We start from the raw sequence: 45152 nt of genomic DNA, 5'->3' as shown, positions 1-45152 counted from the left end.
TACGACAACTGCAACAACCAGGGCGTCAACGCCCAGTCCCGCTACACGGCCATGCGCGACGCGCTGGCCGCCACCGGCCGCCCGATCCTGTACAGCCTCTGCAACTGGGGCCAGGACAACGTGTGGACCTGGGGCGCGGGTGTGGGCAACAGCTGGCGCACCACCGGTGACATCGCGCCGAACTACAACAGCATGCTCAACATCTTCCACAGCAACGTCGGCCTCGCGAGCTACGCGGGACCCGGCGGGTGGAACGACCCGGACATGCTCGAGATCGGCAACGGCATGTCCGCCACCGAAGACCGGACCCAGTTCAGCCTGTGGGCGCAGATGGCCGCGCCGTTGATCGCGGGCAACAACATCCCGAACGCCAGTGCCACAACGGTCTCCGTTCTCACCAACACGCGGGTGATCGCGGTGGACCAGGACCCGCTGGGCAGGCAGGGCCGGATGGTGTCCTCGTCCGGTGGCCGCGACGTGCTGGCCAAGCCGCTCGCGAACGGCGACGTGTCGGTCGTGCTCTTCAACGAGGGTTCCTCGGCCGCCACGATCTCGACCACCGCGTCGGCGATCGGCAAGACCGGGGCCGGCAGCTACACCCTGACGGACCTGTGGTCCGGCTCCACCTCCACCACGACGGGCACGATCAGCGCGTCGGTCCCCGCCCACGGCGTGGTCATGTACCGGGTGGCGGGCGGCACGACCGGCGGTGAGGACCCGGTCACCGGTCCGGTGCGCGCGGCCGGTGCCGGCAAGTGCCTCGACGTCCCCACCGCCACTGCCAACACCCAGGCGAGGATCTGGCCGTGCAGTGGCCAGCCGGCCCAGAACTGGACCTACACCACCGGCAACCAGCTCAGCATCAGCGGCGGCACGATGTGTCTGGACGCCTACGACAACCAGACCAGTGCGGGCACGAAGGTGATCCTCTGGTCCTGCAACGGCCAGACGAACCAGCAGTGGCTGCGCAACTCCGACGGCTCGGTCACCGGAGTCCAGTCAGGACTGTGCCTGGACGTGACAGGGGCGTCCACGGCCGACGGCGCACTGGTCCAGTTGTGGACGTGCAACGGCGGCAGCAACCAGCGGTGGACACTGGGACAGCCGTAGCGACGAGTGCGAACCCGTGGAGTGCGAGACCTCCACGGGTTCGCCATCTGACGAGCCATCTCAACGCCACGGGGAAGACCAGCTCGGCCGGCTCGCCGACCAGATCGGCGTGGCGGCCGAGCCGCAGCTCGAGCTCGACGCACTCCTCGATCGCCGTTCGCCTCTGCTCGTCGAGCCGGGCGGCGGCGGCTTCGAGCGTCCTGCCTGCCAGACCGGCCAGGGCGGGTCCGCGCCACAGCCGCAGACCCGTTCTCAGCTCGGCGGCGGCCAAGCCGGTCTCACCGGCGGCAGCGAGCCGGTGCGCCTCGTCCACCTGATCCAGGAAGAGCCGGGCGTCCAGCGTGCCCGTACCCAGCCGGAGCCGGTACCCGCTGCCCTCGGCGGCGAACGACGTCGGTATCTGCTGATTGCGTTCTACGAGCGCGGGTCAGGTCTGAAAACCCACGACGATAGTGCCGAATCACCCATTCGACCGCGTGATTCCCCGGGTGGTGCAGAAAAGTCAGGAAACCGTCAGGGGCGCGGTCGCCCAGTGAGATGTCCGTCCTCAGGCCGGCACGCGGTGGGGCTTCCCCTGGGGTGTGGACACCGGGTCGTGCCGCGGCCGTGCGGGCGCGTCGGCTCTCCTGACCGCCACCCGGCTGCTTTACTATGACACTAGTAAAGCAGCAAAGGGGTTTCCGTGTTCGTCTTCCGGCTCGACACCCACTCCGGCGTGCCGCCGTACCTGCAACTCGTCCAGCAGGTCCGCCAGGCGGTGCTGCTGGGCTTCCTCCAGCCCGGTGACCGCCTCCCGCTCATCCGCGAGGTGGTCGAGGACCTGGCGATCAACCCGAACACCGTCGCCAAGGCGTACCGGCAGATGGAGCAGGAGAACCTGGTCACCGGCCGGCCCGGCCAGGGCACGTTCGTCGATGAACAGCAGTCGGCCGCGATGTCGGCAGCGACGTACACGTCGCTGCACCGCGGCCTGGCGACCTGGTTGCGCCGCGCCTACGCGGCCGGTCTCGACGAGCAGGCGGTCGACGCGCTCTTCACCTCCGTCCACCAGCAGACGAGGAACGAGGGCGTGGCGTGACAGCGACCGAGTTCGCGCTGCGCACCGGCGGTGTGGGCAAGCGGTACCGGAAGGGCTGGGCGCTGCGCGACTGCACCCTGGCCCTGCCGGCGGGCGGCGTGATCGCCCTGGTCGGGCCGAACGGCGCGGGCAAGACCACGCTGCTGCGCCTGGTCGTCGGGTTGCTGGCACCGAGCACCGGCACGGTGGAGGTTCTCGGCCACGACGTCACCGCCAGCACGCCGCACACCCTGTCCAGGATCGGGTTCCTGGCCCAGGATCACCCGCTGTACAAGCGCTTCACCGTCGCCGAGATGCTCCGCTTCGGCCGGGCCTGCAACCTGCGGTTCGACCAGGGGCTGGCCGAACGCCGGCTGGCGAAGCTGGGCATCCCGCTCGACCGCAGGACCGGTGCGCTCTCCGGCGGGCAGCAGGCCCAGGTCGCGCTGGCCCTGGCACTGGCGAAGCGGCCGGACCTGCTCGTCCTCGACGAGCCGGTGGCCAGCCTCGACCCGCTCGCCCGGCACGAGTTCCTGCAGGTGCTCATGGGCGCGGTGGCCGAAGGCGGGGTGACCGTCCTGTTCTCCTCCCACGTCGTGCACGAGCTCGAGCGCGTCTGCGACCACCTGGTCGTGCTCAACCAGGGCAGGGTCACGCTCACCGGTGACATCGACACCCTCCTCGCCGAGCACCGGCTGCTCGTCGGCCCGCGCACGGCCACCGACCTCGACCGGGCCGGCACCGTCGTGGAGGCCGTCCACAGCGACCGGCACACGACCCTGCTGGTGCGCGACGGCGCGATCCCGGCCGCGCCGGGGTGGCAGGCCCAGCCGGTCGCGCTGGAGGACCTGGTGCTGGCGTACCTGCGCCGGCCGTCCGAGCCGAGCGCCGAGATCACGTCGGAGGTGGCGGCATGGCGTGGTTGATCTGGCGCCAGCACCGGACCGAGGTCTGCGTCCTGGGTGTGCTCGTCGGCATGTTCGGCATCGCCCTGCTCGTGCTCGGGACGCAGGCCCACGACCTGTTCCCCGGCGGCCCCGCCCGGTGTGCGGGAGAGGCCGGTGCCAACGAGACCTGCACGGCCTCCTTCCGCCGGCTCGACGAGGGGTACGGGTACGTCGAGAACCTCCTGGCGGCCTTCTACCTGGTCCCCGTCGTCATCGGTGCGTTCCTCGGCGCGCCGCTGCTCGCGCGCGAACTGGAGGACGGCACCTGGCAGCTCGCCTGGACGCAGGCCGTGCCGCGGATGCGCTGGCTGGCGGCCAAGCTCGCGGCACTGGCCGGCGTCACCGTCGCGCTCACCGGGATGTTCACCGCGGTGCTCACCTGGTTCCGCCAGCCGTTCGACGCGTGGGAGGGGCGGTTCCAGTACGACGCCTTCGACCTGGAAGGACTTGTCCCGGTGGCGTACGCCCTGTTCGCGTTCGGCGTCGCCACCGCCGCGGGGGCGGTCCTGCGGCGCAGCCTGCCCGCGTTCGGCGTCGCGTTCGGGGCGTTCCTCGCCGCCCGGATGCCGGTGGCGCTGCTGGCCCGTCCCGCGTACGCCACGCCGCTCACCACCACGGAACCGGTCCCCGTCGGCGGCTCGAAGGGCCAGGCGGGGCCCGCGCCCGGCTTGGCCGACTGGACGATCGAACGCGGCTACGCGGACGCCACCGGGCGCAGGCTGAGCTCGACCGAGTACTACGAGCTGGAGGGCGCCGCCGACCGGGCCGGCACCAACCTCAACCAGTTCCTGCACGCGCGGGGCGTCCAGCGGTTCGGGGTCTACCACCCGGCCGACCGGTTCTGGACGTTCCAGCTCATCGAGGCGGCCCTGTTCATCGCCGTCGCGGCGGTCCTGATCGGTGTGGTCGTGTGGCGGGTGCGGCGCCGTGTGATCTAGCGGGCTTCCCCTGAGGGGGTGGACACCGGGTTGTGCCGCGCGGCCTGTCCTTCGACAGCGATCCGCAGAGCTGTCTCCAGCCATCGCAGCTCGTCGGTGGCGTCCGGTGCGCCCTTCCGTCCCCGCACGCGACTGACGAGGACGCGGTACCGTTCCGCGCCCGCGTCGATCCCCGCTTCCAGGGACGCCAGCACGGCGGTCAGATCGGCGTCCCCGAACATGGCGGAGATCGACTCCGCCGCGGCGGAGTCGCCGGGGCCGATGCCCTTCTCCCTCGCCTGCGCGACGGTGTTGACGACCTGCCGAGCCCACCAGATGGTTCCGCCAGGCGGTGCCTCCTTCCCGGGCGCGGCGGTGTTGAGCGTGAAGAAAGTTCCCAGCCGGGCGCGGAAGTCCGCGTCCTGCACCAGTTCCGCCAGCTCGATCCAGGCGTCCACCTGGTCGGACGTGGGGTCTTCCGGCAGGTCGATGCGGAGGTCGCGCACCCGTTCGCGCAACGCCGGGTCGATGTCGAGGCGGCCGAACACGTCCGCCTTGAAATCGTCGATGATCTGCACGCGTTCGGCCGTGGAAAGCCGTGCCAACCGGTTCATCAGTGCTGTCTCCTCGAGAGTGGATCGACGTTTCGACACGATGGACAGGACAGCCCGCCTCACCTTCAGAGCACGGATCTGCGCATCGATCGCGGCCACGTGCGTCGCGGCGACCTCGGCGACCGTCTCCCCGCGTTCGAGCAGCCGCCGCACGTCGTCGAGCCCGAAACCCAGCTCGCGCAGACTGCGGATGAACTCGACGCGGGCCGCACACGCGGCGTCGTAGAGCCGGTAACCGCCCGCCGAGCGGCCGGCCGGGGTGATGACTCCCTCGTCCGACCAGAAGCGCAAAGTACGTGCTGACAGGCCCGCACGGCGTGCGAGCTGGCCGATGGTGAGCAAGTCCGTGCGTTCGTCCATGGAGGAACCATCGACCTTGCAGCCACTGGAATGTCAACGGTAAAGCGCCCATGTCGTCCCGTCGGACCGTGTTCGGCCACCTCACCGGGGTCAGTTCGGGTCGAGGCGGCGGATCCGGGCGTTGAGGTAGCGCTGTTCGGGCAAGCTCGTCGTGAGCCGGGCGGCCTGACCGTAGGCGTCGACCGCACCCACCAGGTCGCCGGTCATCTCCAGCAGGTGAGCGCGCACGGCGTGGGTGCGGTGGTGCCGCCGCATGGCGGGATCGTCCAGCAACGGTGCGACGAGGACCAGGCCGTCCTCGGGACCGAACGCCATCCCGACCGCGACCGCCTGGTTGAGCGTCACGACCGGGCCGGGTGCCACCCGCGCGAGCATCGCGTAGAGGAGGCAGATCTGCCGCCAGTCGGTCTGCTCCCAGCCGGCGGCTTCCGCGTGCACGGCGGCCACCGCGGCCTGGAGCTGGAACCTGCCGACGTGCCCGCGCGGCAGCACCCGTTCCAGGATGCGCACTCCTTCGGCGATGAGCTCCTGATCCCACCGGGAACGATCCTGTTCGGCCAGGGGCACCAGATCGCCGCCGTCGGTGCGCGCGGCCGTGCGGGCGTGCGTGAGCAGCATCAAGGCCACAGCGCCCGCCACCTCGTCGTGGTCGGGGACCGCCGCGTGCAGCTGCCGGGCGAGACGGATCGCTTCCTCGGCCAAGGTCGAGTCCACCAGCGCGTCCCCGGTGGACCGGGTGTGCCCCTCGGTGAACATGAGGTGGCACACGTCGAGCACCGCGGCGATGCGCGAGGGCAGTTCGGCCTCGGCCGGGAGCTCGAACGCCGCTCCCGTCGCCCGCAAGGCGGACCGCGCCCTGGTGAGGCGTTGGGTCATCGTGCGCTCGGGCACCAGGTACGCGGCGGCGATCTGGGCCGTGCTGAGCCCGGCGACGGCGTGCAGGGTCAAGGCGACCTGGGAGGAGCGGCTCAAGCTCGGGTGGCAGCACAGCAGGAACAACCGCAGGGTGTCATCGGCCTCGTCGTGACGCGCACGGTCGGCCGGAGGTGCGAGGTAGGCGTCGCCGGGCTGGGCCACGGCCACCGCTTCCTCACGCCCCTCACGTGCGCTGTCGGCGCGCACCCGGTCGATCAGCCGCCGGGAGGCGACCCGGATGAGCCACCCGCGCGGGTTGGCCGGCACACCGTCCCGATGCCACTGCCGCGCCGCCGCTTCGGCCGCCTCCTGCGCCGCGTCCTCGCAGTCACCGAGGTCGCCGTACATGCGCAGCAGGGCGGCGAGGACGTGCGGCGACTCGCGCCGCCACACGTCCTCCACCACCTGCGTGCTCACTACTCGCCGCCACCCGGCCACATGGTGGGCCTCAACTCGATCGCATGACCGGGACTGGCGAACTGCACGGCGATCTCCTGGGCGCGGACGTGGCTCTCCACGTCGATCAGGAAGAAGCCGGCCAGGTGCTCCTTGGCCTCCGAGTACGGGCCGTCGGTGACCAGCGGCTTCCCGTCGTCCCACCGGTAGATCCGCGACGACTCGGGCGCTCCCAGCGCCTCACCCGTCAGCAGTTCCCCGTTCTTCCGCAACTCGCCGAGCAGGTCGTCGAACTCGGAGTTCATCCGGTCTCGCTGCTCCTGGGGCAAGGCCTGGTAGTCGGGGAGGTAGTCGGAAGTCGGATGCCCCCACGGCTGCGGGTTGCTGTGGATCATGATCACGTACTTCACCATCGGCTCCTGATCGGCTCGGGACGCGCCCGGACGGCTCATCCTCACCTGAGACGTCGGAGCCGGTCCCGTCAGGTCGACATGCCGCTCGAGGTGAGGTGGTGGAGCAGAGCTGCCCGCCATGCCGACCTGCGTGCACTCCGCAACGGCGCATGACCCCGGTGGCCTGAGGTTTCCCGGCCACCGGGCCGCACTCCCAGGGGAGGTTGAAAGCACCGCGGTCACCGGCTGACACAATGGGCGAATGGCACTGGGTTACGTCTTCGCTGTGCTGGCGACCCTGGCGTCCGGTAGCGGTTCGATCCTGGAGTCCATGGGTGTCCGGCGCGCGGGCGTGTACGGCGGAAGGTCTCTGGATCTCATCGCTCTGCGGCGGCAGTGGCTTTACTTCCTCGGTCTCGGCGTGGACATGCTGGGATTCGCCTTCGCGGCTGCCGCGCTGCACCGGTTGCCGTTGTTCCTCGTGCAGTCGATGCTCGCGTTCAGCGTCGGTGTCACCGCGACGATCAGCGCGTTCATGGGCGCTCACCTCCGTGCGTCGGGATGGGGCGCGCTGGGTGTGGGCGCGGTCGGTCTGGTCCTGCTGGGCGTGTCCGCCGAGCCGGGACCCGCGCAGGCCCTGCCACCGCAGTGGCGCTGGATCCTCGTGGGCATGACGGTTCCGGTGATGGTGATCGCCCTCTACGCCAAACGCCACCACCAGGTCTGGGCGACGGTGGCACTGGCGTTCGGCGCCGGTGTCTCCTACAGCGTCGTCGGCATCTCGGCGCGCACGCTCCATCTCCCGGACACCGCGTGGCGGCTCGTCCTGGACCCGGCGGCCTGGTCCATCGTCCTCAACGGACTCACCGCGGCGGTGGCGTTCGCGATGGCGCTGCAGAAGGCCGGCCCGACCGGGGTCACCGCGATCATGTTCACCACCAACACGGCGCTCTCGTCGTTCGTCGGACTGGTCTACCTCGACGACCGAGTCCGCGACGGGTACGTGACCGCCGCGGCCGCCGGGTTCGTCCTGGCGATCGCCGGAGCGATCGCAGTCGCCCACTACTCGGCCGACACTCGGCAGAAAGACCACCCGGTGACGCCGGCCAGCGTGCGGGCGTGAGGCGTCCTTGAGCGGGGCTGCTGCACGACCTTTCCCTAGAGCGAACTGGTCGACGCGCTCCCGGACCGACTGATCGCCGAGCTTCGAGCCGTGTTCGGCATCCCACAGCGCGCCTGACGCACTGTGACGATCCTTCGCCCCTTTTCCGTGTCTTTCACCGCATTCGTCCGAATATTCGCCCACGTCAACCGTCAAGAGCGCTGAATCACTTCACGCCAATGGCGGGCGAGTGGCGCGACGACCTTCCTTACGTTGGGTAGCGGAACCCCGAGGTTCCATTCTTCGCACCCTGCAAGCGAGGAGAACCCATGTTCAGGAAAGTCGTCCTGTCCGTCGCGCTCGCCGCGGCCACGACCGTCGCCGCACCCCTGACCGGCCAGGCGTCGGCCAGTGAAGCCCCGATCACCGCGGCGGCGGTCAACGTCTACTACGACACCAGCAGCGCACCCACGTTCGCGAGCGCCATCCGGCAGGGCGCAGCGAACTGGAACGCGCGGGTGAGCAACGTGAAGCTGGTGGAGAACCGCAGCGCGGCCACCCTGCGCTACCGCGAGGGCAATGACTCGCGCGGTTCGTACGCCTCCACCAACGGCCACGGCAGCGGCACCATCTTCATCGACTACACGCAAGCACGGCAGTACTACGTCACCCGTATCACCGCCCACGAGACCGGGCACGCCCTCGGCCTGCCCGACCACTACAGCGGCCCGTGCTCGGAGCTGATGTCGGGCGGCGGTCCGGGCACGTCGTGCACCGTCGCCTCGCCGAACGCCACCGAGGCGGCCAGGGTGAACTCCCTGTGGGCCAACGGGTTCGCCGGCACCTACGAGTGGAAGGTGATCTACGAGCAGATTCCCGTCCACTCCTGAGCGCGCACGACCGGCGAGGCCTGGGTCTCCTGTGGACCCAGGCCTCGCCGGTCCGGGAACTGCGGGCCCGACGTGCTCACCATCCTCGTCGGGATCAACGACGTCGGTGACGAGCGTTCGACGGAGGAGTTCGCCGCGACCTACGCCTGCCTGCTCGCACCACTGGCCGGCACGTCGCTGATCCTCGTCGAGCCGTTCTCGCTGCCGGTCAGCGCGGTGATCGAGACCCACCGCGGACTGATCGGCGACGCGGACCGCGAGCAGTGGCGTGCGGACCTGGACCTGAAGATCGGTGGTGCGCATGCTCGCCCGTGAGCACGGCGCCGCGTTGCTGCCCGCCGACCGCATGTTCGCCGACCTGTCTCTCCGGAAGAGCCCCGAGTAATGATCCGAAGACGGCGTGCACCCCAACGCCGCTGGTCACAGTGCCCTCGCGGAGGCCTGGCTGGACCTCGTCGCCTGACCAGCACCCTCTGGGGTGCCATGGACCACCCAGGAGGCCGCAACCTCCTTGTGAGCCTCGGCGATCAGTCCAGCGGCTTTCGATTCGCTCTGCGCAGCAGTTGGCACGCGGCCACCGCGAGGCAGAGGGCCCGGGACGTGCCCGAGTTCGTGATCGAGCACGACGCCGAGTACGACTCCAGCCTGAAGCCGGGGGAACAAGCTCGTCGCGGTGGTCGCCCCCGACGACCACCGCGACTCCGAACTGGACTACCGGGGAACGCCGGGATGCCCTGTGCGGAAGGCCGATGATCGGGGTGGCGTCTGGTCAGTGCGTGCGCTGGTATTCCTCCCAAGTCTGGATCGGGATCCGGGGGCCGTCGTCGGGGCGGTGGTTGGCGAGGCCGTTGAGGCCGAGGTAGTAGTCACCGACCTGGTTCTGGGCTTGGGTGGCCTGGTCGGTGTCGTTGATCGCCACGGCGTGGATGTGCCACGGCCAGTCGCCCTGGGCCGGGCTGCGGACCCAGGCGGCGAAGCCGACCTGGCGCAGCGCACGGGCGACGGCGGTGCGGGTGTCGGCGGACATGCCGTCGACGTTGATGTCCACGACGCCGCCGCCGTCGTGGGTGCCGGCGGAGGTCGGGTCGCCGCCGGGGTTGTAGGAGCCCTGCGACAGCACGAGGCGACGCCCCAGCAGGCGTTCGGCCTCGGTGAGCATCGTCTGGGTGCGGGTGTCGACGACGTACCCGTCACGCCCGACCTTCGGGCCTGGTTTGATCACGTGGGAGACGGTGAACCGGCTCTGCCCGAGCGTGGCCAGCGAACTCGCGCCGGGCAGCCCGTTCGCGGCCAGTCCGGTGTATCCGAGTGAGCGCTGGTAGGCCGCGTACGCCGTGATGGTCGTGGTTCCGAAGTAGCCGTCGACCCAGCGGGCGTCGAGCAGGTTGCGTGCCTGCAGTGCCCGCTCGACGGCCAGCACGGAGTCCTTGGCGCCCGGGGTCAGTGTGTCGTCGGCGCGCCGGGGATCGATCTGGGCGGCCAGGACGGTGGCTTCCATGTTGACGACGGGCAGCGCGGCTGCGGTGTCGGCCGGGGACGGCGGCGCCTGGAGGGCTGCGGCTGAGGCCTGTGTCGCGCTCAACGTCAGGCAGCCCAGGACGGCGAAGGTCGCCAGCGCCGTGGTGGCGCCTCGGGGCTTCATCTCTGTCTTCATGCGGCGTTTCTTTCCGTTCGGTCGAAGCCCGGCCACGGCTGTGGCTGTTGTGGACATGGTTGTTCTGTTCGTTCTGGCAGTGGGGACGGCGCGAGCGCAGTGCCTCTGGGACCAGGCTCGGACATGGCGCTGACAAAGCTCTGACACGGCGATGAGCAGAGGCGGGTCCTTCTGCCGGCAAGAGGCGACGGGCCCCAGCGACGCCTGCGGATACCGTCCGCGGGCGGCTCGGCCCCGAGCGCCCGCAGGAACCTGCCGAGCACCTCGTGCGCTGTGGGGGTGGCTCTCAGGTCCGCGTACAGCTGCCCGTCGGGGAACTCGGCCGCCATCCGGTGCGCGACCGTGAGCGCCAGCACGGACTTCACCCCACTGGTTCGAGCCGGTCCGGCAACGGAGCGCGGTGAGGATCATGCGCCACCACGGCCGCGCCAGCGGATCGACCACGTCGCGTCCGTCAGCAGGGAGGGCTGTACGGGACGTCCGGGACGTGCCTGCTCCATTCGTCCTCGGTGAGGCGCGGTCCCGCCGAACCGCACGCCTCGGCGACGGCGGCGCCGAGATCCGCGTTCAGCAGGCGCATGGTGGGGTCGAACATGGTCCACACCAGGGTCCGGCCGTCCGGGCTGAACGTGATGTCGGCGACGGCGATGGCGGCTCCGGTCAGCGTGGCGATCTCGGTGACGTGCCGGAGATCGCGGACGTCCCACAGGCGCACCGTGCGGTCGTCGCTGCCGGACGCGAGCGTGTGACCGTCCGGGCTGAACTCGACGCTGCCGACGACGTCCTCGTGCCCGGTGAGGGAGGGGTACTCGGAGGGGGTGGCAGGGTCGGAGACGTTCCACAGCCGCACCGGTCTGTCGTTGCCGCTGCCGGCGGCGAGCGTGTGCCCGTCCGGGCTGAAGGTCAGGTCGAACACGTCGATCCTGGTGCCGGACAAGGGCATGAGCTCGGCTCCGTCGCGCCACAGGCGCACGCTGTGGTCGTCGCCACCGGTGGCGAGCGTCCTGCCGTCGGGGCTGAACGCCACCGCCCGCACCGCGTCCGCGTGGCCGCGCAGCGTCGTGGCGAGGACGGGGGTGCGTGGATCGCCGACGTTCCACATCTGCACCTGTCCTGTGCCGGAGCCGGTCACGACGGTCCGGCCGTCCCGGCTGAAGGCGACCGCGCGCACGGACCCCAGGCCGGTGACCTCCGCGAGCTGTCCCCGGTCGGACCAGAGCCGCAGGGTTCCGTCGTCACCGCCCGACGCGAGGACCTTCCCGTCCGGGCTGTACGACAGGACGCGCACGGCACCGGTGTGGCCGGTGAGGGTGGTGAGGCGGACCGGTGCGCGCCGGTCGCCGACGTTCCACAGGTGGATCATGTGGTCGCGGCCCGCCGTGGCCAGCGTGCCGCCGCTGCTGAACGTCGCCGCGTAGACCTCCTCGTCGTGGGCCTTCACGACGGTCGCCAGCGTGCTCAGCACCCCGTCGCGCGTCCTGCGGGTCGAGGAGAGGTGGTGTGCGGTCAGGGCGAGCTGCAGTCCGACGGACGGGTTCGTGCGATGCTCCACGACCGCCTCGGACGCGAGGTTCTGGGCGATCGCGCTGTTGCGTTGCGTCGTGATGTCGTTGCGCGCCCGCACCGCGTAGATCGTTGTCGCCGCCAAGACGACCAGCAGCGCCGCGAGCACCGCGACCAGGTAGCTGAGGCGTGTGGTGCGGCGTCGTGCCAGCACGTGCTCCTCGGCTTCGGCATCGGTGCCGGCCTCGACGAACGCCCGTTCGCGAGCGGTGAGCGCCTGGGACCTGGACGCCCATTCGCGGGCGGTCGCCAGCCGGGCTCCCCGGTACAGCGCGCTGCGGTCGCGGCCGAGTTGCTCCCACACGTCCGTGGCGTGCGTGAGGTCCCGGTGGACGCGTTGGCCGTCGCGGTCGCTGCTGAGCCATTCCCGGAACCGGGGCCACGTGCGGATCAACGCCTCGTGGGTGATCTCGACGCTGTCCTTGTCGCGCACGAGGAGCCGTGCCGCGGTGCACCTGTCCAGCACCACCGCGGTGTCCTGGTCGTCGTCGAGTTCGGCGGGGGAGATGCGGCGTTTGGTGTCCTCGGTGCTCTCACCCAGCACGGCGAGGCGCCGGAAGATGTCCCGCGCCCTGCCCTGCTGGCGTTCGCCCAACGAGCCGTACACGGCTTCGGCCGTCTTCGCGAGCGCGCCCTCGATGCCGCCGACGGCCTGGAACCCGGCGAGCGTGAGCCGGTTCCCGCTGCGCCGGCGCCACGTCTCCAGCAACGCGTGCGACAGCAACGGCAGAACACCCGCCTGGCCGTGGGCGTGCGCGATGAGCGTGGCCGTCAGGTTGCTCTCGACCGTGCAGTTCGCCTTCGTCGCGGGCAACGTGATCGCCTGGCGCAGTTCCTCGGCCGTCATCGGGCCGACGGTGAACTGGGAGTCCTGCAGCGCCGCCGCCAGCTCGGGAATCATGCAGCAGTGCGTGTAGAAGTCCGACCGCACGCCGATCACCGTCCGGCGACGGAGCAGTTCGGCGATGAACCGCGTCCGCTCGTCCGCGCTCTGGCAGAGGGTGAAGACCTCTTCGAACTGGTCGACGACGATCACCGTCCCGGGGTCGGACGGAAGCTCGGGCAGCATTCGCGACGGATGTTCACCCGGTGTCCGGAGTAGGTGCGCCGGCAATCTCGGGAGGAGCCCCGCGCGGATCAGCGACGACTTCCCCGATCCGGACGGGCCGAACACGGCGACGAACTCCTGCCGTTGCACGCGGTCGACGAGATCGTCGACGAGGCGTTCCCTGCCGAAGAACCGGAACGCGTCCTCAGCGCGATAAACGGACAGTCCGACATAGGGAGCCTGGTCGTCATCTTCCGGTTCGGCGACAACGGTCGCGTTGAGTTCGGTCGCGAGAGAATGCCAGCGCCGCTCCCACAGTCCGGCATCGCCGTCGCACGCGCGCACGTAGGCGAGCGTGACCTCCAGACTGGGAAACCTGCGTCCGGCCGCGGCGTCGGCGAGCGTCGTGGAGGAGTAACCGGCGCGCCCGCTGAGCTCGCGATAGGACGGACCGCCCGCGTTCTGGCGCAAACGCCGCAGGTCAACGGCGAATTCGACGAGAGCGGTCCCGTCGAGTTCCAGCGGTCGCTCCGGTCGTGGCACCTGATGTCTCTCCTCGGATTCGCGTTGTCCGGTGCGCCGCTCTCCGGCGCCGGACAACACAACCACGCTATACACACCACGGATCCGGTTTCGATGGCCGTCAATTGGGGGTGTCATCGACGCCGGACAGGGCAATGCGGCCCGCAGGATCCGGAGGCGAAACCCTCGACTGGGGGGAGGGTTTCGCCTCCCTTCCGGATACCGGAAGGCGATCGGGTCACCGGGCGTGCCGCGTCCGGTCTTCTGTTCCGAAAGCCTGGTCAAAGGAAATCCCGGAAGTGCCCACGAAGGATTTCGACGACGCCGAGGTGAGACTGGGAAGTCGATTCCACAGGCTCTTCGGCGCCACGCTGGTGTCGTCCATAGGCACCGGTATGCACGCCGCCGCGTTGCCGTTGCTGGCCCTGCAGGCCACCCGCAGTCCGCTGGCGTTGAGCGCTGTCGTCATGGCGGCCGAGACTCCCTGGGTGCTGCTCTCGCTGCACGCCGGTGTCGTGGTGGACCGGCTGGACCGCCGGCGGGTGATGGTGTGGGCCGACCTCGCCCGGTTCGCCGTCCTGGCCGGTCTCGCGGCGCTGGTCCTGACCGGGCGCGTGAACCTGGTGTGGCTGGTGGTCGCGGCGTTCCTGCTGGGGGTCGGCCAGGTCTTCTTCGACATCGCAGCCCAGTCGGCCATCCCGGAATTCGTGTCGCGTGATCCGCGCAAACTGGCCACGGCGAACGGGCGGATCGTCGCGGCGGAGAGCAACGGCGAGGACTTCGTGGGGCCCCCGGCCGGTTCCGCTCTGTTCGGCGTGTGGAACTTCCTGCCGTTCGCCGGCAACGCCCTCTCGTTCGCCGCGAGCGGCCTGCTGATCCTCTCCATCAAGACGGACGCCAAGCCGGAGAGGGCGTCCGAAGCGCCGCGTGAGAGCGTGCGGAGTGAGATCGTCGAGGGCGTCCGGTGGTTGTTCGGGAACCGGACCCTGCGGGCGCTGGCCACGGTCTCCTGCCTCGGCAACGTGGCCGCCACCGCCCAGTTCGCGATGCTGGCGCTGCTGGCGGAGGAGGTCCTCGGACTTCCGGACTTCGGTTTCGGCCTGCTGCTGACGGCCACCGCGGTCGGTGCGACGGCCGGGGGACTGACCGCCGCGGCCGCCGGCAGGCGGTTCGGTCCCGGCACGGTGATGCTCGTGGGCAAGACCGGCGTGGGCGCGGCCATCCTGGTCCTGGGACTCGTCGCGAACTCGTGGGTGGCGGCCGCGATGATGGCGGTGACCGGTGCGTTGATGACCGCGGAGAAAGTCGTTGTGAGCACATTGCGCCAGCAGATGGTGCCCGACGAACTCCTGGGCAGGGTGCTTTCTTCGAGCAGGCTGGTGGTGATGATCGGAGGCCCGGTCGGAGCGGCACTCGGCGGCGTCCTCGCGACCGTCTTCGCCGTCCAGGTCTCGTACGTCGCCGCCGGTGTGTTCCTGATCCTGGTGGCATTGGCCTTCTACCCCTTGCTGAACAACCGCGCCCTGGCGAGCGCCACGGAACGATCGGCCGGATGAGCGCGATCGGAAATCCACAGTGGACTAACCGAGGGCCTCCCGTGGGAGGGAAACCGGTAGTCCGTCTCAACTGGACCGGGGGCTGTGGAAGCGCTTTCACCTTTCTGCGATCATGTTGCGCCATGGATCGTTACGAACAGTTCCGCAGTGCGGCGATCGATCGAGGCATTCCCGAGGACGAGGTCGGCAGGTTCGCCGAGCACCTCCGGTTCGCGGTCTGGGCGTGGCCGACCAAGGACGGGGAGGAAGCCGTCGGCCACATGGGCGGTCTTCCCCGCTTACCGGTGGGCGTGGACTGGCCGGGTGGCGAGTCGCCGTTGCCGTTCATCGGTTCCGTCGACTGCGCGGCCTTGCCGCTGGCCGAGGGACTCGGTCTGCCGGCGGACGGATCGCTGTTGTTCTTCCTGCACCACGAGGAGGACATGGACGAACATCCCTCTCCCGCCTACTCGCGGGTCCTGTACGTTCCCGCGGGCACGGAGACGGAGGTGGCGGCACCGCCGCCCGACCACGACTCCAGGACGTTCTTCTGCGAGGACATCCCGTTCCTCATCCCCGAACACCGCATCACCGCGCGGGTGCGGCCGGAGCTGCCGGACTGGATCGAGGACCGCAACGCTCAGTTCCAGGCGGAAAGCGTGAAGCAGCTGGTCGACGAGCTCAAGCACATCGACCAGCTGCGTGAGGTCGTCGGCGAGCTCTGGCCGGAGAACGGCAACCGTTACCGCAGCACGCTCCAGATCGGCGGGTACTGCCGCAACAAGGGCAGTTCGGACGACCCGCACTCGCAGATGTCCTTCGACAGCATCCAGAGCCGGCGGGCGGCGGGCTCGGACCTGCCGATCGACGAGCGGCTGCGCCTGCAGCGCGAGGAGGAGCACCAGCTGGTCCGGGAATGGCTGCCGCTCGCCCAGTTCCCCACGCAGAGCGAGGTCTACTACGGGTGCTTCCTGCTCCGCGCCGAAGACCTGGCCGCGAAGCGCTTCGACCAGATGCGCTCCTACACGATGTTCACCGAGTAGGCCCGGACGGCTGGGTCGCGTTTCCCGCCGGAGTCGTTCCCCCGGTCGGCAGGTGCAGACGACAGCATCACCGGCTACGCGGGTGTGAGCAACAGAAGGTCAGCCGACGGCGCACCGTTCGCACGTGGAGTCGGGGGAGGCCAGGTGCGCGCGAGCGTGGGCCTGGTCGGTGAGGGGCTCCGGGTACTGCGTCAGCGCCTGCTCCCAGAGCCGGCGGGCCTCGGCCGGATTGCCGTGGCGCAGCGCGATGTGCGCCTGGCCCTCGGCGGCACGGGCGATCTCCAGGGTGAGGTTGTGGCCGGTGGCCAGGCTCTCGGCACGCTTGTGCAGGTTGGCGGCCATCTCGATGTCGCCCAACGCCAGGTACGTCTCGCCCAGGCAGTTGAGCGCGTCGCACTCGACGTCGGCGACCCCCGCCGCCGCGCCGACGTCGAGGGCCAGCCGGCCCAGTTCGATCGCTGCCGGGAGGTCGCCCTGGCGGCGGTGCACGGCGGCCAGCCAGGCCAGTGCCCATCCCTCCCCGAACCGGTAGCCGATCTCCCGGCTCAGGGTCAGCGCCTGCGTAGATGGGACCGGGCCCGCGGGGAGCGGTGAAAACGACCGTGCAGCCGGCCGATGTTGGCCAGCGACAGCGCCTCGCCCTGCCGGAAGCCGGTGGCCCGGTTGATGGTGAGCGCTCGCTCGAACCGGTCCAGGGCCTCGGGATGTTCGCCCAGATCCGCCGCGACGAACCCGAGGTTGTTGATCAGGACGCCGCCGTCGCGCTGACTTCCCAGCGCCTCCGCCAGGTCGTGGGCCGTCCGGAAGCACTCCCGTGCCTCGCGGTACCGGGCGATCCGCAGACGCACGCGCCTCAGCTGGCGGCGACGGGTCTGGGCATCTCAGTGGTGCCGGTCAGCGCCATCCCCGCGGGCTTCGCCGGCGCGGTCCGCCCCTTCGACCCCCGGTGGAAACGCCGCCTGGTCGCCCTCACCACCAACCCCCAGGACCCGCTCACCGCACAGCTGATCAGCGACCTGCGCGACGGAGGTCTGCGCAACCCGGCGACGTCGCGGACCAGCTCGCTTCGGCCAGATCGACTCTGCACGCGACAAGCGCCTGTACGCGCTGGTATTCCTGAAGCACGACACCGAATACCTGCACATCACCGGCGTCACCGCGCATCCGGCACGCGACTGGACTGTGCGGCGAGAGCGCTTCCGTGCGCGAGCTCAGCAGACCGTAACGATCTACAGCCGGTGATCGAGGAACTGGCGTGAAGGCGTTGTTCGTGCGGCTCTACCGATTCACCCGTGTGCGCGGGCTGATCGTGCTGTTCGCCGGCCTGACAGCCGGGCTCACCTTGCTCGCCATGGGCGGGTTGGAGAAGCTCAGCGGCGCGGGCGGCGTGCTCGGTATGGCGCTGAGCGCACTCGTGATGATCGTCGTGGGTGCCGCCAGGTACCCGCGGTCCGCGGGTACGCCGTCGCACGAGCAGGTCGTGTTCGGGTTGCTGCGGGCCAAGAAGAAGTACTGCCTCATCCTGCGGCCGTTCGGGCAGGACGCCGAGATCGTGCTTCCGAAGACGGGGGCCAAACGCCGTACCGGCGGTGGACCCTTCATCCGCAACCTGACCATGGAGCAGCTCGTCACCCGCGCCGCGCGCACGGTGCTCGACATGGACACCTACGGCATCGTCGACCAGCGCACCACGTTCGCCCCACCGGGACCGATCCTGATGCGCGCCGCCGACGACGTGTGGCAGGAGGTCGCCCAGCGCCTCATCAGCCGTGCGCACGTCATCGTGCTGATCCTGCCGCCGGACCGGGACTTCGGCGACGGTTTCGTCTGGGAGATCGAGCAGATCCGGCAGGCCGGGGTGACGTCGCGCGTCGTCATCGTGCTGCCGCCGTGCGATCAGGACCCGGAGGCGTACGAGGCGGCATTGCGACGCGCGTGTGTGTTGCTGGCGTTGCTGGACGGCGAACTCGACCACTTCAAGGTCCACGAATACGAGCTGATGCTGCCCAGTGGCACTCTGGTCATCCGGTCGACCGCCGACGGAGCGAAGTGGTGGCAGACCCGCGACGAGCCCGCGGGGCGCACGATGCTCGGCCGCAAGCGCAAGACCGTGGTGGCCGACGTGACCTATCTCGAAGTGCTCGAGGTGGCGTTGCGGGAGATCGACCACGAGCAGTCGTGACCCGCAAGGGGAGGCCGTGTTGGTGCCCGGGAACAGATAGCGGTCCAAGCATTGTCATCTGGCCTGAGCACTACGAAAGACTGCGTGCACAAGGCAGGCACGACGACAAGGTGCCGCCTGTCCCTGTGCATGCCGAAAAGTACGCCTTCAGCCGTCATCGGTCACATCGAGGTGGCATCGCACGTACTCGGATCTGACCACGCGGATCGCAGAGCCAGGGGCCAAGCCCCGATGCCTCCGGTCGGTCCTCGGCAAAGCGGGCCACCGCGCCACGTCCACTGTGGACGCAACGCGGTGCTTCGCAGTGCAACGTCATCCCGCCGAAGCACGCCCCAGGTCGCCCGTGACCGGTAGTGGTCCTGCGCAGCCCGTCCGGTAGTGGACCTGCCGGCTCACCGGAGCTGACCCGACGCTGGGTCGATGCGTACACCGATCCACCGGGAGTCGGCCCGACGGCTCACTCCCAGACCTGGTGAGGACGAGGGATGAGCGAGAAAGACGTGCCGGAGCAGGACGGCAGCAGCAAGCCCGTCAGCCGCCGCCGGTTCCTGTACCTGACGGGTGCGGGCGGCCTGGTGCTGGCGGTCGCGAGGTCGGGCGGGACGTCGCCCGGTGACGTGACCGCGGACATCGCGCTGACCGCCACCGCCACCCGGACACTGCACCTGCGGCGCCGGGAGGACGCGCTGAACCTGCGGATCGACCTGTTCAACGCCGACCTGGTGCAGACCGCCTCCGGTTCGGAACTACGCAAGGTCGGCGCGGGCAGCGCGTTCATGGTGGTGCACTTCCCGCCACAGGCCGTGCGGGAGCGGATGCTGACCACACCGCTGGGAACGAGCGACCTGCCCCTGCCCACCAGGGTCTCGGGGCCAAGCCGGCTGGCGTTCGACATCACCGCGGCCCTGCCGATGGCCACGACGCTCGACGCGCTGCTGGCGTGGACCGCGTTCACCCCCAGACTGGCCGCGACCGCCACCACCACGCAGACCGCGTCCGCGCTCGTGGCACCGATCGACACGGAGACGGCCCTGGAGCTGCCGTGGCGGGTGCTGTTGTCGCCCAACGAGAACGAGGGCTGGAAGCACTCCGCCGCGCCGGTGACGCGCAACGGGTGGACCGAGCTGTGGCACACCCGGCTGGGTGCCAGGACCGGTGCCGGTGTCGACGACGGGCCGCACGCCCGCGAGATGAGGGCGATCTGGCTCGCCGACCCGCAGATGGCGTCGTGGGTGCGCACCCCGGCATCCGTGCCCGACAGCGACGACGTTCCGCACGTGCTGACGCCGAAGCAGCGGTTCGCCGTCGTCCGGTTGTCGGCCGACCCGACGCTGCGCACCGGGCTCGACCCGTCGCTGCCCAAGCCGGTCGAGGTGACCGGGTTGACGTTGAGCAGCCTCGGCGCGAGCTTCGAGGCCGAGGGCCGGTGGAGCTACCCGTCCACGAGCTCGTTGCAGCTCAGGGGCTGGCAGCACCGCGCCACCCTGGGCCGCGACCACCTGGTGCGCACGGAGAACGCGGGATTCCTGTTCCCCCACGGCCACCGGGCATCGCTGGTCGAGGTCGCCGAACGCCGGATCGCCCGCCGCCCCAACCCGGACGGCACCCCCGGTCCGTGGTACGCCTATGTGCACCGCACCCAGCACATCGTGGTGCAGCAACCGATGCGCACCTATTGGGCCGACACCACGCTTCCGAGGAAAGGGCGCGAGCTGCCGTTCGCCTCGGTCCGGGTGCTCACCCGCATCACCCCACCGCTGGCCACTCCGCAGGACTTCGCCGGCGGCCGGGTCACCACCGCGTTCGTGCCGAAGGCCGCCACGGCACCGGAGATCCCGTTCGCCTTCCACCTGCGCGGCACCGACCACGACGGGCACGAGACCGACTTCACCGTGCCGGTGGTGTTCGTGCCGGACTCGACGGTGACCGCACCGAACGCCGGTGATCTGCTCACCGCGATCCACACCGCGTACAACACCCGCACCACCACCGACGCGATCGCCGTGCGCACCCTCGACATCGGCGGCCACAAGGTGGCGCTGGCACCTCGTGGCACGTACCCGGAAGGCAGCACCTCGGCCAACGTGGACCGGATCGTGCTCAACTCCGGGCCCCTGTCGGCGACGGGCGGCCTGGCACCGTTCCACCCCCGCGCCGAACGGGTGGTTCTGCGGCTGCCCGAGGTCTCCGCGGTGACCGGCAACCCGGTGCCCGCGACGGCGTTCGAGTTCGCCCAGCCCTACCTGGACGGGGGGATCAACGGCACGAACAACGGCGGCGGGGTCTTCCTGGCCCTGCACTCGGCCGCGCCGCCGCTGCCGCTCGCGGTCTCTCCCGCCAGCACCGGCGGCCTGGTCACCCCCGGCGGCGACGTCCAGGCGATCTCGGCCAAGAACGGCCCGGTCACCATCAGACCGATCAACGCGGCCGACGAGCTCTACGACCCGGCGCAGATGTTCGGAGACGGCGGCAAGGCCCGGTTCCTCGGCGGCATCCCGCTCAAGGACCTGCTGGCCGGGCCCAAGGGCAACCCGCAGAAGGCCAACCCCGAGACCGCGCCGAAGATGGGCCACCGCCGGATCCCCGAGCTCGGCGTCGACGAGTGGTCGATCTACTGGAAGCCCGAGGTGAAGGCCCAGCTGGGGTTCGAGCCGGGGCCGAACAACCTCTACCCGCTCACCCTGAGCACCGTCTACGTCAGCCCGTACAAGGGTGACGCCGAGTCGAGCACCCGCGTCAACGCCGAGATGCTCGACTTCTCCCTGCACCTGCTCGGCAAGGGCGGGCCGAGCCACTGGATCAGCCTGCACTTCGGCCACCTCCGCTACGCCTCCGGCAGCGGCATGAAGACGAACGTGGACTGCGACCTGCGGAAGGTCGACTTCCAGAAGGCCCTCAAGTGGGTGCAGGACATCGCCGAGAAGTTCTCGTTCCTGGGCGGCAAGCTGGAGATCACCGCGAGCACGGCGGGCGTCAGGGCCGGGTTGCGGTTCCAGCTGCCGGAGATCCCGCTGGGCCCGATGGCCATCAGCGAGGCCGCGGTCCACACCGCCGTGGAGATCCCGTTCGACGGCAGCCCGGTGCGGCTGAACTTCGCGCTGAACAGCCGTGAGCGGCCTTTCCAGCTGCGCATCTTCGGGTTCAACGGCGGCGGTTACGTGGGCCTGGCACTGGGCGCCGACGGGATGGAACGCCTGGAGATCGGCTTCGTCTTCGGCGCGGGCCTGTCGTTGAACGTGGGCATCGGCTCCGGCGTCGTCGAGGCGGCCGGCGGCATCTGCTACCTGCTGGAGAAGGTGAAGGTCGTCGAGAACGGCACCGAGGTGGTGCGCCAGCAGGTCGGCTTCGCCGCGTTCCTGCGGATCCGCGGGGCGCTCAAGCTCTTCGGCCTGTGCACCGTGTCGGTCGAGTTCTACATGTGCCTGACCTACCTGGAGAAGACCGACGGCAGCTCGGTGCTCTTCGGTGAGGCCTCCGTGACGGTGTCCTTCGAGTTGTTCTTCTTCAGCGAGACGCGCACCTTCCGCACCCAGCGCGAGTTCGCCAAGACCCCACCGCCCTCGGCGAGCCGCTCCAGCCGCCTGGCCCTGGCCGCCGCGCCGGCCGTGCCCGCTCACCCCTTCGGCGCCGCCTTCACCCAGCAGGACTGGGCGGGCTACTGCGCCGCGTTCGCACCAGTGGGAGCCTGATCATGAGCAGTCAGACCATCACCTGGACCGTGCTGCCCAACGGGGTCACCCCCGGCCTGGACCGGGTCTTCTTCTCCGTGCACGTCGCACCGCGGCTGCTGACCGCGCCCAACCCGTCCGGCACGCTGAACGACTTCAAGGACTGGCAGGACTGGCCGGCCAAGGTCTCCGCCGCGACGTTCTGGCTGGAGTTCCCCGACATCCCCGACACCAACGGCAAACCCGTGCGCGTCGCGACCAGACGCGTGTCCACCCCGGTGAGCAAGCACTGGAAGGCCCTGTTCTCCCTCACCTCGCACGTCGAGGGCCACGCGCTGCCCAGGCTCACCCGCCGGCGCCTGCGCTCCTACCCGGCCCGGCACGTGCGCGACTTCCTCCACCAGCGCTACGGCCGGTTCGGCGCGCGGTACCCGGAACAGTTCCCGCCGCTCGACGACCTGGTCGCGGCCGACGCGTTCGGACCCGTCGGGTTCGAGTTCGACAGCGACCGGACCGGTCCCGGCCTGCAGCGCAAGGATCGGCTGCGCGGCGAGCTGGAGAAGCTGTTCACCCTCGACCCGCAGGACCCGGCCAGGTGGGCGGTGCCGTTCCGGCCGGGCGACGCCTCGACCTCCGACGGCATCGCGACGTCGTTCCTGCAGGCCGAACGGTTCCACCGCAGGCGGGAGCAGCCCCCGGCCGGTGATCCGCCGAAGCTGGACCCGCCGAAGCTGGACTTCCACCAGGTCGTCTCGCTGACCCGCGAGCACGACCACCTCCAGCGGCTGCTGGGCCTGGTGCTCGACTTCGAGTCGGCCGACCCCGCACTGCTGGCCCTGGTGCGGGGAAACGTCCGGGACACCAAGGTCCGCGTGGTCACCGACCTCAAGCCGGCGCTGGGCACCGACGCCGAGGTGCACGTGCGGCCCACGATGCGGTGCCAGGTGGGCAAGGGTGCGAAGGGCCACGTGTTCACCGCGGTCCCGGACACCGACAGCGACCAGCGCGACCGGATGCTGCTCGTGGGCGACACCGACCGGTTCGCCGTCGTGCAGGTCGACCCGGACAACGCGGCGCTGGCCGTGCGCCAGTTCGCCGACACCGTGACCCGTGCGCGGTACGAACAGGGTGGGCGGGTGGTCAAGCGCAGCGCGTCCACCCCGGACACGCAGGCCCTGCCGTCCTTGCACACCGCCGGGTTCTCGGTCGGCAGGCTGTCGCGGGCCTCCCGGCTCGCGCACAAGGCCGACCGGAACCAGAAGAACAACGACGCGGCGTTCACGGCGGCCGGCGCGAAGATCACCGACGACATCGCCCTCAACGCCGATGACGTGGTGCGCGGGTACCGGTGGGACGTGCGCGACGACACCACCGGCAAGTGGTTCTCCCTGATGTGGCGCGACGGTGCCTATGTGTTCGTGCGCTCCTCGGGCGAGGAGGTCGCGGTGCTGGAGGAGACGGCGGCGCAGACCGCGCCGACGACCTCCGGCGCTCCCGGTGACGAGGACCTGTACGTCCAGGAGTCGCTGGTGCACTGGGCGGGCTGGAGCCTGGCCGTCGGCCGCCCCGGCAAGGGGCTGGCGCAGGACAACGGCCTCGCCGACAACGACGGGCCGCTCGACGACGACTTCCCGTTCCGCACCAGGTTCGGCGCCCGTGCGCTGCCGCGGCTGCGGTTCGGGCGCCGGTACCGGTTGCGGGCGCGGGTGGTGGACATCGCGGGCAACTCGGTGACCGCCGAGCAGGCCGACGCGATGACCGACCCGGCGGTGAGCACCGCGGTGGAGACCTTCCGCCGGTTCGAACCCGTGCCTGCCCCCGAGGTGCTGCTGCGCTCGGTGCCGGGCGAGGGCGAGTCGCTGGAGGTGGCGGTGTTGCGCGGCAACACCGGCAGCGACACCGCGGTGGGCACGGCCGACCGGCACGTGCTGCCGCCCCGCACCACGGTCCAGGTCGCCGAACAGCACGGGATGCTCGACCGGGCCGCCACGGGCAGGCCGATGGACGCCGTCGCGTACGCCGACCTGGCCGCCCGCGACGCGGCCGTGCTGGAACAGCACGCCTCGGCGCGCACCCTGCCCGCACCCGCGGACGACCACTGGTACTACGACACCGACCAGCTCCCCGTTCCCTACCTGCCGGAACCGCTCGCCAGGCGCGTCCTGGTGCGCGGGCTGCCCGGCGGAACCACCTCCACCACGATCGTCGCCGCCGACCCGGCGACCTGGCCGGCGGCCAAGGGCTTCCGCATCCGCCTCCAGCAGGGCACGGCCGGCTGGTCCTGGAACGGGACGGACCGCGTGCTGACCGTGCGGCTCATGCCGGGGGACAGCTACCAGCTCCAGCTCTCCGCCCAGTTCGACTCGGCCGACCTCGACCTGATGGCGCTGTGGCCGCTGGTCGAGCAGGGCGCCGCCGAGTGGAACGCAGCCCACCCGGCCGACCAGGTGAACGTCACCGCACTGCGGCAGTCGGTCGTCGGAGGCCGGCACTGGATGTTCACGCCCGCCAGGACGCTGACCCTGACGCACGCCGTCCGCACACCGCTCGCCGTGCCGGACGTCAGCGCGGTCACCGTCCGGCGGCCGGTCGAGGGCCGTGTCGGTTCCACCCACGCGGTGATCGGCTCGTCCATGACCGTCAGCCGCAAGAGCAGCGGCAGCGTGGAGTTCGCCGGCCGCTGGCACATGCCGGTGGACGACGGGGTGACCGAGCCGGTGGTCGACCGCGAGTTCAAGGCCGCCCCGATCACCGTGCCGCTGGACCGGGCACACGGACCGGCACCGACGACGGAGGCGGTGGAGTTCCAGGCACGGCACGAGTTCGGTGACACCAAGCACCGCCACGTGCGGTACGAGGTGCGGGCCGTCACCCGCTTCAGCGAGTTCTTCCGGGAACGCAGGGAGGTCTCGTTCACCGGCGCGCAGCACAGCCTCGGCGTGCCGATCGACCCCTCCCACCTGGTCGTGGTCGACAAGGAGACCCAGCAGCAGTACCACCCCGGCCTGCTGGGCAGCGCCCCGAACGTGGCGTCCGGCGACTACGTGATCACGAACGCCTCCACCGGGACGTTCGCGCGCACCACCGGCGGCAGGCTCATCTCGCCCCGCACGCTGGAGGTGTCGTTCGTCCGCCCGGACACGCGCACCGCGGCGGCGATCATCGAACAGGACGTCCCCAGCACGGCCCGTCCCGCGGCACCCAGGATTCGCCAGGTCGTGCCGATCTTCCGCTGGGAGAACCCGGCACCCGGCCGGAGCGTGCGGCGCGGCGGCGGGCTGCGGGTGTACCTGGAGCGGCCGTGGTTCTCCAGCGGCGCGGGGGAGCGGCTCGCCGTCCTGCTGTGGCCCGACGAGGTCGACGACGTGCCGGAGCACATGCGGGGCGTGGTGACCGCATGGGGCGCCGACGCGGCGATGCACTCGACGGTGGTGCCCGACGACGTGACCACGAGCTCGTTCCCGCAGGCCGCCATCTACGGCACGGGCATGGCGGTGCCGGAGTTCCCGGCCGCGGAGCTGAAGTTCGCCGCCTACGACGTGGCCTACGACTCGGCCCGCGGGCTGTGGTTCAGCGACATCCGCATCACGCGAACCGGCGACGACCCGCTGCAGGGCTACTTCCCGTTCGTGCGGCTGGCGCTGGCCCGCTTCCAGCAGAACTCCGTGGCGGGCTGCCACCTGTCCGCGGTGGCGACCGCCGACTTCACGCAGCTCGCGCCGGACCGCTCGGTCGTCGTGACCGGCAGCGGCTCCACCAGGACCGTCCAGGTGACCGGCCCCGGTCCGCTGCTCACCGACTCCGGCCGGCGCAACGAGGTGCGGGTGACCGTGGAGCGGCAGCTCGACGGCGTGACCGACCCGGTGCTGCGCTGGCAGCCGGTGGGTGGCGGCTTCAGCACCACGATCTCCACCCCGACCGACGCCGACGGCATCCAGACCTGGTTCGGCACGGTGTCGCTGCCCACCGGGGCGGGGGCGCTGCGGCTGGCCGTCGAGGAGTTCGAGGTGCACCGCGACGGCAACGGCGGTACCGCCGCCACCCGCCTGGTCCACACCGACACCGTCCCGCTGGCCTGAGAGGAGCGTTGCCGTGCCACTGGGTGCGACGGAGATCTTGCTGATCCTGCTGGTCGTGGTGCTGCTGTTCGGCGCGAGCAGGCTGCCGAAGCTGGCGCGGTCGGTCTCGGAGGCTCGCCGGGAGCTGCGCCGCGGGAGCGATGACGAGCGTGACCGCGACGACGGGTGACGGAAACGGCTGGAGCCGTCCCCCTCTCCGGAAGGGGACGGCTCCAGGTCGTGTTCGGTTCAGGCGCCGCTGCCGCCCTCGCCTCCGCCGCCTCTCTCGTCGTCGCCGTACATGGACCACGACGACACGCTCGCGTTGCCGTCGTGCTGCTGCGGCGCCGCCACGGCCCCACCTGCCGCGACCGCGAGTGCGACAGCGGCCCCGATCACCCAACTGCGGATGTTCACGAGAACTCTTCCCCTCTGTTTGTCGTGCGTTGACCGCGCAGATCGCGCGGAGCTCGAGAGACGGCCTGCGCTACAGGCCGCACGCCCTGTTGACCGGGGCACGGTCGGCGCGCAGCACGGCGATCAACTCGCCCAGCGCCGTGCGCAGCGCCCGGTCGGACAGGTGCCCGTGCCCGAGGACCAGCGCGTTGGCGGCCGGGCGGCCGGGCAGGTGGTACGACGCCAGGGTCGGCACCACCACACCGCGCAGGCCCAGTTCGGCGTGCACCTGCTCGGCGCGGGTGTGGTCGGGCAGGTGCACCACGACCACGCCCGGCGTGCCCGGCGCCGCGAGGTTGATCCCGGGCTGCAGGGGTGCGAGCGAGGCCCGCACCACGGCGTCCTTGCGCGCGAACAGGTGTGCCAGCCGACGCAGCCGACGCGTGACGTGTCCCTCTGTCAGCAGGTGGGCCATGGCGGACTGGGCCACCGCGGACGGCTGGTCGTGGCCCCGGCTCACGCACCGCACCACGTCGCCGGCCAGGCTGCGGTGCGCCAGCACGTACCCGATGCGCAACGACGGTGAGAACACCGTGCGGAAGTCGCCCACCACCGCGACGCGGTCGCCGGCCATGTGCAGCAGCCGGGGCAGCGGCGCGGCGGACGGCGCGATGTGGTCCTGGGCCACCGCCACCACGTGGCCGTCCTCGCGCCGCGCCCAGTCGGCCAGCTGCCGGCGGCGCAGCGCGGGCATCACCGTGCCGGAGGGCGCCGGGCCGTCGGGGGAGACCACCGCGACAGGGCAGGACGGCGGCACCACGCCGGTCCACCCGCCGTCCCGGTCCGCGGGCAGTGCCACGGCGGTGGCCCCCGCGTACTCGACGGCCTGGCCCCACGCCGACGGGGCCGGGTCCTGCACCGCGACGCGCCGGCCGCGGGTCCCCAGCGCGGCCAGCACGTGCGCCACGCCCTGGGGCGCGCCGGTGGTGATCAGCACCTCGTGCTCCTCCGCGACGAGGCCGCGGGTGCGGCGCAGGTGCTCGAAGACCGCCTGGCGCAGCTCCGGCAGTCCGCCGGCGGGCAGGTCGCACGCCAGCGGCGGCTGGAAGCTCGCGTGACGCCACGCCGCACGCCACGCGGCCAGCGGGAACGCCTCGCGGGTCGCCTGGCCGGGCGTGCAGTCGACGAGGTCGGCGCGCGGCGCCGGCCTGGACAGCGTGCGCACGGCAGCCGGCCTGTCCGCCGTGTCGGCGACGTACGTGCCGGAACCCCGGCGGCTCTCCAGGTAGCCGCGGGCGTAGAGGATCTCGTAGGCGGCGAGCGCGACGCCGCGCGAGACGTCCAGCCGCCGCGAGAGCGTCCTGGTCGAGGGCAACCGGTGGCCGCGGGCGAGCTGACCGTTGTCCACGGCCTGCGCCAGTTGTCGCGCCAGCTGTTCCTGCAACGGGCGGTGGCTCGTGCGGTCCAGCCCGATCGGGACCGTCAAGCTCTCCTGGTCGCGCATCGTTCCCCCTGTCCTGCGAACGCCGCCCCAGCCGCGTCCAGACCGACCTGCCTGGCCTCGACGATCCGCTCGAAGGGCACCCCGGCCCGGCGGAAGGTGAGCCCCAGGTGTTCCGGCGTGCCGCCGCTGAAGAGGCAGAAGTAGGTGTCGTCGCCCGGGATGGCCAGGCAGCAGACGAACACCGCGGTCCCCCGACCCGCGGCCACCACGGACGTCATCGCGGCGGTGATCTCGTCCGCGACCGCCCCGGGCAGGTAGCACTCCACCAGGAACAGCTCGCCCGCCGGCTCCGTCGTCATGCGGTCAAGCCTGCGGCGTGGGCACCCCCTCGGGAATCGGGGAGCGACCCCACAGTTGGTCCTGCGGAAGGGGCGTGGCTAGCCCTTCAGGAATCCGAGCCTGCTCAGTTCGCGGCGGGACCGCACACCGGTCTTGCGGTAGATCCGGCTCAGGTGCGCCTCGACGGTCTTGGTGGTCACGTACGCCGCCGCGGCCGCCTCGCGGTTGCTCAGCCCGCCGGCCACGAGCCGGGCGATGTGCAGCTCCGTCGCGGTGAGGCCGTGCTCGTCGTCGCGGCGCAGGCCCAGCCTGGCCAGCTCGGCGTCGGCCTCGTCCGCCCAGCGGCGCGCGCCCAGGCGGTCGAACTCCTGCCTGGCGGCCAGCAGCGCCTCGCGCGCGGCCAGCTTCTCCTTGCGCCGCCTCAGGACCCGGCCGCGGACCAGGTCCGTGCGCGCCTGTTCGAAGGGCATCCGCAGGTCCTGCGGGCAGACCGCCGCCTGCGCGCCCGCGAGGTCGCCGCGCGCCATCCGCACCAGCGCGGCCGAGCGGGCGGCCACAGCGGTGATCCAGGGCCGCGGCGCGCGGTCGCGGCGGAGCTCCAGGTCCGCCAGCAGTGCCTCGGCCTCGGCGACCAGGCCCAGTTCTGCGCTCACCTCGATCAGGTCGCCGTACAGGGAGCTGACCGGGAAGTCGCCCAGCCCGACCGCCGCGCAGACCTCCAGCGCGGCGAGCAGGTGTGCCCTGGCCGCCGCCGGCTCGTGGCGGCACAGCTCGGTGAACCCCAGCACGGCTCGCAGGTGCACGGTGACCCACGAGTCGTCCAGCTCGGTGGCGATGCGCAGCCCTTCCTCCGCGGTCGCCAGGGCGGCGTCGTGGTCACCGCGGTGGGCATCGACCAGGGCACGGGTGCAGAGGGAGTAGGCGATCCACGGTCGTTGCCCGGTCTGTTCCGCGGCGTCGACGGCTTCCGCGGCTTCCGCGGCGGCCAGCGGCCAGTCGCCCAGCCACAGGTCCAGCTCGGCCAGGTGCACCAGCTCCTGCACGGCGAGCGCCTCGTCGCCCTGGTCGAGTGAGGCGCGGCGGGACCTCGCGAACTCCTGCCGCGCGTGCACGGGACAGGTGTACTTGGCGATCACCCGCAACAGGCTGCGCGCCGCCCGCGCGTCACGGGACTGCGTGGTCGGCGAGACCAGCGCCGCGGCCCGCTCGAGATCGGCGACGGCCAGGCCTCGACCGGCCAGCAACCGGTAGTAGGCGCTGCCGGCCAGGATGCACGCCACGAGGTCGTCGGGGGCCTCGCCCTCGTGACCGGTGATCTCGGCCAGCGCCTGTCGCGTGTTGCGGTACCGCTCGGCGGTGTCGTTCTGGCAGAACAACGACCGGCGCAGGTAGATCGTCGCGCGCAGGACCGGGTCGTCACCCGCGCAGGCCAGCGCCTCGTCGCTCAGCGCGGTGGCCTCGACGGGCCCGCCGCCGAAGAACACCGCGATCGCCAGTTCCAGCAGTGCGGTGACGCGTTGTGGTCCGGCGGGCAGCTCGGCCACGGCCGCCTCGAAGAGCTCGCGGGCCCGTTGTGCGTCGCCCGCGGCGAACAGGCACTGCGCGGCGGGGACGCGCAGCCCGGCTCTGCGCACGGGGTCGACGACGTGACCGGCCGCCAGCTCCCACAGCCTGGCGGCGTTCTCCAGAGCGCCGCGCTGCCGGGCGAGCTGCGCGGCCCCGTCCAGCGCGTCGGCCACCTCGGCGGCCGGGCCGCTCGCGCCGAAGGCGAGGTGCAGGGCGCGGGTCTCGGGGTCGTCCAGCACGGCGGCCAGCCGCCGGTGCACCCGCCGCCGACGGCCGCTCGGCGCGGCCGAGTAGACCGCCGAGCGCAGCAGCGGGTGCGTGAACCGGACGGCTCCCGCCACGACCTCGACCACGCCGTGGTCCTCGGCGTCGGCCAGCGCCTCGTCGGCTGCCTCGGCGTCGCCCAGCGCCGCGGCGAGGAGGCCCGCGGTCGGCTGCGCCAGCGCCGAGGCGTACAGCAACGCCTCCTGGCTGCGGGCAGGCAGCGCGACCACCCGGTTGGTGAGCAGGTCGCTCAACGCGCGGGGTGCCGGCAGCGGCAGCCCCGGTGCGCCGTCGTCGAGCACCCCGGCGAGCTCCAGCGCGTAGAACGGGTTGCCGCCGCTGGCGCGCTGCAGGCGGACGAGCGCGGGACGTGGCAGCGGCGAGCCGACCGCGGAGCGCACCAGCCGGTGCAGGGCGCCGATGCTCAGCCCGCTCAGCCGCAGGTGCACCAGGTGGTCCTGCTCGGTCAACCCCAGCGGCGCCGGGTCTCCCGCCTCGTCGCGGACGGACACCACGACCGCCACGCGTTCTCCGGCGAGCCGGCGCACCACGTACGCCAGCACCCGGCTGCTCGACTCGTCCAGCCACTGCGCGTCGTCCACCGCCAGCACGACCGGTGCGGCCGCGGCCAGCGAGCGGACGACGTTCAACGTCGCCAGGCACACCGCCCGCGGGTCACCCGCGCCGTCGTCGGCCTGGCGGCGCAACAACGCCACCTCCAACGCGGCCCGCTGCGGACTCGGCAGCGCGGCGAAAGCGGTGTCCGGCACGCGGTCCAACAGGTCGACCAGGCCGCCGAAGGCCAGCCGCGCCTCGGACTCGACCGGGCGGCACGACAGGACGGTGTGGCCACGTGCGGCGGCGTCGGCCAGCACCTGTCCCCACAGCACGCTCTTGCCGATGCCCGGTTCGCCGGACAGCAGCAACCGGGCGGTGTGCTCCTCCGACCGGGCGAGGACAGCGGCCGCCGCGGCGAGCTCGCGCTCCCGCCCGATCACCTGTGCACCGGCCACCTTTCCCCTTCCGCCAGCCTTCACGGTAGGTGCGGCGGTGATCTCCCGCGCGGGGATTTCGCCGTGAGCCGCCGTCAGGTCCGTTGGGCTGCGCCGATCGGCGGGATCTTGTCGGGCCAACGGCGGCATGACCGTCCACTGTGGCCGGTCGTTGGCGGTGGCGAGGGGGAGTGGTCCACCCCAGCCTCCCCGGTAGTGGCTCTGTCTGACCGGGCAGCGCGCCGCGATCGTGGGCCGCACAAACCTTTCCGAGCTTCCGAGAAGGTAGTGAGCGATGTCTGGAACGAACGGGCGCACCCGGTGGTCGACCGCACTGGTCGCGCTCACCGTGAGCGGCCTGATCACGGCCCTCCCCACCGGGGCGCAGGCCGCAGAGGGGTCACCGGCGTGCACGCTGAGACCCAACCCGCACGTCTCCACGGTGAACCCGTGGGGGAGCTGCGTCTCCGTCGCGGCCTCGCTGTCCGCCCTGCCTGCCGTGGGCGAGTCCGCGCAGCTGACCGTCGAGGTCACCGCCCAGTTCGCCCGGCCGGACGTGCGCGTCGAGGTCGACCTGCCGGTCGGGCTGGAATGGGAGCAGGTGCCCGCCGGCCTCGGTGTCAGCCAGGTGGCCGCGGCCGTTCCGGCCGACCGCGGAGGCCTGCACCGCGCCGGGGGTGCCACCGCACTGGCCGCGGGCGGCACCAAGCGGTTCACCGGCCGGGTCCGGGCCACTGCCGCCGGCCCCGCCGACATCGCGGCGCGCGCGGTGAGCGCCGGTGACGAACACGCCCCGGTCCCCGTCGACCACGTCTACCTGACCGTGGCCGACCGCGGCGGCAGGTCCGCCTCCGGCATGGCGGGCTCAGCCCACTCCGCCGCCACCGCGACGAAGGTCACCGCCGGCCGGGTGGCACCGCGGCTGATCCACCGGCCCGCCGCCGCCTCCGCCGCGCCGGTCCCGGTCGACGCTCACGTCCAGGGGACGACCGCCCTCGCCGGAACGGCCTGCGTCACCGGTGGCTGGGCCTACACCGACAGCGCCTTCGCCGTCCGCAGCTCTCCCAACTACGGCGTGCAGGTGTGGGACCGCGACAACAACGACGCGCACGACCTGCTCGGCGTGGTCGCCACCGACAGCGCGGGCAACTACACCGTGTGCTTCGACAACACCGACACCGATGGCGGCACCGTCGACGGCGGCCAGGACGTCTACGTCCGGTTCATCGCCGAGAACAACATGTGGCGGGTGCAGGAAACCGGCACGGGCAAGGTGTTCTCCTACGACAGCACCGTCGCCGCCAACCTGGCCGCGGGCGCCACGCACAACTTCGGCCAGCTCCAGCCCACCGACCCGCTGCACTGGCTCGGCGTGCAGGCCTTCGACGCGGTCAACGACTTCTGGTACTGGAAGCCGGGCGGGTGCTGGGACGCCCTCGACGTCGACGTCTGCCCGAAGGTGATCGTCAACTGGCGCTGGGACTCGACCGTCGGCACCCACTACGACCCGAACCCCGTCGTCCGCCAGGTGTTCCTGAAGGCCGTCGACCCGATCTCCCGCGACGTCACCGTGCACGAGGCCACCCACTCGGTGATGGACGACGTCTACGAGTACAGCGCGGTACCCGGCGCGGGTGGAGCGCACAACGTCCACACGCGGTCGACCGCGGGTCTGGCCTGGGTCGAGGGCTTCGCCGAGTGGACCCCGGCGCAGGTCTACAACGACCCGGTGTGGAACTGGCCGGACGGCAAGACGATCGACCTGGAGAGCGCCACCTGGGGCTCCACCTGGGCCGACCCGCCGCTCGGCACCTTCGGCTGGGACAACGGCGACACCGTGGAGGGTCGCGTCGCCGGCGCGTTGATCGACCTGTCCGACAGCACCAACGAGGCCCCGTGGGACCGGCTGTCCGAGGAGGGCCTCGCGCCCGGCCACATCTGGACGACCTTCCTCAGCCACAAGTCGAACAGCTTCTCCGAGTTCTGGGCCCACCGCAGCGCCGACGGCTTCACCACCTCGGTCAGCGCCCTGGCCTCGCTCTACCAGAACACCATCGACTACACCTTCCGCGACCCGTTGACCGCCAACAGCCCGGTCTCCCGGCCTACCCCGCCCACGAGCTCGCACAACTTCTCCTACAACACCACCAACAACGCGTGGTCCGTGGTGGCCCTGCGCCCGGCCTCGGGCTCCGACTACGACCTGCGCGTGTACGACGACAAGGCGCAGAGCGTCCAGAAGGGCTCCAGCGTGATCCGCGGCGCGGTGGACTTCGTGGCGGTGAACTCCAACACCGGCAAGACGCCCCTCGGCGACTTCTACCCGAGGGTCACGGCCCCGTCCGGCCCAGGAGGCACCTACGCCCTGGAGTTCGCCCAGAGCTCGACGCTGCTGCAGCCGGCCGGCTCGCTGTCCGTCGCCATGACCAGCTCCAGGGTGGTGGCGGTGCGCGACACCATGCTCACCGCGGGCGTGCCGGTGACCATCAGGGTCACGCCGGGCAGCTCGTCCCAGGACGCCGAGCTGTTCGTCGTCGGTTCGGTGGACGGCTCGTCCTCCACCTACGTCAGGAGCCGCGTGACCGCCACCGCCAGCGCGACGGCGGGCGGTCCCGGCGCGGTGGAGACCATCACCTTCACCCCGGCCACCAGCGGCTGGCACGGCGTGGTCCTGGTCAACAAGGCGGGCAGCGGGACCTACACCCTCCAACGCCTCTGACCCCGTCGTGCCGAAGCGGGGGTGCTCCCGTGTGGAGCACCCCCCGCTCGTCGTTCAGGGGTGGATGACGGTCAACGAGGCCTGCGGCGCCCTGTCGCCTCGGTCAGCCCCGAGGCTCGTCCCCGATCGCGTCGACCGGCTCCAGGTCGTCCGAGGCGGGCATGTGGCGGATGCTCTCACTGCCCTTGTGGTCGTGGGCGCGGCTGTACCGGGAATCCAGCACCCGTCCCAACTTCTGCGCCGCCCCGGCGTAGGCGTCGTCCACGGTGGTCGCGTGGTGGGTGACCGCGACCGGCTGCTTGCCTCCCGGACGCGCCTCGATGACGCACTTCTTGTCGTCCGGCTTGGAGCCCCCGTCCTCACTGAGGTGCACCTCGACCCGGGTCAACCATCCGCTGAACCGGGACAGACTGTTCTCCAGGTCGGTGGTCACATAGGTGGCCAGTCCTTCGCCACCGTGGATGTTGTGGTCGGTGTTGACCTGGATCTGCATGAGCACCCTCCGAAACGGGACAGAAATGGTCCTGATCGATACCACGGGAGCGGCCGGTTCAAACGCGGCGGCGTTCAGCGTCCAGGGTGCCTGAACTCCGCGTTGGGGCGCTGAGCTGCGGTGACCATCAACCGGACAACGAGGAAAATTCCAGGAGGATCGAGTCGTGACGTCTCCGCGCCCGGCGTTGATACGACAGGCCAGTGAGCGCGACACCACGGCGCTGGCGACATTGCGGCGGGAATGGTCGGAAGAGCAGGCGGGCCATTCGCTTGATGACGATGATTTCGAGGAGTGCTTCGCCCAGTGGTACACGGCAGAAGCGCCACGCCGGGCGGCGTTCGTGGCCGAGATCGACGGCGCGGCTGTGGGCATGGTGAACCTCACCATGTTCGAGCGGATGCCCAAACCAGGTCGGCCGGCCAGTCGATGGGCCTACCTGGGCAACGCGTTCGTGCTCGCCGCCCACCGCAATCGCGGAATCGGCGCCGCCCTGCTCAACGCGGCCGTCGCGCACGCACGTGTGCGTAGCTGCGTCCGCGTTGTCCTGTCACCCAGTGAACGCTCAGTGCGCTTCTACCAGCGGGCCGGCTTCGGTCCGGCCACCATGCTCCTCGCCCACGTCCTCGACAGTTGACCGTGCTGCCACCGACCGACCGTTTTCGGACATCGGCCTGGACTCGGTCATGGGCATCGCCATTCGGGGGAAGCTGCGGCACAGCACCGGAACCGAGCTACCCGTCGGCATTCTGTGGACCCATCCCACGCCGGCGGCTCTGACGCGCTACCTCAGTGCGATGGCGGCGCGGTGAGTTCCTGGCCACGAGATCGTTGCCGGGGCCGCGGGCTCCTCGGATGAACGGGTGGTGTGCGGCGCCGAGTCGTCGTGCCCGTCGCCCTGGATGAATCGTCTGCGCGGGATTCATGGCGAAGTGTTTGCTTCGCTCCCGGATGTCGTAACTGAAGAACTCCACTTTGCGGATGTTGTAGGTCACCACCTGCTCCGGCGTCTCACCCTGCGCCCGCTGCGCGAAAGCGGCATCCCGGCCGTTGGACACCCAGAACGGGTGCGCACCGTGATCGTTCGAGTCGGTCAGCATCGTCTTCTTCTTGGTGTCGATGGTCACCAGACCGATCCGGTCCTCATCGAGCAGGTGGTAGAGCAGCCTGTCCCCGCGCACTGGGTTGATCAACACGTGGTCGACCTTCCCGTCGATCTTCTTGACCGTTTCGAGCTCTCCCGTTCTCATGTCGATGAGAACGAGCGAGGAACGCTCTTCGTCTTCGTCGTACACGTCATCGTGCTGATCCTGCCGCCGGACCTGGACTTCGGCGACGGTTTCGTCTGGGAGCGAAGTGGTGGCAGACCCGCGACGAGCCCGCGGGGCGCACGATGCTCGGCCGCAAGCGCAAGACCGTGGTGGCCGACGTGACCTACCTCGAAGTGATCGAGGTGGCGTTGCGGGAGATCGACCACGAGCAGTCGTGACCCGCAAGGGGGAGGTGTCGGTGTCTGGGAACGGATGGCGGTCCAAGCACTGACTCAGACAGGGACGTGAGCACCGCCCGGTAGGGACTGTTGGGCTGCCGCGCCATCACCCCGCCACACCATGCCGGGTACGGCCTGTGAATTCCGGTCCAGCGGTTGATGACAGGCCAGGACGCTGCTGACGACCCGCGGTGCTCCTGACTCCGCAAAGGTGGCCGCTCGACGACTCAGACGTCGAATTCGTCGATACGCCAACGCTTTCTGGCAGAGCGCCTTGACGCTGCCAAGGCGCTCTGCCAGCTTTCGTCTCATGTCGCCATCGCTCACCGCCCGGAGGTCGGCCCGCCCGGCATTGGTCGTCCTCGTCGCCGCACTGCTCTGCGCCCCGGCGGCCGAAGCCGCACCCGGTGCCCTGGACCGGGCGCACACTGCCGGCCGGGTCACGAAGTCCGGGCAGTACTCCTGGCCGGGGGTCTACTTCGAGGGCCGGTTCCGCGGCACGAGCGTCGGCGTCACGGTCAACGACGCGGCGAGCTACTACGACGTGCAGATCGACGGCCGCACCGTCGCGACGCTCGCCAAGCCGGGCCGGATCACCTACTGGGCGCGCGGTTTGAGCAATGCCGAGCACCGCGTCCGGCTCGTCAAGCGGTCGGAGAGCCCGTGGTCGGCGGGGGAGTTCGGCGGATTCACCGGCGCCGTGCTGGCCAGACCCGCAGCGCGCACCCGGCAGATCGAGTTCATCGGCGACTCGCTGACCGCGGGCTACGGCAACCTGTCCACCACGCGCGACTGCTCCGCCAACGGCGGTGTCGACCAGAACACGAACGCCGACCTCAGCTTCGGCGCGCTGACCGCTCGCGCGCTCAACGCCGACTACCAGATCAACGCCTTCTCCGGCCGCGGCATGGTCCGCAACTACAACGGCGGTGAGCCCGGCACGAGCTACCGCACCTACTACGACCGGGCGTTGCTCAACATCGACGGCGACGTCTGGCAGAACCCCGGCACGTGGCGGCCGCAGCTCGTCGTCGTCGGGCTGGGCACCAACGACTTCTCCACGGCTCTGCGTCCCGGTGAGCAGTGGCCGACCACGGAGAGCCTGGTTGCCGCGTACAAGTCGGCCTACCACGAGTTCCTGGACAAGCTGCGCGCCCGGTACGGCTCGACGACGATGATCGTCGTCAGCGTGCCGGAGGCGTCGGGAACGTTCGCCGACGCGGTCCGGCAGGTCGCGCAGGAGCGGGCCGACAGCCGGGTCCGCCACTGGAACTACGCGGACCCGGCACTGGACCGCCTCGGGTGCGACTGGCACTTCTCGCAGCACGACCACAGGCTGATCTCCGGTCTGCTGAACGACTACATCGCGAAGCTGGGGCCGGTGTGGTGAGAGCTCAACACCCGATCCGCGTGGTCGCCAGCGCGATGTCGTCCATCCAGAGGCCGTAGGCGCCGTCGTTGGGCTGGTAGAGCTGCCAGCCGAACTTGACCGAGTCGAAGCGCGGGAACACGAAGTCCACGGGGTTTCCGCCGTGCTCGTGCGTCGACACGGTCAGGTCCGGCTGGTGGACGCCGTCGAACCAGAGCTCGATCCGGTTGTCGGTGGCGTCCATCCGCCACTCGACGCACTGCCAGACGTCCTCGCGGGACGGGGCGGACTCGCGCCAGTTCGTCCAGTCGCCGGTCGGTCCGCCGTCGGCACCGACACCCCACAGCGCACGGCCCGCAGTGGGCACGTACTGGCCACCCAGCGGCCGCACCACCTCCGGACCTTGGCCGGTGGCCTCGACGAGGGTGTAGTGGGCCCAGTCGGGCCTGCGCGGAAAGGCGTCGGTTCGGAGCCGGAGCCTGCCGTAGAAGCTGTTGCCAGGAGGCGAGAAGTCCTCCACCCGGAGGAACGCGCGGCCGTTGCGTTCGGTGTGCACGTGCAGAACCCGTTGACCGCGTGCGGCCTTCTCCACGGTGAGGGTGCCGTGACTGGTGTCGACGCCCCACCTGAGGCTCGTCGCGCCGCCGAGGGGCACGGATTGGAAGTCCTCGCAGAACAGCATGTTCTGCCGCGCGCATCCAGATGGTGCGTGCGCCGCGGCGACCGGTGCGAGGACCGCGGCGAGACACAAAGCCATGAGCGACGAGAGCGCTTTCCTCAGTGACATGTCGGCAACTTAGAAGAGCGGGACACCTCTCGGCAGCGAGGTGTCCCGACTTCGCCGGGTTCGATTCGAAACGAACGTCGATTCGACGGAGTCGTTGCGTCACCGATACTTCCTGCTCCACAGTGCGATCCATGAGAATCGCGGTGACCGCGCTCGTCCTCGTCCTCACGGCTGGCCTTCCGAGCCCTGCGCGTGCGGCGGCGTGGGAGGACGTGATCGGGCCCGCGTCCTTCGCCGGCTACGGCGCGTTGGAGTCGGAGTGGAACTACCGTTACCCGTGGGGCTCCGACCACAACGGCACCGCCCGCATGTACGGGAGCACCACCGACCACAACCACGTGTCGTTGTCAGGCGGTGTGCTCACGCTGAAGGCGACGCGGATCTCGTGGGACGAGGGCAACAGCAGCGCTGACCCGCACCTGCCCATCCGCTACCACTCCGGCGCGATCCACGCCAAGGAGCACGTCGTGGTGAGCGACCAGTTCCCGAACTGGGAGGTCAAGGGCGAGTTCCAGGCACCGTCCGCGCGCGGCACCTGGCCCGCCTTCTGGCTCACCGGCGTGAACAGCTGGCCGCCCGAGAGCGACATCCTCGAGTTCAAGGGCGACAACCGGAACTGGTTCAACACCTTCCGGACGTCGAGCGACGTGTCGAGCTCGATCGTCGGCGTGTCCTCACCCGGCTCGTGGCACACCTACCGGGCATGGATCACCAAGGTGAACGGCACCGACGTCGACATCCACTACTACCTCGACGGCACGTGGGTCGCCAAGCACACGGGCAAGAACTTCGCAGGGAAACCGCTGTGGCTCATCCTCAACCTGCAGATGGAAGGCTCATCGGGCAGCCCGGGTCCTACCGCGGAGACGGTCTACCGCGCTCGCAACGTCTACATTGGACGAACACGGACGTAGCGCCCTTCCGACGGGGCTACGGCGTTGACGTCCGATGCGAAGCGGTGGTGGCAGCGTGGAGAATCCTTGGCCTTGGTCGGTTCGGGTCAGGGGAGGATGATCGTGAGGGCGTAGCGGGCCGGGCCGGGACCGGGACAGTGCCACCGTGAGCTGTCCCAGAGCCGGAAGCGCAGGCAGTCCCCGGTGCGGGCCTCGTGGGCCGTGCCGTCGACGGTGATCTCCAGTGCGCCGTCCAGGATCCAGACGTGGTGTTCCAGGCCTGGGGCGGGTGAGCCGTCGTAGGCGATGTCCGCGCCGGGCCGCAGGGTGACCTCGATGACCTCGCCGCGCAGGCCGGCCGACGGTGGCGACACGGACCTGCGGGTGATCCCGGCGTCGTCGTCCCGCCACACGGTTTGCCGGTCGGCGCGCACCAGCGGTGACAGCGCCGGTTCCACTTCGGCCAGCAGCCGTGACATCGTCAGCTGGTAGGTCGCGCACAGCTTGCCCAGCAGCGCCGTGGTGGGGCTGATCTCCGCGCGTTCCACCCGGGACAGCGTCGATCGGCTGATCCCCGTGCGCTGGGCCAAGTCCTCCAGCGACCACGCCCGTTCGGTGCGCAGCTCGGCGAGCCGGGCCGCCAGGCGCAGCTCCAGCCGGTTGTCGTGGCCGACGACCTCTTCTGACTGTCCCATATCCGGGATAGTATCCCGGATATGGGAAACCAGGATGCGCTGCCGGGAAGGCCGGCCGTGCTCGCGTTGACGATCGAACCTGACGACCTCACCCGCCGGCCGGTTCGGGACCTGATCGCCGAGCACCTCGCCGACATGTACGCGACCTCGCCCGCCGAAAGCGTGCACGCCCTGAACCACGCGGGGCTGCGCGAGACCGGGGTGTCGTTCTGGACCGCGTGGAGCGAGGGGGCGCTGCTCGGGTGCGCCGCGCTGAAGGAGATCTCCCCGTCCGAGGGGGAGATCAAGGCGATGCGGACCCGGCCGGAGGCCCGTGGCCGCGGCGTGGCCGAGCACATGCTCACCTTCCTGATCGAGGAGTCCCGCAGGCGCGGCTATCACGGGGTCAGCCTGGAGACGGGCAGCCAGGACTTCTTCGCGCCGGCCCGCCGCCTCTACGCCCGGCACGGATTCGTGTCGTGTCCGCCGTTCGCCGACTACCGCCCGGATCCGGCCAGTGTGTTCATGACGCTCCGCCTCACAGCCACGACATCCACCCAGGACTGACACCGCGCCTGCTGAAATGTCGTTCGGGCAGGTAGGCGGCTCGTTCGGCGAACCTGGTGGCCAGGCCGCGGAACTGCTCGAGGCGGTTGAAGCAGCGCTCGACCACGTTCCGCAGGTCGTAGAGATCGGGGCCGAAACCTGGGCCTTGCGGTGAGCGATCTGGTCGATGCGCTCGGGAGTGGTGACCCTGATCCGCCGCTGCCGCAACGCGGTGCAGGTGCTCGGGTTGTCGCCGGCCTGGTCGGGCGTGAGGATCACCGCCAGTGACCGACCCGCGGTGTTCACGGCCAGGTGCATTCCCGTCGCAGTTGACGGCGATGCCATCCGCTCCATCAGCGGTGGCCGTCAGCCGTCGATCTTCTCGGCGGACAACAGGATCTTCGTGTTGCAGTCGACGACCTCGCCAGACGGACCTCGAACAGGTGAACGGCCGACGGCTGCGGCGGACCACCTGCCGCCCTCCTGTTCACCTGCGAACAGGGCCTCCGACGTATCCGACCTCGGCGGGCGTGGTGATCGCCGCCCGCGCGGAAATCGCCTCCGGTGCCACTGCCTCAGTCTGGAAGAAGTACGGCACCTCACCGCTGTCGCGGAAGGTGATCAATACGTCTCCGCCCTGCGTGGACAGCATCGTGGTGTCGGTGTCCGATGGCCACCTCATTCCGATCCGTGCGTCCTCCAGCACGCTCCACTGCCGGTAGACCGAGCTGCCGGGTGCCTTTTGCGCGGTCACGTGAACGTAGGTGTCGCTCCCGCGCACGGACACGCGGATTCGGCCGTCCCTGTCGACGGCGGCGGCCGGGTTGCCGAAGCTTGCCGTCAACGGACGTGTTCACCACGGCGGCGGGCATGCCGGCAACCTGGCCGCCGGGGACCGTACGCCAGGTGGCCAGCCCAGTCCGGGAGTGCGAACGCCTGCAGCCGGTCTCCGGTGCCGAGCACGGCGGCGGGGTCCTGGTGAATCCGCCGCCGTTGAGCGCGGCGAGGTGCACGATCGTCGGGTCCGTGGTCCTGACTTGCTTGCCGTGCACCAGTTGCCCGTTGCTGTTGACGTAGAAGTACTGTGGCACACCGTCTTTGCCCATGATCGCGCGTGCGGGCGCGCGGTGGTCGAGCGGAGCGGTCACGCGCTGCGGGAACGGCACGGACGTGAGCTCGCAGGCATCGCTCATCGCGGTGGTGTCGTCGGCGCCCCAGCCCTGTCCGATCGGGACACCGGTGTTGTCGCCGTCCACCCACGAGTCGGTCGACTCGATGTAGCGGTACCAGGGCATCACGCGGTCGGGGCACACGCCGTAAAGCACGTCGCCGCCAGGCGAGAAGATGCGCTTGAAGCCGTTCCCGCCGGTGCCGACCTGCTTGGCGCTCTGGACGAACCGCTGCGACTCGGGGTGGTACCGGAAGCGGATCAGTTCGCCGGTGGCCTTGCGCGCGTACAGCACGCCCGCGCCACCAGCGGTGGTCGAGTCGTACTGGCCCCAGCCCTTGGCGACCACATCACCCGACGGGTTGAGCCACTTCTTCTCGGTGTTGTTCCACAGGTAGACCTTGAGCAGGCCCTTGTCGTCGACGATGTAGATGCGCCCGGTCTCGTCGACCGTGATGCGGTTGACGTACTCGGGCGTCGTGTACCGCTGCCACTCGGCGTGCGCGATCGGAAGCCATGAGCGCGCCGTTGACATCAGAAAACAGTGGCTTAGATCCGTTTCAGCGATTCCTGAGTCGGGTGAGCTCGAGGCGAACGGGGGAGGCGTTGTTATCAGAGGTTCCGGTGATCACCAGTCGATCGCCGGTCAGCTCATAGGCACCGTTGAACAACAGGGGCGTGTCTTTGCGTAGCCATTGTTCCCACATCCGCAGCTCTCGCCGTGCGGGGTCAACCTCGAAATGGTGCTCGATCCAGTGGTTGCCGAAGCGGAAGACCACCAGGTAGGCGCGGTTGTACTCGAAGTACAGGCGCTCAACCGGACGAACAGTGCCGACTGGCTGGTAGGTTCCGGTACGGACCTCCCAGGCGCCATCCAGCGGCGTCGGCGCACGGTTGTTCTCATTGGCAATCCAGTATGTGCCAGCGAACGCGGCGACCAGCACCGCGACCTGGATGATCACCCTCACGATGACCTCGCGCATACCTTGTGCGTCGGTGGAGTGCTGGTCGGTCCAGAGCACGCGCACGAGGTCAGCACGATGCCGGGCCACCACGAAACCCAGGCAGGCAGTGGTTGCCGCAGCCATCACGGTAGCGCTGGCGTCGACGCCATAGGCCAGGTCGATCAGCGTGATCGTGGCGAGCACGCCCAGCCCGCCGCACGCGGCCATCAATGTGGTCTTGCGCCAGCACAGCAGTACGCCGAGAGTGATCTGGACCAGCGCGACCAACGTGCCGAAAATCGGCGAGAAGCCAAAGTAGTGCCAGGTCAGCCAGAAACCTGAGACATCACCCATTGGCTTGTCCAATTCGGACGACAGAACCGTGAACTGCGACCCGTTGAGCTTCGCGAACCCATAGACGAACAGCACCAACGCGGCCCCGTATCGACAGAACGTGTACAACTCCTACCCCCATCGCTCCTATCGACAACCGTGATCGCCGGACACCTGACTAAAGGAAGGCTGTGGGATTCGCAAGGTCATCGCTGCAGGTGGCAGCTACGCACAACCCCTCGGACAGCAGCTGGATGCTGCCTGGATGATCCTTTCGCTGCTGTACCGCGCGACTCGCGCACAGCTGTCCGTGCCAGCAGGCTCGCAACCTCGCCAGCGACCTGGGCAACCGCGTCGAGTCCTTGCGCTTCGTCCTCCGCGATCGCGACAGGGAGCACAGCGCCTCCTTCAACGTCGCCTTCGAACCCGAGGAGGTGAAGGTGCTGCTCAGTGCGCCCCAAGCGCCGCGCATGAATGCCACTGTGAGCGGGTGATCGGCACCATCCGCAGGGAGGTCCTCGCCACATTTCAAGATCACTACAACAGACACCGACCGCACCCATCCCGAGACCGACGACCACCCGACGCGCAGGAGCGAACCCCTGCCACACCCGGCTGGACAGCCCCAAGGATCCTGCGGACCCAGATCCTCGGGGAAGTCATCAACGAGTACCGTCCCGTGTCCTGAGCTGCGGCGCTGCGGTGAGCAAGCAGCAGGGCGAGCAACGCGCTGGTCTCGGCGCTGGCCGGCATGAGCAGGTGCGGCAGCCGCGCCAGCCGGATCGCGCTGCCGGTCAGGTCGCGGCGCACCAGCTGGTCGCCGAACGGGGCGGTGTGCCCGGTGGTGAAGATGAGGTGGACGACCTCGAGGACGGCGCTGACCCGCTTTTCCAGCTGGTCCGGGCCCGGCACCCGGTAGGGGATGCGAGCCGCGGCGATCTTCTTCTTGGCGCGGGTGATGCGGGCGGCCATGGTGGCCGCGGCACCAGGAACGCCCTGACCACCTCGGGCCTGGACAACCCGCACACCAGCCGCAGCGTCAGCGCGACCTGGGCGTCCGTCGACAACGCCGGGTGGCTGCACGTGAAGATGAGCCTGAGCCGGTCGTCGTCGAGGGCCTCCGGTCCCGGCACCGTCTCGTCCGCGACCAGCAGGGGCATCCTGCGGCGGAACCCGGACTCGCGGCGCGTCAAGGTCGCGGGCCCGGTTGCGGGCGGTGGTGGTCAGCCAGGCGCCCAGCCGCGCCGGAACCCCGTCTCGCCCCAGGTCTCGAGGGCCTGCGCGCACGCGTCCTGCGCGCACTCCTCCGCCAGGTCGAGATCCCGGGTGAGCTGGGCGGTCACGCCGAGCACCTTGGCCCAGTCGCGGCGGTGGGCCTCCCTCACCGCCGCGACGACCTCGTCGTGCGGGTCGGTCACCCCCGCTCGACCAGCGGGCGGACTTCCAGACCGCTGTGCGTGTAGTTGAGCTCCGGCAGCAGCCGCGCCATCTCCAGCGCCTCGTCCAGGTCGGCCGCCTCGACCAGGAAGTAGCCGCCGAGTCCTTCCTTGGCCTCCAGGAACGGGTCGTCGGTGGTGTGGACCTGACCTCCGGCGTCCGCGCGCAGCGACGTGGTGGTCGGCTCGAGCTGCTGACCGTCGAGGAGGCGGGCGCCGGCCTTGGCCATGAACGCCCCGTAACCGGCGTGGTGCGCCTGCCACTGCTCCTCGGTCATCGCTGCCCACTGCTCGGCGTCGCCGTAGATGAGGATCATGTACTTCGCCACGTCGTCAACCTCTCGGTGCGGGCCGCCTCCACAGGCGGCCTCACCCTACGACGTACAGCGCGGGCGTCGGATCGACAAACGGCGAAATCCAGTTCCGCTCGAGCCGCTCCGTCACGAGGGGAGCGCGCTCGCCCGTGATTCGCGGGCTGAACTGCGGTAATACTCACCCCAGGCCTTCAGCTGCTCCACCACGGGGCTCAAGCTCCGCCCTAGTGCGGTGAGACCGTACTCGACCCGGGAGGGGACTCGGCGTGGACGGTGCGCGACGAGACCGTCCGCCTCGAACTCGCGCAGCTTCCTGCGGGGTGCCAGAGCTCTGTGCCGCGCATCGGAGCTGGTGGCCGGCTGGCTCGATGTCGACGTGCGGACGGCCGCGCCATGGCGCACATTTCATTCCCGAAACACGGACACGCTCCCTGGATATGCGGACCCCGCATGTCCGATGGTCGTCAGCCGACGTTCACGCACGGCTTTCCGATTGATTCCCAGCGGTCGCCGTTGCGCATCCAGAATTCGGCGCAGACCTGCCCGGATCCGCGGGAGTTCCCGGTCTCGCTGGTGTCACCCCGCTGGTAATTCCTGTCGGGAGTGTTGTAATCGAGGCCGGGCCCCGTCAATCTGAAGCCCGTAAACGATCGGGCGGATGTAGAAAATGCTCATCGAACGCCACCTGCAGGTGGAATGGAAACGCAAAACAGGTGCTCAAGTGGACTTGAGCACCTGCCACGTCGACGTCGCAAATTTGCGATATTCTCGTGTCCGAGGGGACAGGACCCCTCCGGTGTAGCAAGCGTGTAACATCCGCGTGTTCACGCGGTGTTGGATAGCTTGAAACTGGTATAGCGGGCCAGCGGGTGTGTTTGAATCATTCGTGCCAATGACTTTCGACTTTCAGTCCGTCCTCGTCGACGCCGGCATTGAGGTCGTGAAGATCCCGCCACGGTGTGCGCGAGTCAGCTGCTACGCAAACGGTTCGCTGCCACCGTCGGGCCGCTCGT

39 protein-coding genes and 2 pseudogenes are annotated in these 45152 nt (G+C 70.3%); 19 read left to right on the top strand and 22 right to left on the bottom strand.

Annotated elements, in window-relative coordinates; translation table 11 throughout:
• A partial coding sequence (locus VM306_RS12800) for a ricin-type beta-trefoil lectin domain protein (RefSeq protein ID WP_325514520.1) occupies nucleotides 1-1110 on the top strand: 1110 nt, incomplete at its 5' end.
• A gap of 88 nt (nucleotides 1111-1198) precedes the next feature.
• Here the strand turns inward: VM306_RS12800 and VM306_RS41360 are convergent.
• Nucleotides 1199-1450 (bottom strand): annotated as a pseudogene (locus VM306_RS41360) (BTAD domain-containing putative transcriptional regulator); the annotation flags it as partial.
• Between the two features lie 342 nt (nucleotides 1451-1792).
• Between VM306_RS41360 and VM306_RS12795 the strand changes: the two are divergent.
• From VM306_RS12795 to VM306_RS12785, 3 genes are read left to right on the top strand one after another with little or no spacing between them, the layout of a single operon-like run.
• The gene (locus VM306_RS12795; RefSeq protein ID WP_325514518.1) at nucleotides 1793-2188 is read left to right on the top strand and encodes a GntR family transcriptional regulator; all 396 of its coding nucleotides are present in this window, start codon (nucleotides 1793-1795) and stop codon (nucleotides 2186-2188) included.
• The gene (locus VM306_RS12790; protein WP_325514516.1) at nucleotides 2185-3093 is read left to right on the top strand and encodes an ABC transporter ATP-binding protein; all 909 of its coding nucleotides are present in this window, start codon (nucleotides 2185-2187) and stop codon (nucleotides 3091-3093) included. The genes VM306_RS12795 and VM306_RS12790 overlap by 4 nt, the downstream gene beginning before the upstream one ends.
• Entirely contained in the window at nucleotides 3081-4052 is a 972-nt protein-coding gene (locus VM306_RS12785) for an ABC transporter permease subunit (protein WP_325514514.1), read from the top strand. Before VM306_RS12790 ends, VM306_RS12785 begins: the two co-directional genes overlap by 13 nt.
• Here VM306_RS12785 and VM306_RS12780 read toward each other — a convergent pair.
• From VM306_RS12780 to VM306_RS12770, 3 genes are all read right to left on the bottom strand, one after another.
• Nucleotides 4049-5005: a MerR family transcriptional regulator gene (locus VM306_RS12780; RefSeq protein ID WP_325514511.1), complete on the bottom strand. Its 957-nt coding sequence runs from the start codon at nucleotides 5003-5005 to the stop codon at nucleotides 4049-4051. The genes VM306_RS12785 and VM306_RS12780 overlap by 4 nt on opposite strands.
• Nucleotides 5006-5095: 90 nt before the next feature.
• Complete coding sequence (locus VM306_RS12775) at nucleotides 5096-6337, bottom strand: RNA polymerase sigma factor (protein ID WP_325514509.1); 1242 nt, start codon at nucleotides 6335-6337, stop codon at nucleotides 5096-5098.
• Nucleotides 6337-6726: a YciI family protein gene (locus VM306_RS12770; RefSeq protein WP_325514507.1), complete on the bottom strand. Its 390-nt coding sequence runs from the start codon at nucleotides 6724-6726 to the stop codon at nucleotides 6337-6339. The genes VM306_RS12775 and VM306_RS12770 overlap by 1 nt, the downstream gene beginning before the upstream one ends.
• A gap of 244 nt (nucleotides 6727-6970) precedes the next feature.
• Here VM306_RS12770 and VM306_RS12765 point away from each other — a divergent pair, with 244 nt between their 5' ends.
• From VM306_RS12765 to VM306_RS12755, 3 genes are all read left to right on the top strand, one after another.
• The gene (locus tag VM306_RS12765; RefSeq protein ID WP_325514505.1) at nucleotides 6971-7831 is read left to right on the top strand and encodes a hypothetical protein; all 861 of its coding nucleotides are present in this window, start codon (nucleotides 6971-6973) and stop codon (nucleotides 7829-7831) included.
• Nucleotides 7832-8139: 308 nt separating this feature from the next.
• Nucleotides 8140-8700: a snapalysin family zinc-dependent metalloprotease gene (locus tag VM306_RS12760; protein WP_325514502.1), complete on the top strand. Its 561-nt coding sequence runs from the start codon at nucleotides 8140-8142 to the stop codon at nucleotides 8698-8700.
• 72 nt (nucleotides 8701-8772) lie between these two features.
• Nucleotides 8773-9015, top strand: coding sequence for a hypothetical protein (locus tag VM306_RS12755; protein WP_325514499.1), 243 nt, complete (start codon nucleotides 8773-8775; stop codon nucleotides 9013-9015).
• Between the two features lie 454 nt (nucleotides 9016-9469).
• On the opposite strand, the gene VM306_RS12750 is transcribed toward VM306_RS12755, so the two are convergent.
• Nucleotides 9470-10354: a peptidoglycan-binding protein gene (locus VM306_RS12750; protein WP_325514495.1), complete on the bottom strand. Its 885-nt coding sequence runs from the start codon at nucleotides 10352-10354 to the stop codon at nucleotides 9470-9472.
• Nucleotides 10355-10808: 454 nt separating this feature from the next.
• Nucleotides 10809-13508, bottom strand: coding sequence for a helix-turn-helix domain-containing protein (locus tag VM306_RS12745; protein ID WP_325514493.1), 2700 nt, complete (start codon nucleotides 13506-13508; stop codon nucleotides 10809-10811).
• A 278-nt stretch (nucleotides 13509-13786) separates the two neighbouring features.
• Between VM306_RS12745 and VM306_RS12740 the strand changes: the two genes are divergently transcribed.
• Entirely contained in the window at nucleotides 13787-15043 is a 1257-nt protein-coding gene (locus VM306_RS12740; protein WP_325514490.1) for an MFS transporter, read from the top strand.
• A gap of 122 nt (nucleotides 15044-15165) precedes the next feature.
• The gene (locus VM306_RS12735; protein ID WP_325514488.1) at nucleotides 15166-16065 is read left to right on the top strand and encodes a DUF1963 domain-containing protein; all 900 of its coding nucleotides are present in this window, start codon (nucleotides 15166-15168) and stop codon (nucleotides 16063-16065) included.
• 99 nt (nucleotides 16066-16164) lie between these two features.
• On the opposite strand, the gene VM306_RS12730 is transcribed toward VM306_RS12735, so the two are convergent.
• Nucleotides 16165-16563 (bottom strand): tetratricopeptide repeat protein, encoded by a 399-nt coding sequence (locus VM306_RS12730; RefSeq protein ID WP_422655550.1) that lies wholly within the window; start codon nucleotides 16561-16563, stop codon nucleotides 16165-16167.
• Nucleotides 16564-16616: 53 nt separating this feature from the next.
• Nucleotides 16617-16913, bottom strand: a complete 297-nt coding sequence (locus VM306_RS12725) for a tetratricopeptide repeat protein (protein ID WP_325514486.1) — start codon at nucleotides 16911-16913, stop codon at nucleotides 16617-16619.
• 407 nt (nucleotides 16914-17320) lie between these two features.
• Between VM306_RS12725 and VM306_RS12720 the strand changes: the two genes are divergently transcribed.
• From VM306_RS12720 to VM306_RS12705, 4 genes are all read left to right on the top strand, one after another.
• Nucleotides 17321-18247, top strand: coding sequence for a hypothetical protein (locus tag VM306_RS12720; RefSeq protein WP_325514484.1), 927 nt, complete (start codon nucleotides 17321-17323; stop codon nucleotides 18245-18247).
• Nucleotides 18248-18732: 485 nt separating this feature from the next.
• Nucleotides 18733-21936, top strand: coding sequence for a hypothetical protein (locus VM306_RS12715; protein WP_325514482.1), 3204 nt, complete (start codon nucleotides 18733-18735; stop codon nucleotides 21934-21936).
• 2 nt (nucleotides 21937-21938) lie between these two features.
• On the top strand, nucleotides 21939-25994 hold the full coding sequence (locus tag VM306_RS12710; protein ID WP_325514480.1) for a hypothetical protein: 4056 nt from the start codon (nucleotides 21939-21941) through the stop codon (nucleotides 25992-25994).
• Nucleotides 25995-26007: 13 nt separating this feature from the next.
• Nucleotides 26008-26163 (top strand): twin-arginine translocase TatA/TatE family subunit, encoded by a 156-nt coding sequence (locus VM306_RS12705; RefSeq protein ID WP_325514478.1) that lies wholly within the window; start codon nucleotides 26008-26010, stop codon nucleotides 26161-26163.
• A 59-nt stretch (nucleotides 26164-26222) separates the two neighbouring features.
• Here VM306_RS12705 and VM306_RS12700 read toward each other — a convergent pair whose 3' ends face one another.
• The 4 genes from VM306_RS12700 to VM306_RS12685 all read right to left on the bottom strand — a co-directional run bounded on the left by VM306_RS12700 (nucleotide 26223) and on the right by VM306_RS12685 (nucleotide 30995).
• The gene (locus VM306_RS12700; protein WP_325514476.1) at nucleotides 26223-26390 is read right to left on the bottom strand and encodes a hypothetical protein; all 168 of its coding nucleotides are present in this window, start codon (nucleotides 26388-26390) and stop codon (nucleotides 26223-26225) included.
• Between the two features lie 70 nt (nucleotides 26391-26460).
• Complete coding sequence (locus tag VM306_RS12695; RefSeq protein WP_325514474.1) at nucleotides 26461-27873, bottom strand: PLP-dependent aminotransferase family protein; 1413 nt, start codon at nucleotides 27871-27873, stop codon at nucleotides 26461-26463.
• A complete protein-coding gene (locus tag VM306_RS12690) occupies nucleotides 27852-28172 on the bottom strand; it encodes a hypothetical protein (RefSeq protein WP_325514472.1) in 321 nt (106 codons plus the stop codon). The genes VM306_RS12695 and VM306_RS12690 overlap by 22 nt, the downstream gene beginning before the upstream one ends.
• 78 nt (nucleotides 28173-28250) lie before the next feature.
• Nucleotides 28251-30995 carry a LuxR family transcriptional regulator gene (locus VM306_RS12685; RefSeq protein WP_325514470.1) on the bottom strand — a complete coding sequence of 915 codons (2745 nt, stop codon included), beginning with the start codon at nucleotides 30993-30995 and terminating at the stop codon, nucleotides 28251-28253.
• Nucleotides 30996-31269: 274 nt separating this feature from the next.
• On the opposite strand from VM306_RS12685, the gene VM306_RS12680 reads away from it, so the two are divergent.
• Nucleotides 31270-33693 carry a hypothetical protein gene (locus VM306_RS12680; RefSeq protein ID WP_325514468.1) on the top strand — a complete coding sequence of 808 codons (2424 nt, stop codon included), beginning with the start codon at nucleotides 31270-31272 and terminating at the stop codon, nucleotides 33691-33693.
• A 103-nt stretch (nucleotides 33694-33796) separates the two neighbouring features.
• On the opposite strand, the gene VM306_RS12675 is transcribed toward VM306_RS12680, so the two are convergent.
• Entirely contained in the window at nucleotides 33797-34186 is a 390-nt protein-coding gene (locus VM306_RS12675) for an HPF/RaiA family ribosome-associated protein (RefSeq protein ID WP_325514465.1), read from the bottom strand.
• 166 nt (nucleotides 34187-34352) lie between these two features.
• Between VM306_RS12675 and VM306_RS12670 the strand changes: the two genes are divergently transcribed.
• Complete coding sequence (locus VM306_RS12670; protein WP_325514463.1) at nucleotides 34353-34823, top strand: GNAT family N-acetyltransferase; 471 nt, start codon at nucleotides 34353-34355, stop codon at nucleotides 34821-34823.
• 49 nt (nucleotides 34824-34872) lie between these two features.
• Nucleotides 34873-34917 (top strand): annotated as a pseudogene (locus VM306_RS41355) (hypothetical protein); the annotation flags it as partial.
• Nucleotides 34918-34920: 3 nt separating this feature from the next.
• On the opposite strand, the gene VM306_RS12665 reads toward VM306_RS41355, so the two are convergent.
• On the bottom strand, nucleotides 34921-35481 hold the full coding sequence (locus tag VM306_RS12665; RefSeq protein ID WP_325514461.1) for a hypothetical protein: 561 nt from the start codon (nucleotides 35479-35481) through the stop codon (nucleotides 34921-34923).
• A gap of 504 nt (nucleotides 35482-35985) precedes the next feature.
• Here VM306_RS12665 and VM306_RS12660 point away from each other — a divergent pair.
• Entirely contained in the window at nucleotides 35986-37065 is a 1080-nt protein-coding gene (locus VM306_RS12660; RefSeq protein ID WP_325514459.1) for an SGNH/GDSL hydrolase family protein, read from the top strand.
• Nucleotides 37066-37069: 4 nt separating this feature from the next.
• Here VM306_RS12660 and VM306_RS12655 read toward each other — a convergent pair whose 3' ends face one another.
• Nucleotides 37070-37831: a hypothetical protein gene (locus VM306_RS12655; protein WP_325514457.1), complete on the bottom strand. Its 762-nt coding sequence runs from the start codon at nucleotides 37829-37831 to the stop codon at nucleotides 37070-37072.
• Between the two features lie 131 nt (nucleotides 37832-37962).
• Here VM306_RS12655 and VM306_RS12650 point away from each other — a divergent pair, with 131 nt between their 5' ends.
• On the top strand, nucleotides 37963-38745 hold the full coding sequence (locus tag VM306_RS12650) for a glycoside hydrolase family 16 protein (protein WP_325514454.1): 783 nt from the start codon (nucleotides 37963-37965) through the stop codon (nucleotides 38743-38745).
• 86 nt (nucleotides 38746-38831) lie between these two features.
• On the opposite strand, the gene VM306_RS12645 is transcribed toward VM306_RS12650, so the two are convergent.
• Nucleotides 38832-39419, bottom strand: coding sequence for an XRE family transcriptional regulator (locus VM306_RS12645; protein WP_325514452.1), 588 nt, complete (start codon nucleotides 39417-39419; stop codon nucleotides 38832-38834).
• Nucleotides 39420-39440: 21 nt separating this feature from the next.
• Between VM306_RS12645 and VM306_RS12640 the strand changes: the two genes are divergently transcribed.
• Complete coding sequence (locus VM306_RS12640; protein ID WP_325514450.1) at nucleotides 39441-39965, top strand: GNAT family N-acetyltransferase; 525 nt, start codon at nucleotides 39441-39443, stop codon at nucleotides 39963-39965.
• 578 nt (nucleotides 39966-40543) lie between these two features.
• Here the strand turns inward: VM306_RS12640 and VM306_RS12635 are convergent.
• From VM306_RS12635 to VM306_RS12610, 6 genes are all read right to left on the bottom strand, one after another.
• Nucleotides 40544-41647 (bottom strand): tachylectin-related carbohydrate-binding protein, encoded by a 1104-nt coding sequence (locus VM306_RS12635; protein WP_325514448.1) that lies wholly within the window; start codon nucleotides 41645-41647, stop codon nucleotides 40544-40546.
• 25 nt (nucleotides 41648-41672) lie between these two features.
• Entirely contained in the window at nucleotides 41673-42488 is an 816-nt protein-coding gene (locus tag VM306_RS12630; RefSeq protein WP_325514446.1) for a hypothetical protein, read from the bottom strand.
• A 438-nt stretch (nucleotides 42489-42926) separates the two neighbouring features.
• Complete coding sequence (locus tag VM306_RS12625; RefSeq protein ID WP_325514444.1) at nucleotides 42927-43361, bottom strand: DUF6596 domain-containing protein; 435 nt, start codon at nucleotides 43359-43361, stop codon at nucleotides 42927-42929.
• A 251-nt stretch (nucleotides 43362-43612) separates the two neighbouring features.
• Nucleotides 43613-43807: a hypothetical protein gene (locus VM306_RS12620; RefSeq protein ID WP_325514442.1), complete on the bottom strand. Its 195-nt coding sequence runs from the start codon at nucleotides 43805-43807 to the stop codon at nucleotides 43613-43615.
• Nucleotides 43804-44154 (bottom strand): YciI family protein, encoded by a 351-nt coding sequence (locus VM306_RS12615; protein WP_325514440.1) that lies wholly within the window; start codon nucleotides 44152-44154, stop codon nucleotides 43804-43806. Before VM306_RS12615 ends, VM306_RS12620 begins: the two co-directional genes overlap by 4 nt.
• A 111-nt stretch (nucleotides 44155-44265) precedes the next feature.
• The gene (locus VM306_RS12610) at nucleotides 44266-44541 is read right to left on the bottom strand and encodes a winged helix-turn-helix transcriptional regulator (protein WP_325514437.1); all 276 of its coding nucleotides are present in this window, start codon (nucleotides 44539-44541) and stop codon (nucleotides 44266-44268) included.
• Between the last annotated feature and the right edge of the window lie 611 nt (nucleotides 44542-45152).

The sequence above is a fragment of the Lentzea sp. genome, assembly GCF_035525475.1.
GTDB lineage: Bacteria > Actinomycetota > Actinomycetes > Mycobacteriales > Pseudonocardiaceae > Lentzea.
The sequence above is the reverse complement of the archived record's forward strand: the minus strand, read 5'-3'. Positions and strand labels throughout refer to the sequence as shown.

Coding starts and splice junctions, on each gene's coding strand:
- VM306_RS12680 (WP_325514468.1), top strand. CDS start 31,270: ATGTCTGGAACGAACGGGCGCACCCGGTGGTCGACCGCACTGGTCGCG.
- VM306_RS12625 (WP_325514444.1), bottom strand. CDS start 43,361: ATGGCCGCCCGCATCACCCGCGCCAAGAAGAAGATCGCCGCGGCTCGC.
- VM306_RS12635 (WP_325514448.1), bottom strand. CDS start 41,647: ATGTCAACGGCGCGCTCATGGCTTCCGATCGCGCACGCCGAGTGGCAG.
- VM306_RS12660 (WP_325514459.1), top strand. CDS start 35,986: ATGTCGCCATCGCTCACCGCCCGGAGGTCGGCCCGCCCGGCATTGGTC.
- VM306_RS12785 (WP_325514514.1), top strand. CDS start 3,081: ATGGCGTGGTTGATCTGGCGCCAGCACCGGACCGAGGTCTGCGTCCTG.
- VM306_RS12715 (WP_325514482.1), top strand. CDS start 18,733: ATGAGCGAGAAAGACGTGCCGGAGCAGGACGGCAGCAGCAAGCCCGTC.
- VM306_RS12655 (WP_325514457.1), bottom strand. CDS start 37,831: ATGTCACTGAGGAAAGCGCTCTCGTCGCTCATGGCTTTGTGTCTCGCC.
- VM306_RS12710 (WP_325514480.1), top strand. CDS start 21,939: ATGAGCAGTCAGACCATCACCTGGACCGTGCTGCCCAACGGGGTCACC.
- VM306_RS12780 (WP_325514511.1), bottom strand. CDS start 5,005: ATGGACGAACGCACGGACTTGCTCACCATCGGCCAGCTCGCACGCCGT.
- VM306_RS12750 (WP_325514495.1), bottom strand. CDS start 10,354: ATGAAGACAGAGATGAAGCCCCGAGGCGCCACCACGGCGCTGGCGACC.
- VM306_RS12760 (WP_325514502.1), top strand. CDS start 8,140: ATGTTCAGGAAAGTCGTCCTGTCCGTCGCGCTCGCCGCGGCCACGACC.
- VM306_RS12765 (WP_325514505.1), top strand. CDS start 6,971: ATGGCACTGGGTTACGTCTTCGCTGTGCTGGCGACCCTGGCGTCCGGT.
- VM306_RS12645 (WP_325514452.1), bottom strand. CDS start 39,419: ATGGGACAGTCAGAAGAGGTCGTCGGCCACGACAACCGGCTGGAGCTG.
- VM306_RS12735 (WP_325514488.1), top strand. CDS start 15,166: ATGGATCGTTACGAACAGTTCCGCAGTGCGGCGATCGATCGAGGCATT.
- VM306_RS12695 (WP_325514474.1), bottom strand. CDS start 27,873: ATGCGCGACCAGGAGAGCTTGACGGTCCCGATCGGGCTGGACCGCACG.
- VM306_RS12690 (WP_325514472.1), bottom strand. CDS start 28,172: ATGACGACGGAGCCGGCGGGCGAGCTGTTCCTGGTGGAGTGCTACCTG.
- VM306_RS12640 (WP_325514450.1), top strand. CDS start 39,441: ATGGGAAACCAGGATGCGCTGCCGGGAAGGCCGGCCGTGCTCGCGTTG.
- VM306_RS12675 (WP_325514465.1), bottom strand. CDS start 34,186: ATGCAGATCCAGGTCAACACCGACCACAACATCCACGGTGGCGAAGGA.
- VM306_RS12650 (WP_325514454.1), top strand. CDS start 37,963: ATGAGAATCGCGGTGACCGCGCTCGTCCTCGTCCTCACGGCTGGCCTT.